Source organism: Isoptericola sp. NPDC056578 (genome assembly GCF_042793275.1).
Classification (GTDB): Bacteria; Actinomycetota; Actinomycetes; order Actinomycetales; family Cellulomonadaceae; genus Isoptericola.
The window spans coordinates 1-55,584 of the sequence record NZ_JBHTVC010000007.1; the positions used below are offsets into that span (position 1 = coordinate 1).

52 protein-coding genes (1 of these 52 only partly in view) are annotated in these 55,584 nt (G+C 73.4%); 24 read left to right on the top strand and 28 right to left on the bottom strand.

Annotated features, from left to right (window positions below):
• Positions 1–99: 99 nt before the first annotated feature.
• From ACFQ80_RS04535 to ACFQ80_RS04565, 7 genes are read right to left on the bottom strand one after another with little or no spacing between them, the layout of a single operon-like run.
• Positions 100–1,593 (bottom strand): NAD-dependent succinate-semialdehyde dehydrogenase, encoded by a 1,494-nt coding sequence (locus tag ACFQ80_RS04535; protein WP_430562719.1) that lies wholly within the window; start codon positions 1,591–1,593, stop codon positions 100–102.
• Entirely contained in the window at positions 1,590–2,429 is an 840-nt protein-coding gene (locus tag ACFQ80_RS04540) for an aldolase/citrate lyase family protein (protein WP_430551585.1), read from the bottom strand. Before ACFQ80_RS04540 ends, ACFQ80_RS04535 begins: the two co-directional genes overlap by 4 nt.
• On the bottom strand, positions 2,414–3,223 hold the full coding sequence (hpaH, locus tag ACFQ80_RS04545) for a 2-oxo-hept-4-ene-1,7-dioate hydratase (protein ID WP_430562720.1): 810 nt from the start codon (positions 3,221–3,223) through the stop codon (positions 2,414–2,416). The genes ACFQ80_RS04540 and hpaH overlap by 16 nt, the downstream gene beginning before the upstream one ends.
• Positions 3,220–4,374 (bottom strand): 3,4-dihydroxyphenylacetate 2,3-dioxygenase, encoded by a 1,155-nt coding sequence (hpaD, locus tag ACFQ80_RS04550; RefSeq protein WP_430562721.1) that lies wholly within the window; start codon positions 4,372–4,374, stop codon positions 3,220–3,222. The genes hpaH and hpaD overlap by 4 nt, the downstream gene beginning before the upstream one ends.
• A gap of 25 nt (positions 4,375–4,399) precedes the next feature.
• The gene (gene hpaE / locus ACFQ80_RS04555; protein WP_430562722.1) at positions 4,400–5,926 is read right to left on the bottom strand and encodes a 5-carboxymethyl-2-hydroxymuconate semialdehyde dehydrogenase; all 1,527 of its coding nucleotides are present in this window, start codon (positions 5,924–5,926) and stop codon (positions 4,400–4,402) included.
• A complete protein-coding gene (locus tag ACFQ80_RS04560) occupies positions 5,923–6,636 on the bottom strand; it encodes a GntR family transcriptional regulator (protein ID WP_430562723.1) in 714 nt (237 codons plus the stop codon). The genes hpaE and ACFQ80_RS04560 overlap by 4 nt, the downstream gene beginning before the upstream one ends.
• Positions 6,633–8,132 carry a fumarylacetoacetate hydrolase family protein gene (locus ACFQ80_RS04565; protein WP_430562724.1) on the bottom strand — a complete coding sequence of 500 codons (1,500 nt, stop codon included), beginning with the start codon at positions 8,130–8,132 and terminating at the stop codon, positions 6,633–6,635. Before ACFQ80_RS04565 ends, ACFQ80_RS04560 begins: the two co-directional genes overlap by 4 nt.
• A gap of 73 nt (positions 8,133–8,205) precedes the next feature.
• Here ACFQ80_RS04565 and ACFQ80_RS04570 point away from each other — a divergent pair, with 73 nt between their 5' ends.
• The gene (locus ACFQ80_RS04570; protein ID WP_430562725.1) at positions 8,206–9,588 is read left to right on the top strand and encodes an MFS transporter; all 1,383 of its coding nucleotides are present in this window, start codon (positions 8,206–8,208) and stop codon (positions 9,586–9,588) included.
• A gap of 19 nt (positions 9,589–9,607) precedes the next feature.
• Here the strand turns inward: ACFQ80_RS04570 and ACFQ80_RS04575 are convergent, their stop codons facing one another.
• Complete coding sequence (locus ACFQ80_RS04575) at positions 9,608–10,477, bottom strand: peptidoglycan-binding protein (RefSeq protein WP_430562726.1); 870 nt, start codon at positions 10,475–10,477, stop codon at positions 9,608–9,610.
• A gap of 103 nt (positions 10,478–10,580) precedes the next feature.
• Positions 10,581–11,285, bottom strand: a complete 705-nt coding sequence (locus ACFQ80_RS04580) for an IclR family transcriptional regulator (protein WP_430562727.1) — start codon at positions 11,283–11,285, stop codon at positions 10,581–10,583.
• Positions 11,286–11,415: 130 nt separating this feature from the next.
• Between ACFQ80_RS04580 and ACFQ80_RS04585 the strand changes: the two genes are divergently transcribed.
• From ACFQ80_RS04585 to ACFQ80_RS04595, 3 genes are all read left to right on the top strand, one after another.
• Positions 11,416–13,308: an FAD-dependent monooxygenase gene (locus tag ACFQ80_RS04585; RefSeq protein ID WP_430562728.1), complete on the top strand. Its 1,893-nt coding sequence runs from the start codon at positions 11,416–11,418 to the stop codon at positions 13,306–13,308.
• A 39-nt stretch (positions 13,309–13,347) separates the two neighbouring features.
• Positions 13,348–13,944, top strand: a complete 597-nt coding sequence (locus tag ACFQ80_RS04590) for a gamma carbonic anhydrase family protein (protein ID WP_430562729.1) — start codon at positions 13,348–13,350, stop codon at positions 13,942–13,944.
• Positions 13,945–14,107: 163 nt separating this feature from the next.
• Complete coding sequence (locus ACFQ80_RS04595; protein WP_430562730.1) at positions 14,108–14,674, top strand: dihydrofolate reductase family protein; 567 nt, start codon at positions 14,108–14,110, stop codon at positions 14,672–14,674.
• A 28-nt stretch (positions 14,675–14,702) separates the two neighbouring features.
• Here ACFQ80_RS04595 and ACFQ80_RS04600 read toward each other — a convergent pair whose 3' ends face one another.
• Positions 14,703–16,367 carry a thiamine pyrophosphate-binding protein gene (locus ACFQ80_RS04600; RefSeq protein ID WP_430562731.1) on the bottom strand — a complete coding sequence of 555 codons (1,665 nt, stop codon included), beginning with the start codon at positions 16,365–16,367 and terminating at the stop codon, positions 14,703–14,705.
• A 240-nt stretch (positions 16,368–16,607) separates the two neighbouring features.
• Between ACFQ80_RS04600 and ACFQ80_RS04605 the strand changes: the two genes are divergently transcribed.
• Together ACFQ80_RS04605 and ACFQ80_RS04610 are read left to right on the top strand one after the other, a co-directional pair.
• Positions 16,608–16,934 carry an ArsR/SmtB family transcription factor gene (locus tag ACFQ80_RS04605; RefSeq protein ID WP_430562732.1) on the top strand — a complete coding sequence of 109 codons (327 nt, stop codon included), beginning with the start codon at positions 16,608–16,610 and terminating at the stop codon, positions 16,932–16,934.
• Complete coding sequence (locus ACFQ80_RS04610; RefSeq protein WP_430562733.1) at positions 16,912–17,415, top strand: SRPBCC domain-containing protein; 504 nt, start codon at positions 16,912–16,914, stop codon at positions 17,413–17,415. The genes ACFQ80_RS04605 and ACFQ80_RS04610 overlap by 23 nt, the downstream gene beginning before the upstream one ends.
• A 3-nt stretch (positions 17,416–17,418) precedes the next feature.
• Here the strand turns inward: ACFQ80_RS04610 and ACFQ80_RS04615 are convergent, their stop codons facing one another.
• A complete protein-coding gene (locus tag ACFQ80_RS04615) occupies positions 17,419–18,735 on the bottom strand; it encodes an alpha-L-fucosidase (protein WP_430562734.1) in 1,317 nt (438 codons plus the stop codon).
• A gap of 175 nt (positions 18,736–18,910) precedes the next feature.
• Between ACFQ80_RS04615 and ACFQ80_RS04620 the strand changes: the two genes are divergently transcribed.
• The 5 genes from ACFQ80_RS04620 to ACFQ80_RS04640 all read left to right on the top strand — a co-directional run bounded on the left by ACFQ80_RS04620 (position 18,911) and on the right by ACFQ80_RS04640 (position 23,023).
• A complete protein-coding gene (locus tag ACFQ80_RS04620) occupies positions 18,911–19,822 on the top strand; it encodes an amidohydrolase family protein (protein ID WP_430562735.1) in 912 nt (303 codons plus the stop codon).
• Positions 19,819–20,601: an SDR family NAD(P)-dependent oxidoreductase gene (locus ACFQ80_RS04625; RefSeq protein WP_430562736.1), complete on the top strand. Its 783-nt coding sequence runs from the start codon at positions 19,819–19,821 to the stop codon at positions 20,599–20,601. Before ACFQ80_RS04620 ends, ACFQ80_RS04625 begins: the two co-directional genes overlap by 4 nt.
• On the top strand, positions 20,598–21,602 hold the full coding sequence (locus tag ACFQ80_RS04630) for an aldo/keto reductase (protein ID WP_430562737.1): 1,005 nt from the start codon (positions 20,598–20,600) through the stop codon (positions 21,600–21,602). The genes ACFQ80_RS04625 and ACFQ80_RS04630 overlap by 4 nt, the downstream gene beginning before the upstream one ends.
• 100 nt (positions 21,603–21,702) lie before the next feature.
• Positions 21,703–22,569, top strand: coding sequence for a fumarylacetoacetate hydrolase family protein (locus ACFQ80_RS04635; protein ID WP_430551604.1), 867 nt, complete (start codon positions 21,703–21,705; stop codon positions 22,567–22,569).
• 4 nt (positions 22,570–22,573) lie between these two features.
• Positions 22,574–23,023: an RbsD/FucU domain-containing protein gene (locus ACFQ80_RS04640; protein WP_430562738.1), complete on the top strand. Its 450-nt coding sequence runs from the start codon at positions 22,574–22,576 to the stop codon at positions 23,021–23,023.
• On the opposite strand, the gene ACFQ80_RS04645 is transcribed toward ACFQ80_RS04640, so the two are convergent.
• Entirely contained in the window at positions 22,992–23,339 is a 348-nt protein-coding gene (locus tag ACFQ80_RS04645; protein ID WP_430551606.1) for an STAS domain-containing protein, read from the bottom strand. The genes ACFQ80_RS04640 and ACFQ80_RS04645 overlap by 32 nt on opposite strands.
• A gap of 100 nt (positions 23,340–23,439) precedes the next feature.
• Positions 23,440–24,138, bottom strand: a complete 699-nt coding sequence (locus ACFQ80_RS04650) for a FadR/GntR family transcriptional regulator (RefSeq protein WP_430562739.1) — start codon at positions 24,136–24,138, stop codon at positions 23,440–23,442.
• A gap of 103 nt (positions 24,139–24,241) precedes the next feature.
• Here ACFQ80_RS04650 and ACFQ80_RS04655 point away from each other — a divergent pair, with 103 nt between their 5' ends.
• Positions 24,242–24,607 carry a DUF4440 domain-containing protein gene (locus ACFQ80_RS04655; protein WP_430551608.1) on the top strand — a complete coding sequence of 122 codons (366 nt, stop codon included), beginning with the start codon at positions 24,242–24,244 and terminating at the stop codon, positions 24,605–24,607.
• Positions 24,608–24,676: 69 nt separating this feature from the next.
• Here ACFQ80_RS04655 and ACFQ80_RS04660 read toward each other — a convergent pair whose 3' ends face one another.
• The 3 genes from ACFQ80_RS04660 to ACFQ80_RS04670 all read right to left on the bottom strand — a co-directional run bounded on the left by ACFQ80_RS04660 (position 24,677) and on the right by ACFQ80_RS04670 (position 27,849).
• Positions 24,677–25,303, bottom strand: a complete 627-nt coding sequence (locus ACFQ80_RS04660; protein WP_430562800.1) for a superoxide dismutase — start codon at positions 25,301–25,303, stop codon at positions 24,677–24,679.
• 102 nt (positions 25,304–25,405) lie between these two features.
• Positions 25,406–26,728: an enolase C-terminal domain-like protein gene (locus tag ACFQ80_RS04665; RefSeq protein ID WP_430562740.1), complete on the bottom strand. Its 1,323-nt coding sequence runs from the start codon at positions 26,726–26,728 to the stop codon at positions 25,406–25,408.
• A 122-nt stretch (positions 26,729–26,850) separates the two neighbouring features.
• A complete protein-coding gene (locus ACFQ80_RS04670; protein WP_430562741.1) occupies positions 26,851–27,849 on the bottom strand; it encodes a LacI family DNA-binding transcriptional regulator in 999 nt (332 codons plus the stop codon).
• 120 nt (positions 27,850–27,969) lie between these two features.
• Here ACFQ80_RS04670 and ACFQ80_RS04675 point away from each other — a divergent pair, with 120 nt between their 5' ends.
• The 7 genes from ACFQ80_RS04675 to ACFQ80_RS04705 all read left to right on the top strand — a co-directional run bounded on the left by ACFQ80_RS04675 (position 27,970) and on the right by ACFQ80_RS04705 (position 35,762).
• Positions 27,970–28,926, top strand: a complete 957-nt coding sequence (locus ACFQ80_RS04675; RefSeq protein WP_430562742.1) for a glycoside hydrolase family 43 protein — start codon at positions 27,970–27,972, stop codon at positions 28,924–28,926.
• Positions 28,927–28,958: 32 nt separating this feature from the next.
• Positions 28,959–29,651 (top strand): ThuA domain-containing protein, encoded by a 693-nt coding sequence (locus ACFQ80_RS04680; RefSeq protein WP_430562743.1) that lies wholly within the window; start codon positions 28,959–28,961, stop codon positions 29,649–29,651.
• A 35-nt stretch (positions 29,652–29,686) separates the two neighbouring features.
• Positions 29,687–30,817, top strand: a complete 1,131-nt coding sequence (locus ACFQ80_RS04685; RefSeq protein ID WP_430562801.1) for a Gfo/Idh/MocA family protein — start codon at positions 29,687–29,689, stop codon at positions 30,815–30,817.
• Positions 30,814–32,022 carry an endo-1,4-beta-xylanase gene (locus ACFQ80_RS04690; protein WP_430562744.1) on the top strand — a complete coding sequence of 403 codons (1,209 nt, stop codon included), beginning with the start codon at positions 30,814–30,816 and terminating at the stop codon, positions 32,020–32,022. Before ACFQ80_RS04685 ends, ACFQ80_RS04690 begins: the two co-directional genes overlap by 4 nt.
• Before the next feature lie 135 nt (positions 32,023–32,157).
• A complete protein-coding gene (locus tag ACFQ80_RS04695) occupies positions 32,158–33,822 on the top strand; it encodes an extracellular solute-binding protein (RefSeq protein WP_430562745.1) in 1,665 nt (554 codons plus the stop codon).
• Between the two features lie 3 nt (positions 33,823–33,825).
• Positions 33,826–34,830 (top strand): ABC transporter permease, encoded by a 1,005-nt coding sequence (locus ACFQ80_RS04700; protein WP_430562746.1) that lies wholly within the window; start codon positions 33,826–33,828, stop codon positions 34,828–34,830.
• Positions 34,830–35,762, top strand: a complete 933-nt coding sequence (locus ACFQ80_RS04705) for a carbohydrate ABC transporter permease (RefSeq protein WP_430551616.1) — start codon at positions 34,830–34,832, stop codon at positions 35,760–35,762. Before ACFQ80_RS04700 ends, ACFQ80_RS04705 begins: the two co-directional genes overlap by 1 nt.
• Positions 35,763–35,795: 33 nt before the next feature.
• Here ACFQ80_RS04705 and zapE read toward each other — a convergent pair whose 3' ends face one another.
• Entirely contained in the window at positions 35,796–36,851 is a 1,056-nt protein-coding gene (zapE, locus tag ACFQ80_RS04710; protein WP_430562747.1) for a cell division protein ZapE, read from the bottom strand.
• Positions 36,852–36,951: 100 nt separating this feature from the next.
• The gene (locus ACFQ80_RS04715) at positions 36,952–40,767 is read right to left on the bottom strand and encodes an Ig-like domain-containing protein (protein WP_430562748.1); all 3,816 of its coding nucleotides are present in this window, start codon (positions 40,765–40,767) and stop codon (positions 36,952–36,954) included.
• A gap of 172 nt (positions 40,768–40,939) precedes the next feature.
• Here ACFQ80_RS04715 and ACFQ80_RS04720 point away from each other — a divergent pair, with 172 nt between their 5' ends.
• Both ACFQ80_RS04720 and ACFQ80_RS04725 read left to right on the top strand, forming a co-directional pair.
• Positions 40,940–41,596, top strand: a complete 657-nt coding sequence (locus ACFQ80_RS04720; RefSeq protein WP_430562749.1) for an SGNH/GDSL hydrolase family protein — start codon at positions 40,940–40,942, stop codon at positions 41,594–41,596.
• Positions 41,593–42,297, top strand: coding sequence for a GntR family transcriptional regulator (locus tag ACFQ80_RS04725; protein ID WP_430562750.1), 705 nt, complete (start codon positions 41,593–41,595; stop codon positions 42,295–42,297). The genes ACFQ80_RS04720 and ACFQ80_RS04725 overlap by 4 nt, the downstream gene beginning before the upstream one ends.
• Here ACFQ80_RS04725 and ACFQ80_RS04730 read toward each other — a convergent pair.
• Positions 42,294–42,857 (bottom strand): GrpB family protein, encoded by a 564-nt coding sequence (locus ACFQ80_RS04730; RefSeq protein ID WP_430562751.1) that lies wholly within the window; start codon positions 42,855–42,857, stop codon positions 42,294–42,296. The two genes, ACFQ80_RS04725 and ACFQ80_RS04730, sit on opposite strands and share 4 nt — an antisense overlap.
• Positions 42,854–43,405 (bottom strand): GNAT family N-acetyltransferase, encoded by a 552-nt coding sequence (locus ACFQ80_RS04735; RefSeq protein WP_430562752.1) that lies wholly within the window; start codon positions 43,403–43,405, stop codon positions 42,854–42,856. Before ACFQ80_RS04735 ends, ACFQ80_RS04730 begins: the two co-directional genes overlap by 4 nt.
• A gap of 106 nt (positions 43,406–43,511) precedes the next feature.
• Here ACFQ80_RS04735 and ACFQ80_RS04740 point away from each other — a divergent pair, with 106 nt between their 5' ends.
• Together ACFQ80_RS04740 and ACFQ80_RS04745 are read left to right on the top strand one after the other, a co-directional pair.
• Positions 43,512–44,213 carry a helix-turn-helix transcriptional regulator gene (locus ACFQ80_RS04740; protein WP_430562753.1) on the top strand — a complete coding sequence of 234 codons (702 nt, stop codon included), beginning with the start codon at positions 43,512–43,514 and terminating at the stop codon, positions 44,211–44,213.
• 122 nt (positions 44,214–44,335) lie between these two features.
• A complete protein-coding gene (locus ACFQ80_RS04745; protein WP_430562754.1) occupies positions 44,336–44,752 on the top strand; it encodes a VOC family protein in 417 nt (138 codons plus the stop codon).
• Between the two features lie 7 nt (positions 44,753–44,759).
• Here the strand turns inward: ACFQ80_RS04745 and ACFQ80_RS04750 are convergent, their stop codons facing one another.
• The 7 genes from ACFQ80_RS04750 to ACFQ80_RS04780 all read right to left on the bottom strand — a co-directional run bounded on the left by ACFQ80_RS04750 (position 44,760) and on the right by ACFQ80_RS04780 (position 52,659).
• Positions 44,760–45,644: an amidohydrolase family protein gene (locus ACFQ80_RS04750; protein WP_430562755.1), complete on the bottom strand. Its 885-nt coding sequence runs from the start codon at positions 45,642–45,644 to the stop codon at positions 44,760–44,762.
• A complete protein-coding gene (locus ACFQ80_RS04755) occupies positions 45,631–46,674 on the bottom strand; it encodes an aldo/keto reductase (protein ID WP_430562756.1) in 1,044 nt (347 codons plus the stop codon). Before ACFQ80_RS04755 ends, ACFQ80_RS04750 begins: the two co-directional genes overlap by 14 nt.
• Positions 46,644–47,468: a ribonuclease activity regulator RraA gene (locus ACFQ80_RS04760; protein ID WP_430551632.1), complete on the bottom strand. Its 825-nt coding sequence runs from the start codon at positions 47,466–47,468 to the stop codon at positions 46,644–46,646. The genes ACFQ80_RS04755 and ACFQ80_RS04760 overlap by 31 nt, the downstream gene beginning before the upstream one ends.
• Positions 47,465–49,450, bottom strand: a complete 1,986-nt coding sequence (locus tag ACFQ80_RS04765; RefSeq protein ID WP_430562757.1) for a hypothetical protein — start codon at positions 49,448–49,450, stop codon at positions 47,465–47,467. The genes ACFQ80_RS04760 and ACFQ80_RS04765 overlap by 4 nt, the downstream gene beginning before the upstream one ends.
• 7 nt (positions 49,451–49,457) lie before the next feature.
• Positions 49,458–50,387 carry a carbohydrate ABC transporter permease gene (locus ACFQ80_RS04770; RefSeq protein WP_430551634.1) on the bottom strand — a complete coding sequence of 310 codons (930 nt, stop codon included), beginning with the start codon at positions 50,385–50,387 and terminating at the stop codon, positions 49,458–49,460.
• Positions 50,387–51,319, bottom strand: a complete 933-nt coding sequence (locus ACFQ80_RS04775; RefSeq protein ID WP_430562758.1) for a carbohydrate ABC transporter permease — start codon at positions 51,317–51,319, stop codon at positions 50,387–50,389. Before ACFQ80_RS04775 ends, ACFQ80_RS04770 begins: the two co-directional genes overlap by 1 nt.
• Positions 51,320–51,396: 77 nt before the next feature.
• Positions 51,397–52,659, bottom strand: a complete 1,263-nt coding sequence (locus ACFQ80_RS04780) for an ABC transporter substrate-binding protein (protein WP_430562759.1) — start codon at positions 52,657–52,659, stop codon at positions 51,397–51,399.
• Positions 52,660–52,864: 205 nt separating this feature from the next.
• Here ACFQ80_RS04780 and ACFQ80_RS04785 point away from each other — a divergent pair, with 205 nt between their 5' ends.
• The gene (locus tag ACFQ80_RS04785) at positions 52,865–54,919 is read left to right on the top strand and encodes a cytochrome c oxidase assembly protein (RefSeq protein ID WP_430562760.1); all 2,055 of its coding nucleotides are present in this window, start codon (positions 52,865–52,867) and stop codon (positions 54,917–54,919) included.
• Positions 54,920–54,966: 47 nt separating this feature from the next.
• Here ACFQ80_RS04785 and ACFQ80_RS04790 read toward each other — a convergent pair whose 3' ends face one another.
• Positions 54,967–55,584: the 3' portion of a pyridoxamine 5'-phosphate oxidase family protein gene (locus tag ACFQ80_RS04790; RefSeq protein ID WP_430562761.1), read on the bottom strand. It continues 84 nt past the right edge of the window; 618 of the gene's 702 nt are visible here — the last part of the coding sequence; the start codon falls outside the window, past its right edge — the gene reads right to left on this strand; its stop codon occupies positions 54,967–54,969.

Here is a 55,584-nt window from a genome sequence, read left to right on the forward strand (position 1 = left end):
GTAGTCGACTACCTCGCCGGGCCTCGAACTACCTCGGCATCTTCGGAACTACCTCGCGGGGATCCGGACTACCTCGCCGGAGCCCGTACTACCTCGCGGTCAGAGCGGCATGCCGACGTACTGCGTCTCCTGGTACTCGGCGATGCCCTCGAAGCCGCCCTCGCGGCCGGTGCCGGACTGCTTCATGCCGCCGAACGGTGCGGCCGCGTTGGAGATGACGCCGGCGTTGAGGCCCAGCAGGCCGAACTCGAGCCGCTCGGCGAACGCGAGCCCGCGGCGCACGTCCCCGGTGAACACGTACGACGCCAGCCCGTACTCGGTGGAGTTGGCGAGCTCCGCCGCCTCGTCCTCGGTGGCGAACGTCGCGACCGGGGCGACGGGGCCGAAGATCTCCTCCGTCATGCAGCGGGCGTCCGCGGGGACGTCGCGCAGCAGCGTCGCGGGGTAGAAGTGGCCCGGGCCGTCGGGGCGCTCTCCGCCGACGACGACCTGCGCGCCGCGCGCGACGGCGTCGTCCACCAGCGCCGCGACGGAGTCCACGGCCTTCGCCTCGACGAGCGGGCCCAGCGTGGTGCCGTCGTCCAGGCCGTTCCCGACGACGACGGCGCGGAAGCGCTCGGCGAGGCGGGAGACGAACTCGTCGGCCACGGACTCGTGCACGTAGAACCGGTTGGCGGCGGTGCAGGCCTCGCCGCCGTTGCGCAGCTTGGCGGCCATGGCGCCGTCGACCGCGGCGTCCAGGTCGGCGTCCTCGAAGACGACGAGCGGGGCGTTGCCGCCGAGCTCCATCGACGTGCGCAGCACGTTCTCGGTGGCGGAGCGCAGCAGCGCCTGCCCCACCGGCGTGGAGCCGGTGAACGACACCTTCCGCAGCCGCGGGTCGGCCATCACCGGCTCGCTCACGGCCGACGCGGAGGCCGACGGCACCACGTTGAGCACGCCGTCGGGCAGCCCGGCCTCGACCATGAGCTGCGCGAACAGGAGCGACGTCAGCGGGGTGAGGCGGGCCGGCTTGAGCACCATCGTGCAGCCGGCGGCGACGGCGGGCGCCACCTTCCGGGTGGCCATCGCGAGCGGGAAGTTCCACGGCGTGATGAGCAGGCACGGGCCCACGGGCCGGCGCTGCACGAGCATCCGCAGCGAGCCCTCGGGGGTGCGGGCGTAGCGGCTGTCGTCGTGGGTGGCCTGCTCGGCGAACCAGCGCAGGAACTCGCCGCCGTACGTGACCTCGCCGCGCGCCTCCGCGAGCGGCTTGCCCATCTCGAGCGTCATGAGCAGCGCGAGGTCCTCGCGCCGCTCCTGCACGAGGGCGAACCCGCGGCGCAGGATCTCGGCCCGCTCCCGCGCCGGGGTCGCGCCCCACGACGCCTGCGCCGCCGCGGCGGCGTCCATCGCGGCCCGGGCGTCGTCACCCGTCGCGGAGGCGACGTGGGTCAGGGTCTCCCCGGTGGCCGGGTTCTCGACGGCGAACGTGCCGCCGTCGGACGCGTCGCGCCACGTGCCGCCGACCAGCAGGCCCGTCGGGGTGCTGGTGAGGAGCTCGGCCGCGCGCTCGCGCGGGCTGGTCGGAGATGTCGGAGTGGTCGTCGTCATCGGGTTCCACCGTCCTTCGGCTGCGGGGTCGTGGTGCGGGAGGCGACGCGCGCGGCGAGCTGCTCGGACCCGCGCGCGATCAGGGTGACGTCAGCGCCGACGACGACGTAGGCCGCCCCGGCGTCGAGGTAGCGGTCGGCCATGGCCGGGTCGAAGGCGTTGACGCCCACGGGGGTGCCGGCGGCGCGGCAGGCGGCGATCGCGCCGAGCACCGCGTCCACGACCTCGGGGTGGTCCTGCCGGCCCAGGTGGCCGAGCGACGCGGCGAGGTCGGCGGGGCCGACGAGGACGGCGCCGACGCCGTCCGTGCCGGCGATGGCGGCGGCGTCGTCGATCGCGGCGCGCGTCTCGAGCTGGACGACGAGGGTGATGCCGTCGTCCGCCCCACCGAGGTAGCCGGGCACCCGGGCCCAGCGCGACGAGCGGGCGAGCGCGCTGCCGACGCCGCGCACGCCGGCCGGTGGGTACCGGACGGCGCGGACGGCGGCCTCGGCCTCGGCGGCGGAGTCGACCATGGGCACCAGGACGTTCGTGGCGCCGAGGTCGAGCACCCGCTTGAGGCCCACCGGGTCGCCGGACGGGACGCGCACCAGCGTCGCGACCGGGTACGCGGCGGTGGCCTGGAGCTGCGCGAGGACGTCTCTGAGGTCGTTGGGCCCGTGCTCGCCGTCGACGAGCACGACGTCCAGGCCGCTGCCGGCCAGGAGCTCCGCGGCGACGGGGCTGCCCATCGAGGACCAGGCACCGACGAGGGGGCGTCCCTCGTCCGCGGCCTCGGCGAGCATCGCGGCGAGCGAGCGGTCGGTGGTCGGTCCGTCGGTCAGACGAAGCGGCATGTCACGGCCCCCAGGGTCCCGTAGTCGGCGTGCACGGTGTCGCCGGGGTGCACCCACGTGGGGCGGGTGAACGACCCGGACAGGACGGTCTCGCCGGCGGCGAGCGAGTCGCCGTGCGCCGCCAGCTTGTTCGCGAGCCAGGCGACGCCGGCGGCGGGGTGCCCCAGCACGCCCGCGGCGACGCCCGTCTCCTCGATGGTCTCGTTGCGGTACAGCAGGGCGGACACCCAGCGCAGGTCGACGTCGTCGACCCGCACGGGCCGCCCGCCCACCACCATGGCACCCATGGCGGCGTTGTCGCTGATGGTGTCGACGATGGTGCGTCCCGGCATCTCGACGCGCGCGTCGAGGATCTCCAGGGCCGGCACGACGCGGTCGGTGGCGCGCAGCACGTCGGTGACGGTGGTCCCGGGGCCCTCGAGCGGCGACGCGAGCACGAACGCCAGCTCCACCTCGACCCGCACGTTCGAGTACCGGGCGTGCTCCACGACGCTGCCCGACTCCAGCACCATGTCGTCGAAGATCACGCCGTAGTCCGGCTCGGTGATGCCGGTCGCGGCCTGCATGGCCTTCGACGTCAGGCCGATCTTGTGCCCGACGACGCGGCGGCCGCGCGCCTCCCCGCGCTCGCGCCACGTGCGCTGCACGGCGTACGCGTCCGCGACCGTCATCCCCTCGTGCCGCGCGGTGAGCAGCGGCACGGGGGTGCGGGTGCGGTCGGCCTCGGCGAGCTCGTCGGCGACGGCGACGACCGCGTCGTCGTCGAGGGTGCGCTCGCCGTCGGCCCCCGTCACAGGGTGGCTCCCAGCTTGAACCCCTGCACGCCGCCGCCGTCGGCGTCGTCCCGGCGGGTGTAGGAGAACCCGTCGGCGCCGACGGTCACCTCCATCTCGGAGTCGTCGGTGCGGGCGACGACGGGCTGCGGGTTGCCGTCGAGGTCCAGCACGAGGGACGCCTCGGTGTACCAGCTCGGCACGACGGGGTTGCCCCACCAGTCGCGGCGCTGGTTGTCGTGCACGTCCCAGGTGACGACGGGGTTGTCCGGGTCGCCGGTGTAGTAGTCCTGCGTGTAGATCTCGACGCGGTGCCCGTCGGGGTCGCGCAGGTACAGGTAGAACGCGTTCGAGACGCCGTGCCGACCCGGACCGCGCTCGATGGCGTCGGAGCGCCGCAGCGCGCCGAGCTTGTCGCAGATGGCGAGGATGTTGTGCTTCTCGTGCGTCGCGAACGCCACGTGGTGCATGCGCGGGCCGTCGCCGCCGGTCATGGCGGTGTCGTGCACGGTGGGCTTGCGGCGCATCCACGCCGCGTAGACCGTCCCGGCGTCGTCCTGGATGTCCTCCGTGACGCGGAAGCCCAGGTCCTGCATGAACTTCACGGCCCGCGGCACGTCCGGGGTGACCTGGTTGAAGTGGTCCAGCCGCACCAGCTCGCCGGGGGTGTGCAGGTCGTAGCGCCACGACAGCCGCTCGACGTGCTCCGTGGCGTAGAAGAACTCGTACGGGAAGCCGAGCGGGTCGACGACGCGCACCGACTCGCCGATGCCCTTCGTGAAGCCGCCCGGCTCGCGCCGCACCTCGCAGCCGAGCTCGGTGTAGAAGGCGACGGCCTTGTCGAGGTCCTCCGGCGTGCGCACGCGGTAGGAGAAGGCGGCGACGGCGGCCACCTCGCCCTGGCGCAGCACCAGGTTGTGGTGGATGAACTCCTCGGTGGAGCGCAGGTAGATGCTCTGCTCGTCCTCCTCCGTGACGTACAGGCCCAGCACGTCGACGTAGAACGCGCGGGAGGCCGCGAGGTCCGTGACGACGAGCTCCATGTACGCGCAGCGCAGGATGTCGGGCGCGGGGCTGGACGGCGTGGCGATCGGGTGGTCCGAGTGGATCGGCGCCTCCTGGCTCACGTAGAAGCCGGAGGAGGTGAGGGTGCGGTCGTTGAGGTGCGTCATTGCAGCGTCCTAAGGGGAGGGCGGTTCACTTGCCGAACGTGGGGTTGTGGACCTTGCCGAGCGTGATGTGCACGGCCTGCTGGTCGGTGTAGAAGTCGATGGAGCGGTACCCGCCCTCGTGGCCGAGGCCGGACGCCTTGACGCCGCCGAACGGGGTGCGCAGGTCGCGCACGTTGTTCGAGTTCAGCCAGACCATCCCGGCCTCGACGGCCTGGGAGAAGTTGTGGGCCCGCTTGAGGTCGTTGGTCCAGATGTACGCCGCGAGCCCGTACTTCACACCGTTGGCGAGCTCGAGCGCCTCGGCCTCCGTGTCGAAGGGCGTGATCGCGACGACGGGCCCGAAGATCTCCTCCTGGAAGATCCGGGCGTCGGGCTTCACGTCCGCGAAGACCGTGGGGGCCACGAAGTTCCCCGTCTCGAAGCCCTCGGGGCGCCCGCCGCCGGCGACGAGCCGGCCCTCGGTCCTGCCCAGCTCGACGTAGCTCATGACCTTGTCGAAGTGCTCGGGGTGCACGAGCGCGCCCACCTCGGTGTCCTTCTCGTGCGGGTACCCGACGCGCACGCGCTTCGCCTGGGCGGCGTACCGCTCGACGAACTCGTCGTAGACGGCGCGCTCCACGAGGATGCGGGAGCCGGCCGTGCAGCGCTCGCCGTTGAGGGAGAAGACGCCGAAGATCGTCGCGTCGATCGCGGCGTCGAGGTCGGCGTCGGCGAAGACGACGGCGGGGGACTTGCCGCCGAGCTCCATCGACAGGCCCTTGAGGTACGGGGCGGCGTTGCCGAAGATCAGCTGGCCCGTGCTGCTCTCGCCGGTGAAGGAGATGAGCGGCACGTCGGGGTGCTTGACCAGCGCGTCGCCGGCCTCCTCGCCCAGGCCGTTGACCAGGTTGAACACGCCCTGGGGCAGCCCGGCCTCCTCGAAGATCCCGGCCCACAGCGACGCGGACAGCGGCGTGAACTCGGCCGGCTTGAGCACCACGGTGTTGCCGGTGGCGAGCGCGGGGGCGAGCTTCCACGACTCGAGCATGAACGGCGTGTTCCACGGGGTGATGAGCCCGGCGACGCCGATCGGCTTGCGGTTGACGTAGTTGATCTGGCGGCCGGGCACCTTGTAGGTGTCGTCGGCCTGCGCCACGACCAGGTCCGCGAAGAAGCGGAAGTTCTCGGCGGCGCGGCGCGCCTGGCCGAGGGCCTGCGTGATCGGCAGGCCGGAGTCGAAGGACTCCAGCTCCGCGAGGCGGGCGTCGCGCGACTCCACGAGGTCGGCGATCCGGTGCAGCACCCGCGAGCGCTCCCGGGGGAGCATCGTCGGCCACGGCCCCTCGGTGAACGCGCGGCGGGCGGCGGCGACGGCGGCGTCGACGTCGGCCCGCTTGCCCGCGGCGGCCCGGAGGTAGGTCTCGTTCGAGACCGGGTCCAGCACGTCGAAGGTGGCGCCGTCGACGGAGTCGACGAAGCGGCCGTCGATGTAGTGCCGGATCGCGGTGGGCAGGTCGGCGGGGCGGTGCCCGTTCCTGGCGGGGGTGTGGGCATCCGGTGCGTGGCTGGTCATCGCTGGACCTCCGTGGCCTTGTGGGACAGATGGTGGGACGCCTGGCGGGCGAGCACGGCGTCGAGGGTGGTGGTGCGGTGGCGGCGGGCGGCGAGCTCGACCTGTTCCGGGGTGGCGTCGCCGGCCTGGAGCCGCACGACGAGGTCGAGGATCCGGTCGTGCTCGGCGACGGACTCCCGGGCGCGGCCGGGGACGAACGAGAACGACGAGTCGCGCAGCACGGTCATGCGCCGCCAGCCGCGGTGCACGAGGTCGAGCACGTGCGGGTTGGGGCACGGCTCGAACAGGACGGCGTGGAACTCGAGGTTGAGCTCCGTGAACCGGTGCGGGTCGAAGTCGGCGAGGCACTCGCGCATCCGCTCGTTGACCGCGCGCGCGGCGTCGAGCTGCGCGGCGGACAGGTGCGGCGCCGACAGCGCGGTGGCGAAGCCCTCGACCAGCGCGAGCGTCTCCATCGTGTGCTGGTACTCGGTCTCCTTGATGAGGGCGACCTGGGCGCCGACGTTGCGCTCGAACGTCACGAGCCCCTCGGCCTCCAGGCGGCGGATCGCCTCGCGCACCGGCACCACGGACATGTCGAGCTCGCCCGCGAGCTGTGCCAGCACCAGCCGGTAGCCGGGCACGAAGCGCCCGTCCTCGATCCGCTCGCGCAGGTAGGCGTACGCGCGCTGGGACTTGCTCACGGCGGTCGACGTCGTCGGGACGGTCATCCGGCACTCCCGGCGGTCTCGCGCTCGTACCGTGCCCGCCACTCGGCGTTCATGGGGAACAGCCCGTCGACGGGGGCGCCGGCCGCGACCTGCCGCGCGACCCACGCGTCGGCGGCCTCCTGTGCCTCGGACTCGGCGAGCACCTCCTCGACGAGCGCGGGCGGGATGACGAGGACGCCGTCCCCGTCGCCCACGACGACGTCGCCCGGCTGCACCGAGGCGCCGCCGCAGGCGACGGTCACGTCGGTCTCCCACGGCACGTGCTTGCGGCCGAGGACGGACGGGTGCGGGCCCTGGGAGAAGACGGGGATGCCGATCTCGGCCACGGCGTCGGCGTCGCGCACCCCGCCGTCCGTGACGATCGCGGCCGCGCCGCGCACGTGGGCGCGCAGGGCGAGCACGTCGCCCACGGTGCCGGTGCCGCGCTCGCCACGCGCCTCGACGACGATCACCTCGCCCGGCCCGACGGCGTCGAACGCGCGCTTCTGCGCGTTGAAGCCTCCGCCGTGGGAGGCGAAGAGGTCGGGGCGGAACGGGATGAGCCGCAGCGTGCGGGCGGTGCCGACGAACCGGTCGCCCGGGTGGTTGCCGTGCACGCCCTCGACGAAGACGTCGGTGTAGCCGCGCTTGCGCAGCGCCGCCGACAGCGTCGCGACCGCGACGCCCGCGAACCGCTCGCGGTGGGCGTCCGTGAGGACGAAGGCGGGCTCGGGCTCCGGCGCGGGGGTGCCCCAGGCCTCGGCGCGCTGCGTCTCGTCCACGGCCGGCGTCGAGCCGAAGTCGCCGAACGCGTGCGTCCCGGCGGTGACGGTGGTGACGAGGCGGCCGCTGGACAGTGTCTCCGAGGCGCTGGCGCCGGGTGCCTCCGGGGCGTCCACCTCGACCTCGACGACCTGCCCGGGGCCGACGACGGACGAGCCCGCCGGGGTGCCGGTGAGGATCACGTCGCCGGGCTCGAGCGTGAGGTGCTGGGACAGGTCCGCGACGAGGCGGCCGAAGTCGAACAGGAGCGTGCCGGTGGAGTCGTCCTGGACGAGCTCGCCGTCCACCCAGGTGCGCACCCGCAGGCCCGCGGGGTCGACGGCCGACGCGGGGATCCAGCGGGGGCCGAGCGGCGTGTAGCCGTCGCCGCCCTTGTTGCGCAGGTTGGAGCCCTTGTCGGCGGCGCGGAGGTCGTAGAGGCCGAAGTCGTTCGCCGCGGTGACGGCGTCGACGTGCGACCAGCCGTCGGCGGGGGAGACCCAGCGCGCGGCGGTGCCGATGCGGATCGCGACCTCGCCCTCGAAGGCGAGGAGCTCGGTGCCCAGCGGGCGCTCGATCGTGCCGCCCGTCGCGGCGAGCGACGAGCCGGGCTTGAGGAAGTAGGACGGCTGGTGCGGCGTCCGGCCCCGCTGCGCTGCGCGGGACGGGTAGTTCAGGTGGACGGCGATGATCTTGCCGGGCTTGGGCTGGTCGTCGGTGACCACGGGCACCCCACTGTCGGTCGAGGCTGTCATGTCGTATCTCGGATGATATACGATCTCGCGAACTGCACCACCCCCCGCGGACTGACAGAGAGGTCTTCCGGACATGACCACCGGCATCGCAGCCACCCCCAGCGACACCGAACGTCGCGAGCTCCGACGGGTCGCCTTCGCGACCGTCATCGGCACCACCATCGAGTGGTACGACTTCTTCCTCTACGCCAGCGCGGCAGGCCTGGTGTTCGGCACGCTGTTCTTCGAGCCCGCCGGCCCGGGCGCGGCGACCCTGCTGTCGTTCGCGACGGTGGGGATCAGCTTCCTGTTCCGCCCGCTCGGCGCCTTCCTCGCCGGCCACTTCGGCGACCGGATCGGCCGCAAGGCGATGCTCGTCGTCACCCTCATCCTCATGGGCGGGGCCACGACGCTCATCGGCGTGCTGCCGACCTACGACACGATCGGGATCGCGGCCCCCGCGCTGCTCGTGCTGCTGCGCATCCTCCAGGGCCTGTCGACCGGCGGCGAGTGGGGCGGGGCCGTCCTCATGGCCGTCGAGCACGCCCCCGACGGCCGCCGCGGCCGCATGGGCGCGTTCCCGCAGATCGGCGTGCCCATCGGCCTGCTGCTGGCCTCCGGCGTGCTCGCCCTCATGACCGGCGTGATCTCGCCCGGCGACGCGTTCGTCCAGTGGGGGTGGCGCATCCCGTTCCTGCTGAGCGTGGTGCTCATCGTGGTGGGGATCGTCGTGCGGCGGTCGGTCGAGGAGAGCCCGGTCTTCCTCGAGATCGCCGAGAAGAAGGCGGCGGCGAAGACGCCGATCCTCACCCTGTTCCGCAAGCACTGGCTGCTGGTGCTGCTCGCCGCCCTCACGTTCGCGGGCAACAACGCCGCGGGCTACATGACCACCGGCGGCTACCTGCAGAACTACGCGACGACGCCGATCGCCGACGGCGGGCTGGTCGGCATGGACCGCACGCCGGTGCTGCTCGCCGTGGCCGGAGCGTCCGTCGTCTGGCTCGTGTGCACCTTCGCCGCCGGCGCGGTCTCCGACCGGATCGGGCGCCGGAACACCTACATCATCGGGTGGGTGGCGTTCCTCGCCACCGTGTTCCTGCTCTTCCCGCTGGTGAACACCGGCAACCCGTGGCTGCTGTTCCTCGGCGTGTCGCTCTTCGCGATCGGCAACGGGTTCACGTACGGCCAGCAGGCGGCCTACTTCGCGGAGCTGTTCCCGGCGTCGATCCGGTACTCCGGCGTGTCCATCACCTACGCGATCGGTGCGATCCTGGGCGGCGCGTTCGCCCCGACCATCGCGGCCTGGCTCGTGCAGACCACCGGGACGGCGACGTCCGTCGCGTTCTACATCGCGGGCGTCATGGTGGTGGCGTTCGCCGCCACGCTGCTGCTGCGCGACCGCACCGGCATCCCGCTCGGCCCCGAGCACGAGGACGAGCAGGCGGCCAGCCCGATCTACGGGGTCTCGCGGGCCTGACGGCGGCGGAGGGGCCCGGTCACCGCAGCTTCTTGCGCACGCTGAGGTACTTGCTCTCGGTGGCCGGGCCCCAGGTGCCGGTGGCGGACACTCCCACCACCCGCTGCAGGGCGGCGACCGCCTTGTCGTGCGCGGCGCGGGACTTCGGGCCCCACTTGCCGTCCGCGGTGACGCCCACCGCGCGCTGCGCCGTCTTCACGCCGTAGGGGAACTTCGTCCCGTGCATGCGGGAGGCGGCGCGGATCGCCTGCAGGCGCTGGTCGGTGCTCGGGCCCCACAGGTTGTCGCGCTGGGCCAGGGGGAAGTGGGCCACCTGCTGCAGCCGCTGCGTCGTGCGTGAGCCCGCCGGCGCGAGCACGGTGCCCCGGCCGTAGTTCGACGTCGTGCCGACGTCGACGTGCACGTGGTTGCGGTGGCTGGCGGCCGACCCGACCGTCCCGTCCCGCGCGTAGATCACGCCGAGGCCCATCGAGTCCGCCACCTTGATCGCGGTCCGCGCCCGGGTGCGCTCCGAGGAGGGCGCCCCGGCGGGGCCGTAGTTGAGGTCCGCCGCCAGGCCGTCGTAGTGCCAGGAGTTCTTGGAGTGCGCCCCGCGGGTCACGCCGCCGTACGACGGGTGCTCGGAGACCCGGAACCCGTAGGCCCGAGCCCAGCTCAGGTAGTGCCGGAGCATCGTGGACGAGCTCTTCTGGCGCCCGATCCCCAGGGCCAGAGGGCTCTCGGCGGGGCGCGCGGCCGCGCCCGAGCGCTCGGGCGCCTGGGGTGTGGCGACCACGGGCGTCGCGCCGAGCGGGGCGAGCAGGACGGCGCAGACGCCGGCGGCCGCGAGGCGTCTGTGCGGCCCGGCGGCGCGGTGGGCGCGGGCGGGGACGGTCGGTCGTGAGCTCATGGCACCTCGCTCCTCGGCGTGACGACGAAGGGCTCCGATGCACCTGGTCGCCCTGGGCCACCATGCATGCGCATCGACGGTTCTGCCAGGCGACCGTGTCCCCTCAGCCGCCGAGGGCCTCCCGCACGGCGCTCGCCGAGGCGGTGAGGCGGGCGGCGATCTGCGCGTGGTCGAGCGGGCTGGCGACGTGCACGACGGCGACGGCGGCGGGCCCGCGACCGCGCAGCGCCAGCGGCACCGCGACCGACTCCAGGCTGGGGATCACCTCGTCGTGGCTGGTGGCGAAGCCGCGCTCCGCGGCCTGCGCGACCGTGGCGTGCAGCGCCTCGGGGGCACCCGCGGGCCACTGCGCGGGCGGGAGCAGCGTGAGGATCGCCTTGCCGGGCGCGCCCACCGTGACCGGGTGCCGGGTGCCCGGGCGCTGCGCCACCGGGGCGACGGCGTGCCGCGGCTCGACGCTGACGAGCGTCACGCACTCGTCGTGGTCGAGGACGGCGAGGAAGCACGTCATCCCCAGCTCGTTCGCGACGGCGGTGAGCTCGGGCAGCGCCTCGGCCTGCAGGTCGTGGGCGACGCCCGCGGCCAGGGCGGCCATCCGCGCGCCGAGCACGACGCCCCCGTTCGCGTCGCGGACCACGAGCCCGTGGTGCTCCAGGGTGCGCAGCAGCCGGTACGCGATCGAGCGGTGGACGCCGAGCGTCGCGGCGACGTCGTCGATGGTCAGGGGCGCGCGGGCGTCGGCGAGGACCTCCAGGATGCGGATGCCGCGGCTGAGGGTCTGCGACGGCGGGGAGCCTGCGTCGGGCATCGTCGTCCTTCCGGTGGGCTACGCTGCATTCAATAGTAGAACGTCGTGTTCGAATATAGAACACGAACGCAGCGAACGCCACGCCCGACACGGAGGTCGAGCGGCGCATCGACGACGATGAGGAGAGCTCGTGCAGTTCCACCACCACGGTTACGTCTCCGGCGACCCGCGGGTGCTGCCGCCCGCCGGCACGGGCGTGGACCGGCCCGACGAGCTGCCCGACGAGGTCGACGTCCTCGTCGTCGGGTCGGGGCCGGCGGGCATGCTGCTCGCCGCGCAGATGTCGCGGTACCCCGGCGTCACGACCCGCCTCATCGAGAAGCGCGAGGGGCGGCTGGTGCTCGGTCAGGCCGACGGCATCCAGCCGCGCAGCGTCGAGACGTTCGACGCGTTCGGCTTCGCGGAGCGGATCGTCGCCGAGGCCTACAACATCGGCTGGATGAACTTCTGGGGCCCGGACCCGGAGAACCCCCGGAACATCGTGCGCACCTCGCGCACCGAGGACTACGGCCTCAAGATCAGCGAGTACCCGCACCTCATCGTCAACCAGGCGCGCGTGCTCGACTACTTCGCCGAGGCCGCCGCGCTGGGCCCCGCCCGCATCGTGCCCGACTACGGCGTCGAGTTCGTCGGCCTCACCGTGCACGACGGCGACGAGCACCCCGTCGAGGTGCGCGTCCGGCACGTGGGCGGCGAGCGCGCGGGGGAGGAGCGGACCGTCCGCGCCAAGTACGTCGCCGGCTGCGACGGCGCCCGCAGCGCGGTGCGCGAGGCGATCGGCCGCAAGCACGTCGGCGAGTTCGCGGCGCACGCCTGGGGCGTGATGGACGTGCTCGTCAACACGGACTTCCCCGACTGGCGCACCAAGTGCGCGATCAACTCGGAGGCCGGGAACATCCTGCTCATCCCGCGCGAGGGCGGATACCTCTGCCGCGTGTACGTGGACCTCGGCGAGGTCGCCGCGGACGACCACCACCGGGTGCGCAGCACGCCGGTCGAGGAGATCGTCCGTCGCGCCAACGAGATCCTCACGCCCTACGCCCTCGATGTGAAGGAGGTGGCCTGGCACAGCGTGTACGAGGTCGGCCACCGTGTCACGGACAAGTTCGACGACGTGCCCGACGGCGAGGAGCACCGCATCCCGCGCGTCTTCCTCACCGGCGACGCCTGCCACACCCACAGCGCCAAGGCCGGGCAGGGGATGAACGTGTCGATGCAGGACGGGTTCAACCTGGGCTGGAAGCTCGGGTCCGTGCTCACCGGCCTCAGCCCCGAGTCGCTCCTCGCCACCTACTCGGCCGAGCGGCAGCCCGTCGCGCAGCAGCTCATCGACTTCGACCGGGAGTGGTCGAGCCTCATGGCCCGCAAGCCCGAGGAGATCTCCGACCCGCAGGAGCTGGCCCACCACTACCTCGCGACGTCGGAGTTCCCCTCCGGGTTCATGACGCAGTACGGGCCGTCGGCGATCGTGGCGGGCGGCGCCCGGCAGGAGCTGGCCACCGGGTTCCCGCTCGGCAAGCGGTTCAAGTCCGCCGAGGTGACGCGCGTGTGCGACGGCAACGCCGTGCACCTCGGCCACCACGCCAAGGCCGACGGCCGGTGGCGGGTCTACGCGTTCGCCGACGCGGCCGCGCCGGGCGAGGGCTCCGCGCTGGCCGCGTGGGCGGCCTGGATGGCGTCCTCCGAGTCACCCGTCTCCCGGTTCACGCCCGAGGGGGCCGACGTCGACGCCGTCCTCGACGTGAAGGTCGTCTACCAGCAGGGCTTCCAGGACGTCGACCTCGCCGCCGTGCCCGGCGTGTTCCTCCCGCGGACCGGCCCGCTGGGCCTCACGGACTGGGAGAAGGTGTACGCCGCCGGGCCCACCGTGTGGACCGCGGACGACATCTTCGCGGAGCGCGGGCTGTCCCGCGACGGCGTGGTCGTCGTCGTGCGCCCCGACCAGTACGTGGCGCACGTGCTGCCCCTCGACGCCACCGACGAGCTGGCCGAGTTCTTCGCCGGGGTGTTCGTGGGCCGTTGACGACCAGCCGGCCTTGCGCCGGTTGGTACCGTCCGAGCCATGCTCGTCCGCCATCGTGGTGCCACGCCCACCGTCGACCCGTCCGCGTACGTCGCGCCGACGGCGGTGCTGATCGGCGACGTGCACGTCGCCGCCGGCGCGCGGGTGCTGCACGGCGCCGTCCTGACCGCGGAGGACGGCGCCGTCGTCGTCGGCCGCGACACCGTGGTGATGGAGCAGGCGCTCGTGCGCGGCCGCCGCGGCCACGACGCGCGGCTGGGGGACGCCGTGCTGGTGGGTCCGCACGCCCACGTGAACGGCAGCACGGTCGAGGACGAGGCGTTCGTCGCGACCGGGGCGGCGCTGTTCCCCGGCAGCCGGATCGGGGCCGGCGCCGAGGTGCGCATCCACGGGGTGGTGCAGGTCAACACCGTGCTCCCGCCCGGTGCGCTCGTCCCGATCGGCTGGGTCGCCGTGGGCGACCCGGCCCGGATCCTGCCGCCCGGGAGCCACGACGAGATCTGGGCCGTGCAGCGCGAGCTCGACTTCCCGGGGACGGTCTACGGGACGGCGCGGGACACGCCGATGCGCGAGACGATGCGGCGCCAGTCCGAGTTCTACGGCGCGCACCGCGACGACGAGGTGCTGCCGGAGTGACGCACCGGAACCACCCCGCGACCGCCTGATCCCGGGCCGCCGTCACGGCAGGACGACAGGGTCGTGCCGGCGGGCGAGACACGTCCGCACGCGCGACGACGCGGCGTCGTGCCGATACTGGTGGGCGACCCAGGAAGCGCCCAGCGGCCGAGGAGGCCCCGCGATGGCAGACCTGATGATCGACTACATCACCTCCCTCGACGGATTCGGGTCCGCCGACGGGTGGCCCGGCCTGTGGGGGATGGGCGGTCCGGACTACTTCGCGTTCCTCGAGGAGGACGGCCGGCAGGAGTACACGACGCTGCTGGGCGCCACGACCTACCGGCTGTTCGCGAGCTTCGCCGAGACCGGCGAGGAGGAGCTGGCCGAGGTCACCGCGCGCCCGAAGGTCGTGTTCTCCGGCACCCTCACCGAGCCGCTGGGGTGGGCGAACACGGCGCTGGTCGCCGGCGACGCCGTCGAGGCGGTGCGCGCCATGAAGCAGGACGACGTCCCCCTGCGGACGATCGGCAGCCCCGGCCTCGCCCGCTCGCTGCTCGTCGCGGGACTCGTCGACCGCGTCCGCGTCGTGGTGTTCCCCGTCGTCAACGGCACCACCGGCCACGACCGCCTGTACGACGGCTGGCCCGACGTCCGGCTGGAGCTGCTCGACAGCCGCACCCTCGACGGTCGGCTGCAGCTCCTCGAGTACGCGCCGACCGTGCTGGACGGGCCGCCCGGCGTGGGCTGAGGCGCTCGCCGGCGGTGCCGGTGCCCTCTCAGCGGGTGCGGTTCACCCGCAGGATCTCCTCCTGGTACGGCGCGACGACGGTGGGCGACACGCGGCAGTCGAGCATGAGGAACCGGCGCTGGTCGACGGGCTCGAGCGCCCAGGTGCCGAGGCGGTCGAGGTCGGCGAGCCGGCGCACGACGACGCCCTCCGCGCCGACGGCGGCGGCCAGCGCGGCGAAGTCGGTCTCGGGGATGCGCATGGGCTCCTCGGCGAGGCCCTGGCGGCCGTAGACGTGCACCTCGGCGCCGTAGACGGCGTCGTTCCACACGACGGCGACGCCGCGGCCGCCGGCGGTGCGCACCGCGGTCTCGAGGTCGGCCAGGGCCATGAGCCCGCCGCCGTCGCCGGTGGTGAGCACGACGGTGGCGTCGGGCTGGGCGGCGGCGGCGCCCGCGACGCTGGGGAAGCCGAGCCCGATGGACTGGAAGGCGGTGCCGACCATCATCATCCGGTCGGGCGACGCCACGGGCCAGTACATGTTGGCCCAGCCGATGAAGTGGCCGCCGTCGGAGACGACCACCCGGTCGGCGGGGAGCAGCGCGCCGACGCGGCTCGCGACGCCGCGAGGGTCGAGCCGCCCGTCGGCGGCGAGGCCGTCCGCGGGCCCGGTGTCGTAGGTGCGGGCGGCGGCGACGCCCACGGAGTCGCGCCAGCCCGACGGGGCGGCGTCGAGGGCGCGCAGCTCGTCGAGCAGCGCGCGGGTCACGAGCGCGGCGTCCCCGCGGACGAACGAGCCCACGTGGCGGTGCGTGGCGGCCTGCGCCGTGTCGACCTGGACCACGCGGGTGCCGGGGGAGAAGAGCTCGCCGAACCGCATCGTGAACTGGTTGAGCGACGCGCCCACGACGACGGCGACGTCCGCCTCGCGGACCAGGGCCATCGCGCCGTCGGCGCCGAACCCGCCGGCGACGCCGAGGTCGTACCGCGCGTCGGGGAAGACGCCGCGGCCCAGCGCCGTCGTGGCGGTCAGGGCCCCGGTCGCGGCGGCGAGCTCGCCCAGGGCCTCGCCCGCGCCGGCGAGCCAGGCGCCGCGGCCCGCGAGGAGCAGCGGGCGCTCGGCCTCGGCGAGGGCGTGCGCGAGGTCGGTGATCGCAGCGGCGTCGAACGGGCCGGCGGGTGCGAGCGGGCCGGGGAGGGCTGGCTCGGGCGCGTCGGGGACCGGGCCCGCCTCGAGCGCGGCGACGTCGTAGGGGATGGCCAGCACGACGGGCACCCGGTAGGTGAGCGAGTGCTCGACCGCGATGACGGTGGTCGCGGCGGCGTCCGCGCGCCCGACGGTGTAGGTGCGCGCGCCGACGGCGGCGGCCAGCGCGATCTGGTCCACGTCCCACGGGCGCGGTCCCGACGTCGGCTCGTCGCCCGCGAGCAGGACGAGCGGCACGCGGGCCTGCGCCGCCTCGGCCAGCGCGGTGAGGGTGTTGGTGAAGCCCGCGCCGTACGTGACGGTCGCGGCGGCGATGCGGCCGGACGCGCGGAAGTAGGCGTCGGCGGCGACGACGCCGCCGGCCTCGTGGCGGACGGCGGTGAACCGGGCGGGGGTGGTGCGCTCGACGTCGTCGAGGAACCAGGCGTTGCCGTTGCCCATCACGCCGAAGACGTGGTCGACGTGCTGGGCGAGGGTGCGGGCGACGTGGGCGGACACGGTGGGCACGGGGGCCTCCAGGGAACAGTGACGGATGTGGCGTGCGTCCGTATGTGTCCCGTGCGGTCCCGACGCCGGGTCCGACGTGCTGGCCGTGCAGCGGTGACTGCCGGTGACCGGGCTGCCGTGCGCCCCTTTTTCGAGCGCAAGGCGGCGCAGGTCCGCCTCGACGCCGCGAGTATATCCACGGTCGGCGCGATCTCTGCCGGGGTCTTGTGGGCGCCCACCGTCAGGCGTAACTTACCGTAAGTGGCTACTGACGTATCCGGGTTCGCCGCGCTGGCGGACCCCACGCGGCGCGAGATCTTCGAGCGCGTCGCGGCGCGGCCGTCGTCGGTCGGGGAGCTGGCCGCCGGGCTGCCTGTGAGCCGCCCGGCCGTCTCGCAGCACCTCCGCGTGCTCAAGGACGCCCGGCTGGTCGCGGACGAGGCAGTCGGCACCCGCCGCGTCTACCGCGCCGACCCCGCGGGGCTCGCGATGCTCCGCGAGTACCTGGAGCTGTTCTGGCGGCGCTCGCTCGCCACGCTCGCCTCCGTCGCAGAGGAGACCTCCCATGACCACCCCGACCCGACCTGACCCGAGCCGAGCCGGCACGGACGCCGCCCCGGTCTCCGTCGCCGTGGACGTCGCGGCGCCGGTCGAGCACGTCTTCGACGTGTTCACGCGTCGGACGTCGACGTGGTGGGACGCCGCCCACCACCTGCTCGACGGCACCGTCGACATGGACGTCGAGCTCCGGCCCGGCGGCTCGATCACCGAGGTCGACGCCGCGGGGAACCGCTGCACGATCGGGCGCGTGCTCGTCGTCGAGCGGCCCGCGCGGTTCGCCTTCACGTGGGACGTGTCCCCGCGCTGGGAGGTCGAGACCGACCCCGCACGGTGCAGCGAGGTGCACGTCGCGTTCACGGCGCTCGACGACGGACGCACCCGCGTCGTCCTCGAGCACCGCCACCTCGAACGCCACGGCGGCGGCTGGGAGGGGATGCGGGACGCCGTCGGCGGCGCCGACGGCTGGGCCGTCGACGTGCGACGCCTGGCGGAGGCCGCGGGCGCCTGACGGCTACCGGTCGAGGAACAGCTCGACCACCGGCACGGCGACGTCCGGCCGCGCGGTGGGCAGGTGCAGCGTCAGGGTGCCGGGCGGCTGCCCGCCGGGGATCGTGTTGAACGCCTTCTGGTCCGGGTCGGTGCGGCTGGTGCGCAGCTCGGAGCCGTCGTGCAGCAGCTGGGCGTAGCCCACCCGGTCGGCGAGGTCGCGCAGGTGGACGTGACCGAAGGGCCACGCGAACAGGTGCAGGTACAGGCGGTCGTCGCGCTGTGTGAGCACGACGCCGGGCGGCAGCCCCGGCGCGACGGCGGCGGCCAGCTCGGGGTCGGCGGGGCCGGCACCCGTGATCGACCGGCCGTGCAGCCGCGTCCACGCACCGAGCGCGGCGAGGGTGGCGGCGTCGCGCGGGGGGATCGCGCCGCGCCCGTCCGGGCCGACGTTCAGCAGCAGGTTGCCGCCCTTGGACACGGTGTCCACGAGCATGCGCACCAGCAGGTCCGGGTCCTTGAACTTCGTGTTGTCGCGGTCGTAGCCCCAGCTGCCGTTGAGGGTCTGGCACGCCTCCCAGACGACGAGCTCGCCGGCGTCGTCGCGCATCGGCTCGGCGGGCTGGTACTGCTCGGGCGTGACGAGGTCGCCGGGGATGCCGAGGCGGTCGTTCACCACCGCCTGCGGCTGGAGCTCGCGGACCATGGCGAGCAGGCCCTCGGCGTCCCAGTCCTCGGGGCGCTTGCCCGGCCAGCCGCGCCGGTCCCGGGAATCGGTGAAGTCGAAGAAGACGTAGTCCACCGGGCCGTAGCCGGTGAGCAGCTCGCGCACCTGGGCGTGCAGGTACTCGCGGTAGCGGGCCATGTCGCGGCCCTCGTTGAGCACGTGGGCGTCGGGGTCGTCGCGGCGCGGGTGGTCGGCGTCGACGGTGTAGTCGGGGTGGTGCCAGTCGAGGAGCGAGTGGTACAGCCCGAGCCGCAGCCCCTCGGCGCGCACGGCCTCGGCCAGCTCCGCCACGAGGTCGCGCCCGCGGGTGCGGGCGATGCTGTAGTCGCTGACCGCGGAGTCCCACAGGGCGAAGCCGTCGTGGTGCTTGGTGGTCAGCACCACGTACTTCATGCCGGCGTCCTTGGCGGCGCGGACGAGGGCGCGCGCGTCGAACAGGTCCGGGTCGAACACCTCGGCGTAGCGTGCGTACTGCTCGACGGTCATGCGCTCGAAGCTCATCACCCACTCGTGTCGGGCGGCCGCGGAGTAGAGGCCGAAGTGCACGAAGAGGCCGAAGCGGGCCTCGGTGAACCACGCCTGCTCGGGGCGCAGGGGCGGGGCGGCCGTGGTCATGCGGATCACTCCTCGTCGAGCGGGCGGGTCCGGCTCGGAGCCGGTCGAACAGCGCGCGCAGAGATATGACGTCTGTGCGGTGCGATCCGAGGATACTCGCCGATGCCGGGGCTGGCGCAAGCGGTCTGGACGCCTATACATTGGATGAATCAGTCTGCAGGCCGAGGGAGTCCGGATGTCCGACGTCGTCGTCGACGCGCACCACCACCTGTGGGTCCGCGCGCGGCACCCGCAGGACTGGATCGACCCCGCGACCATGGCCGCCATCGACGCCGACTTCACCCCGGCCGACCTGCCCGCCGCCGCCCACGGCGTCGACGCCACCGTCGTCGTGCAGAGCGTGAGCACCTGGGCCGAGACCGAGGACCTGCTCGACGTCGCCGCCTCGCCCGAGGGGCGCGCGGCACGCATCGCGGGGGTCGTCGGCTGGGCCGACCTGTTCGACCCGGCGCTCGAGGACCGCCTCGCCGCGCTGCGCGACGGGCCGGGCGGCGACCGGCTCGTGGGGATCCGCACGATGGTGCAGGCCGAGGCAGACTCCGACTACCTGGACCGCCCCGACGTGCACGCCGGCATCGCCGCCGTCGGCGCCGCGGGCCTGCCGTTCGACCTCGTGGTCCGCGCGGACCAGCTCGCGTCGTGCGCCCGCCTCGCCGCGGCGCTCCCTGACACCCGGTTCGTGCTCGACCACCTGGCCAAGCCGCCCCTCGGTGCCGGCAACCCCGGCGCGGGCGACCTGAGCGCCTGGCGCCGCGACCTGGCGGCGCTCGCGGCCCGCCCGAACGTCGTCGCGAAGCTGTCCGGGCTGGTCACCGAGGCGCGCTGGGACTCGTGGACCACCGCGGACCTGCGCCCCGCCGCCGACCACGCGCTCGACGTCTTCAGCCCCGACCGCCTCCTGCTCGGCAGCGACTGGCCGGTCTGCCTGCTCGCGTCGGGCTACGGGCGCTGGCTCTCCACCGCCGACGAGCTGCTGTCCGGCCTCGCCCCCGACGAGCGCGCTGCCGTGCGCGGCCGCACCGCCGTCGCCACCTACGGCCTCGCGGTCGAGCACGTCACCACCACCCGCACGAAGGAGCACCCGTGAGCACCGCCCCCCTCGAGAACCCGCCGGAGTTCGCCGGCATCCGCGCGATCGTGACCGGCGGCGCGTCGGGCATCGGCGCGTCCGTCGTGCGCGCGCTGCTCGCGCGCGGTGCGCAGGTCGTCGCGATCGACCGCACGCGCGACGGCGTGCCCGACGGCGCGGGCTCCCAGGTCGCCGACGTCACCGACGACCCGGCCGTGCGCGCGGCCGTGGAGGGCGCGGCGGCGGAGATGGGCGGCATCGACGTCGTCGTGAACAACGCGGGCATCGGCGCGCAGGGCACGGTCGCGGACAACGACGACGCCGAGTGGCTGCGGGTGCTCGACGTCAACGTGCTCGGGATCGTGCGCGTCACCCGGGCGGCGCTGCCGCACCTGCGGGCGTCGGAGCACGCGGCCGTCGTGAACACCGCGTCGATCGCGTCGTGGTCGGGGCTGCCGCAGCGCGCCCTGTACTCCGCGAGCAAGGGCGCCGTGCAGGCGCTGACCCTCGCCATGGCGGCCGACCACGTGCGCGAGGGCATCCGCGTCACCTGCGTGAACCCCGGCACCGTGGACACCCCGTGGGTGGGCCGCCTGCTCGACTCCGCCCCCGACCCCGCCGCCGAGCGCGCCGCGCTCGCGGCGCGCCAGCCCACCGGGAAGCTGGTGAGCCCGGAGGCCGTGGCGCACGCCGTCTGCTACCTCGCGAGCCCGCTCGCGACCGCCACCACCGGCACCGCGCTCGCCGTCGACGGCGGCATGCACGAGCTGCGGGTGCGCCCGCCGGAGCAGGCATGACCGCGATGCCCTCCCGGGAGGTCCGGGAGACGGGGGTCCGGCTGACCGGCCTCGGCTACGGCGCGGCACAGGCCGGCAACCTCTACCGGCAGACGACGGACGAGGAGACCCGGGCGGCGTTCGACGTCGCGTGGGAGGCCGGCGTGCGGTACTTCGACACGGCGCCGCACTACGGGCTCGGACTGTCGGAGCGGCGCCTCGGGGCGAGCCTGGCCGGCCGCCCGCGGGACGAGTACGTCGTGTCGACGAAGGCGGGGCGCCTGCTGGTGCCCTCCCCGGAGACGGCGCACCAGAAGGACCCGGACATGTTCGACGTGCCCGCCGCGACGCGGCGGGTCTGGGACTTCTCCCGCGACGGGATCCTGCGGTCGCTCGAGGCCAGCCTGGAGCGCACCGGGCTCGACCGGGTCGACGTCGTGTACCTGCACGACCCGGACGACCACGAGGAGCAGGCGTTCGCCGAGGCGGTCCCCGCGCTGGTGGAGCTGCGCGAGCAGGGCGTCGTCCGCGCGATCGGGGCGGGGATGAACCAGTCGGCGATGCTCGCGCGGTTCGTCGCCGAGGCCGACGTGGACGTCGTGATGTGCGCCGGCCGGTTCACGCTGCTGGAGCAGCCCGCCCTGGCGGACCTGCTGCCGGCGGCCGTCGAGCGCGGCGCGGCCGTCGTCGTCGCCGGCGTCTACAACTCCGGGCTGCTGGCCCGCGACGTCGTGCCCGACGACGCGACCTACGACTACGCGCCCGCCCCCGCCGCGCTGCTCGACCGCACCCGTCGCATCGCGCAGGTGTGTGCCGACCACGGAGCGACGCTGCCGGAGGCCGCGCTCGCCTACGTGCGCACGCACCCGGCCGTGGCGAGCACCGTCGTCGGGCTGCGCACCGCCGACCAGGTGCGGCAGGCCGTGGACCGGCACGCCGCCGTCGTCCCCACCGACCTGTGGACCGACCTGGTGGGCCAGGGGCTGCTCGCCCCCGAGGCCCACCCCGACGCCTTCGCGTGACGCTCCGTCCGCACCGCCGCCCGCATGGCGGGACGGATGTGACCGGGACGCGACACGGGCGCATGATCGAGGCGCCCCCCAGAGAGAACAGAGGACATCGATGCAGCTGCTCCGCCTGGGCCCGGTGGGCCAGGAGATCCCCGCCGTCAGCAACGACGGCGCCACCTACGACCTGCGGCCGCTGACCGCCGACGTCGACGGCGGCTTCCTCGCCGCCGACGGCATCGCGCGCACGCGCGCCGCCCTCGCCGCCGGCGAGCTGCCCGTGCTCGACGGCGCGGACGCCCTGCGCGTCGGGGCGCCGATCGCGCGACCCACCGCCGTCGTCTGCGTGGGCCAGAACTACGCCGCCCACGCGCGGGAGTCCGGCGCCGAGCCGCCGCGCCTGCCGATCATCTTCTTCAAGCACCCCAACACGGTGGTCGGCCCCGACGACACGGTGCCGATCCCGCCCGGCTCGGACAAGGTCGACTGGGAGGTCGAGCTCGCGATCGTCGTCGGGAAGCAGGCGAGCTACCTGCCGTCGGCCGACGCGGCGCTCGAGCACGTCGCCGGGTACACCGTGGTGGACGACGTGAGCGAGCGGGCCTGGCAGCTCGACGACTCGCTCGGCCAGTGGTCGAAGGGCAAGTGCGGCCCGGCGTTCCTGCCGACCGGCCCGGCGCTGGTGCCCGCCGACGAGGTGGACACCGCCGACCTGCGGCTGCGGTCGTTCGTCAACGGCGAGCCCCGGCAGGACTCGTCGACGACGGACATGATCTTCGGCGTCGCCGAGATCGTGCACCACCTGTCGCAGTACATGACCCTCGAGCCGGGCGACCTGATCTGCACCGGCACCCCCGAGGGCGTCGCGCTGTCCGGCCGGTTCCCGTACCTGGCCGACGGCGACGTCGTCGAGGTCGAGATCGACGGCGTCGGCCGGCAGCGGCACGCCTTCGCCGACGCCCAGGTCCCGGCGCGGGTCTGACGTCGTGCTGCGCTACGAGCTGTTGCACCCGGGCCTCGTCGCGGCGCTCGCCGCGGCGGGGCACGGGTCGCGGGTGCTGCTCGCCGACGCGAACTACCCGCACTCCACGGGCGCCCGCCCCGGCGCGGCGCGCGTCCACCTCAACCTGCGGCCGGGCCTGCTGACCGTGGACCAGGTGCTCGAGGTGCTGCTCGACGCCGTGCCCGTCGAGTCCGCCGCCGTCATGGTGCCCGGCGGCGTGGCGGGCGACGTCGTCGCCGCGGGGGAGGAGATCCCCGCGCACACCGGCTACCGGGCGATGCTCGGGCCCGACGTCGGCTGGGACGAGCTGGACCGCTTCGCGTTCTACGACGCCGCGCGGTCCGACGACGTCGCCCTGCTGGTCGCCACCGGCGACCAGCGCGTCTACGCCAACCTGCTGCTCACGATCGGGGTCCGGTCCCCGTCCGCGTAGCGTCGTCGAGGGGCTCCGCCGGGTCGGCGTCGACGAAGTCGACCAGCATGTCGAAGCTCATCATCTCGAAGATGTCGCGGACCAGCTGCGGAGCACCGACCACCCGCGGGTGCGGACCGTTCTCGCACGCGAGGACCACGAGGCGCACGCCGGACGAGTCGATGAACGTCACCCTGCGCATGTCGAGGGTCTTGCGACCCTCGCCCGCAGCCTCCAGCGTGGCGTAGACCTCGTGGGCGACGGCGACGTCGATCTCGCCCCACATCTCCCACCGGAGTCCGTCGTCGCTCAGATTGATGCCACCGTGGGCGGCCATGTTCCGTTCCTCTCACGCGCGTCGCCTGCTGGTGACCGGTGGCTTGATCGCAGGCGACGTCCAGTCTAGGTGCGGCCGCCGGGGCCCCTGTCCCGCGGGGTCAGTCCTCGGTGGCCTCCGGGCCGGGCAGGGTCTCCTCGACGTCGAGGAGGTGCGCGGCCATGCGCACGCGCGCGGCCTCGGCGTCGCCGGCGGCCAGGGCGCGCCAGACGGCCTCGTGGTCGCGCTGGGTGCGGGCCTCGGCGCCCTCCTCGTGCAGGCCTCGCCAGAGTCGTTCGCGCGCGGTGCGGCCGGCGATCGCCTCGACGAGGGCGGTGATCACGGGGTTGCCGCCCTGGTCGGCGACGATCCGGTGGAACGCGGTGTCGGCCTCGATGAAGGCGGGGTGGTCGACGTCGTCCTGAGCAAGGGTGCGCGCCGCCCGGTCGAGGACGGCGCGGGCCTCCTCCAGCGCCTCGGGCGTGATGCGGTGCGCGGCCAGGCCGGCGGCCTCCGTCTCGAGCACGCGGCGGACGGCGTGGAACGGGCGGGCGCTGGTGTCGCCGTGCAGGTCCACGACGAACTGCAGCGACGACATGAGCCGGGCGGGGTCGAGGCTGGTGACGTACGTGCCGTCACCCTGGCGGGTGTCGAGGACGCCGAGCACGGTGAGGGCGCGCACCCCCTCGCGCAGGGAGCCGCGGGAGACGCCCAGCCGATCGGCGAGGTCCTTCTCCACGGGGAGCCGGTCGCCGGGGCCGAGCTCCCCGCCGGTGATCATGCGGCGGACGCCGTCGACGACCTCATCGGTGCGGGACATGTCGTGGATTATGGCCCAGTTCGCGCCCGGCTGCACCGATTCCTCCGATGAATCCGGGGGTGTGCCTCCTGCGTGGCCCCGCCGTGGTCCGTAGCCTGGCGCGATGGTGGACCTCACGCTCGACCGGCTGCTCGACCTGGAGCGACAGGGGTGGGACGCGCTGTGCCGGAGCGCCGGGGGCGCGTTCTACGGCGACCTCATGACGCCCGCGGCGCTCATGGTGCTCGTGGACGGCTCGGTGCTCGACCGCGACGCCGTCGTCGCGTCGCTCGACGGCGCGCCGCCGTGGGACTCCTACGACCTGCGCGACGTCCGCCGCGTCGGCCTCGACGGCGGCGCCGCCGCGCTCGTCTACCGCGCGCGGGCCGTGCGCGGCGACGACCCGCCGTTCGTCGCGCTCATGGCCAGCACGTACGTCGTCGTCGACGGCGAGCCGCGCCTGGCCCTCTACCAGCAGACAGCGCTGTGAGCGGGCGTGCGGCCCTGCCTCCGCCGGGAGACAGGGCCGCACGCCCGCTCACACGCTCGGGTGCAGCCGTCAGGCGGGGACGATGAGCCCGGCGGTCTGGGTGCGGGCGCGCTGCAGGCGCGCGGCGACGTCCTGCCAGTTCGCGATGTTCCACACGGCCTTGACGTAGTCGGCCTTGACGTTGAGGTAGTCCAGGTAGAAGGCGTGCTCCCACATGTCCAGCATGAACAGCGGGGTGATGCCGACGGGGACGTTGGCCTGCTGGTCGAAGAGCTGGAAGATCGCGAGGCGCTGGCCGATGGAGTCCCAGCCGAGCACGGCCCAGCCGGAGCCCTGGATGCCGGTGGCGACGGCGGCGAACTGGGCCTGGAACGTCGAGAACGAGCCGAAGGCGTCCTTGACGGCCTCGGCGAGCTCGCCCTCGGGCTGGCCGCCGCCCTCGGGGGAGAGGTTGTTCCAGAAGACGGTGTGGTTGGTGTGGCCGCCGAGGTTGAACGCGAGGTTCTTCTCGTGCAGGTTCACCGCGGCGTTGTCGCCGGACTCGCGGGCCTCGGCGAGCTTGTCCAGGGCGGTGTTGGCGCCGGTGACGTAGGCGGCGTGGTGCTTGTCGTGGTGCAGCTCCATGATCTTGCCGCTGATGTGCGGCTCGAGGGCGCTGTAGTCGTAGGGCAGGTCGGGCAGGGTGTAGACGGGCATCTCGTCCCCTTCGTCGTCGCGGATGTCGTTGCTGGTCACGCTACGACCTGAACCCTTGTTGAGGTCAACGTGTTCCGGGCAACGTGTCCCAGGTCACCACGGTCACGACGTCCACGCAGCGCCGCCGGGGAAGCGGAACTCCGCCACGGACTCCGGGCGCATCTGCGTGGAGTAGCCGGGGGCGGTCGGCACGACGTACGACACGCCCTCGCCGAAGTCCCGCACCAGGCACGGGTCGGTGAAGTGCTCGTGCAGGTGGTCGACGAACTCGGTGATCCGCCCGTCGAGCGACCCGGAGACGGCGACGTAGTCGAGCACCGACACGTGCTGGACCATCTCGCACAGGCCGACGCCGCCGGCGTGGGGGCAGACGGGGACGCCGAACTTCGCGGCGAGCAGCAGCACGGCGACGATCTCGTTGATGCTGGCGAGGCGCCCGGTGTCGAGCTGGCAGTAGTCGGTCGCGCCGGCCTGGAAGAGCTGCTTGAACATCACGCGGTTGTGGCAGTGCTCGCCCGTCGCGACGCGCACGGGGGCGACGCCCTCGCGCACGGCGGCGTGGCCGAGGACGTCGTCGGGCGACGTGGGCTCCTCGATCCACAGCGGGTCGAACCGCTGGAGCGCGCGGACCCACTCGATGGCCTCGGGCACGTCCCACACCTGGTTCGCGTCGATCATCAGCGTGAGGTCCGGCCCGAGCTCCTCGCGCGCGATGCCGAGGCGGCGCACGTCGTCCTCGAGGCGCGCGCCGACCTTGAGCTTCACGTGCCGGTAGCCGGCGTCCACGGCCTCCCGGGTGAGGCGGCGCAGCTTCGCGTCGTCGTAGCCGAGCCAGCCGGCGGACGTCGTGTACGCGGGGTAGCCGCGGCGCTCCAGGTGCGCGATGCGCTCGGCCTTGCCGGGCTCGGCGGCCCGCAGGATCTCCAGGGCCTCGTCGCGGGTAAGCGCGTCGGAGAGGTAGCGCAGGTCGGCGACGTCGACGAGCTGCTCGGGCGTCATGTCCGCGAGCAGCCGCCACACGGGCTTGCCGGCGCGGCGCCCGGCGAGGTCCCAGGCCGCGTTGAGCACGGCGGCCAGCGACAGGTGCACCACGCCCTTCTCCGGCCCGAGCCAGCGCAGCTGGCTGTCGCCGGTGAGGTCGCGGTACGTGGCGCCCAGGTCGCCGGCGACGTCGTCCACGTCGCGCCCGACGAGCTGGTCGGCCTGGTGCCGGGCCGCCAGGGCGACGACGTCCGTGCCGCGCCCGATGGTGAAGGTCAGGCCGTGACCCGCCAGCGGCTCGCCCGCGGCGTCGGTGCCGTCGGTGCGCAGGACGACGTACACGGCTGAGTAGTCGGCGTCCGCGTTCATCGCGTCCGAGCCGTCGGCCGTGCGGGAGGTGGGGAAACGGACGTCGGTGATCTCGACGTCGGTGATGGTGGGCATGCGCACCTCTTCGTGGCGACGGGCAGAAAGATCGGATGACTGAGGCCAACCTAGCCGGAACCCGCCGGGCACGGCAACGAACGGACGGTCGTCCGTGGGCAAGAGATCCGAGGACTGGGGCCTCAGGAGCGCGTCGAGCCTCGCTCGACCAGGCGGACGGGGACGGTCACGTGCTCGTGCGGTCCGTCCCCGCCCGCCATCCGCTGCTCGAGGAGCCGGACGGCGGTGGCCGCCACGACGTCGTAGCCCGGGTCGACCGACGTGATCCCCGGCGGGACGAAGCGCGAGACCCCGAGGTTGTCGAAGCCCACCAGCTGGACCTCGTCGGGTACGCGGACGCCCCGCTCCGCGAGCGCGGCCACGGCGCCGAACGCCACGGTGTCGTTGACGGCGAAGACGGCGTCGAACGGCATGTCGTCGTCGAGCAGCCGGGCGACGGCGTCGTACGCGGCCTCGGAGGTGAAGTCCGGCACGGGCGTGACGAGGCGCTCGTCCGCGACGAGCCCTGCCGCACGGTGCGCCTCGGCCCACCCCGCACGACGGTCCGACTCCATGCCGACCGACGCCTCGACGGAGGCGCCGAGGGCGAGCACCCGCCGCGCCCCGCGCTCGAGCAGGTGCGCCGTCGCCAGCCGGGCGCCCTCGACGTTGGCGAGGCGGACGTGGTCGAACTGCTGGGGCACCTCCCGCTCGCCCAGGAGCACGATCGGGGTGGACGTCGGGACCCGGTCGAGCTCGTCGCTGTGCAGGCCGGCCACCGAGAGGAGGACGCCGTCGTACATCCGCAGCCTCGGCATGCTCAGCGACTCCATCTCGCTGCGGGCGTCCGCGCTGGTGCGCTCGACGACGAGGTGACGGCCGCCGGCCTCGACCAGCGGGGCGATCCGGTCCGCGACCTCGCCGAAGTAGTCGTGGAAGCTGGGCACGATGAGGGCGACCGTGTCCGTGCGGCCGGCGCGCAGGTGCCGGGCGGTGAGGTTCACCTCGTACCCGAGCGACTCGACCGCCGCGAGCACCCGGTCGCGGGTGGGCTCGCCCACGCGCTTGTTGCCCGTGAGCACGTTGGAGACGGTCATCATCGACACCCCCGCCTCCCGCGCGACGTCGCTCATCGTGACCATGCGCCACCTCCCGGGGTGATCCTGCCAGGCCGTGCGCGGCGCCGTCCTGCGGGCCTTGACGACGTGGTCCCGCCGTGCGAGGGTCGGCCCGGATTAACGATAAACCGGGAAGGCCCGACGATGTGCTCCGACGATCCGTACGGCTATCTCCTCGTGCACTTCGTGGAGGACCGGGCGGGCCACGGGGAGCGGATCCACCTCAGCCTCAGCGAGGGCGACGACCCGCTGCGATGGCGTCCGCTCCGTGGCGGCGAGCCGGTCCTCGAGACCGGCGCCGGCACCACCGGCGTCCGCGACCCGCACGTCGTGCGCCGGCCCGACGGCCAGGGCTTCCACCTCGTCGCCACGGACCTGCGGGTGTGGCGTCCCTCCGGCCCGGACTGGGAGGAGTTCGCCCGGCACGGCAGCCGGGACGTCGTCGTCTGGGACTCGCCGGACCTCCTGACGTGGTCGGAGCCGCGCCATGTGACCGTCGCGCCGCCGCACGCGGGCATGGCCTGGGCGCCGGAGGTGTTCCACGACGTGGACACCGGCGTGCTCGTGCTGCACTTCGCGGCGGCGCTCTACGCCCCGGACGACCCGCGGCACGAGGGCCCCTGCGTGCCGCGGATCCTGACCACCACGACCCGTGACCTGCGCACGTTCACCCCCGCCGAGACGTACCTCGAGCTGCCCGGCGGGGTGATCGACATGACGGCGGTGACCGTCGGCGACGAGGTACACCGGTTCGCGAAGCAGGACGACGCGGCGCCCGGGTCGTGGCAGGTGTTCCACCAGGTGGGGTCGTCGTTCTTCAACCCGGCCTTCAGGACGCTCGCGACAGGGCTGGGCCAGGGCTTCGGTCCGGCGGTCGAGGGGCCGCTCGTCTTCCCGACGCACGACGGGAGCCGGTGGTACCTGTGGGTGGACCAGTACGGCCGTCCGCCGCAGGGGTACCGGGCGCTGACCACGACCGACATCTCGTCCGCACGGTGGGAGCCGGTGCCGGACGACGAGCTGCACCTGCCCCCGCACACCAAGCACGGCGCGGTGCTCCCCCTCCAGCGCGGCGAGTGGAAAGGGCTTGCTCGGCTCTGAAAAGGTCTGACGACACACGACGAAGGAGACGTATGACGCGACGAGCGCTCGTGGTGCGCGGCGGATGGGACGGCCATCAGCCCGAGGCGGCCACGGACCTGTTCCTGCCCTTCCTGCGCGAGCAAGGGTTCGAGGTGCGGGTCGAGACGGACAACGAGGTGTACGCCGACGCCGACGCGATGGCGGCGACCGACCTGGTGCTGCAGTGCGTGACGATGTCGCAGATCAGCGGCCCCGCGCTGCAGGGTCTGCGCGCGGCCGTCGAGGCGGGCACCGGCCTGGCGGGGTGGCACGGCGGCATCGCCGACTCCTACCGGAACAGCTCGGACTACCTCCAGCTGGTGGGCGGGCAGTTCGCCACCCACCCGGGCAAGGAGCCGCACCTGCGGCACGGCGACCAGACCGACAACTACCTGCGGCACACGATCGAGCTCACGGACCTGGGCCGGGAGCACGCGATCACCGCGGGCCTGGACGACGTCGAGCTGGAGACCGAGCAGTACTGGGTGCTGCACGACAACCTCATCGACGTCCTCGCCACCACCACGCACCCGGCGCCCGACTGGCACCCGTGGCACCGCCCGGTGACCTCGCCGGCGGTCTGGACGCGGCAGTGGGGCGCGGGGCGCGTGTTCGTCGCGACGCCGGGCCATTCCGTGGACGTGCTCGAGAACCCGACCGTCCGCACCATCGTCGAGAGGGGGCTGCTGTGGGCGAGCAGGTAGGCGTGGGGGCGACGAACGCGCCGCGAGGCGACGACATGGTCGGGATCGGCATCGTCGGGCTGGGCGTCATCTCGCGCCAGTACCTGGACACGCTGGCCGGGCACCCGCGGGCGCGGGTCGTCGCGGTGACGGACCTGGACCGGTCGCGGGCGGAGGCCGTCGCGGCGGAGCTGCCCGGGGCGCGGGTGGCCGCGGACCTGGACGCGCTGGTCGCGGACCCCGACGTGTCGGTCGTCCTGGACCTCACGACGCCCGGCGTGCACGCGCACGTCGCGAAGGCGTGCGCGGCGGCCGGCGTCGACCGCTACGGCGAGAAGCCGCTCGCGGTGGACCTGGCGGCGTCGCGCGAGGTGATGGCCGCGGCGTCGGCCGCGGGCACCCGCGTGGGCTGCGCCCCGGACACCGTGCTCGGCACCGGCGTGCAGACCGCACGTGCCGCCGTCGCGGACGGCCGGATCGGCACGCCGACGGCCGCCGTCGCCACGTGGGTCTCCCCGGGCCACGAGCTCTGGCACCCGAACCCGGACTTCTACTACGCGCCGGGCGGCGGGCCGCTGCTCGACATGGGCCCGTACTACCTCACGAGCCTGGTGCAGATCCTGGGACCGGTCGCGTGGGTGCAGGGCGCGGCCTCGCGGTCGCGGGACGAGCGCACCATCGGCTCCGGCCCGCGGGCGGGGGAGCGCGTGCCGGTCGAGGTGGCGACGCACGTCACCGGCGTGCTCGGCCACGCGAGCGGCGCGCTGTCCACCGTGACGGTGAGCTTCGACGCCGTCGGCTCGCACGCGCGGCCGATCGAGGTGCACGGCACCGCCGGCTCGCTCGTGGTGCCCGACCCCAACCGGTTCGACGGCGACGTCGAGCTGCGGTCGCTCGGCGGCACGGAGTGGGAGGTGCTGCCCCCGAGCGCCGGTTTCCTGGGGGCCGGCCGCGGGATCGGCCTGCTGGAGATGGTCGGGGCGGCCGGGCTGGACGGCGACGCGTCGGCGTCCCCGCGCGCCGGTGGCGACGTCGGTCTGCACGTCATGGAGGTCATGACGGGACTGCTCGACTCCGCGGACTCGGGCCGTCGGGTCGAGCTGACGACCGCGCCCGCCGTGCCGCCGCTCGTGCCGCTCACGGAGCAGGCCGTCTGGCACGGCGGACGGGCCGAGGGCGCGGCGTGACCGGTCTCGAGCACCGGCGCACCCGGAGCGCCGTCACGCTGACGGACGGCGACGGTCGGCCCCTGGCCCATGAGGACGTCACGGTGCGCCAGGTGCGCCACGCGTTCGAGTTCGGCTGCGCGGCCTTCGAGGTGGCGGACGCGGGCGCCGGCTACCAGGACCTCTGGCTGGGGCTGTTCGACACGGCGACCCTGCCCGTGTACTGGGGGCGCTACGAGCCGCGGCGCGGTGAGACCGCCCTCGCGGACCTCACGGCGGCGGCGCGGTGGTTCGCCGACCAGGGGGTGCGCCTCAAGGGGCACCCCCTGGTGTGGCACACGGTCAAGGCCCCGTGGGTCGACCGCCTGCCGCTGGACGACGCCGAGCGGCTGCTCCGCGAGCGCGTGCGCCGGGAGGTGCGCGACCTCGCCGGCCTGATCGACACGTGGGACGCCATCAACGAGGTGGTGATCATGCCCCGGTTCACGAACGAGCCCGACGGCGTCCCCAACGCGATCAGCAGGCTGTGCGCACGTCTCGGCCGGGTCGAGATGGTGCGGCTGGCGGTCGACGAGGCGCGCAGCCAGGGCACCTCGCCGCGCCTGCTGATCAACGACTTCGACCTGGGGCCGGAGTACGAGCGGCTGATCGAGGAGCTGCTCGGGGCGGGGGTGCGGATCGACGCGATCGGGCTGCAGTCGCACATGCACCAGGGCTTCCGCGGTGCCGACCGGCTCCTGGAGGTGTGCGACCGGTTCGCGCGCTTCGGGCTGCCGCTCCACTGGACCGAGACGACGCTCGTCTCGGGCGACCTCATGCCGGCCGACGTCGAGGACCTCAACGACCACCAGGTCGCCCGGTGGCCGTCGACGCCCGAGGGCGAGGCGCGCCAGGCGGACGACGTGGTGTCGCACTACACGGCGCTCGTGGCCCACCCGGCGGTCGAGTCGATCACGTACTGGGGCCTCGGCGACGCCGGGGCGTGGCTGGGCGCCCCGGCGGGGCTCGTGCGGGCGGACGGCACGCCCAAGCCGGCGTACGACGCGCTGCGGTCCCTGGTGCGCGACGAGTGGTGGACGGGTCCGACGCCGGGTCGCACGGACGCGGACGGGCGGATCGAGGTCGGGGGCTTCGCCGGCAGGTACGAGGCGCGCTGCGGTGCGGCGTCGGCGACGGTCGACCTGGCGGCGGGCGAGCAGGCCGTCGAGCTGCGCCTCCGGCGCTGAACCTCCCGTGAGACGGGGGTTGACGGGCCCGGAGGCGGGCTCTAGTTTAACGCTAAAATCCAGGGCGGACCGGGCAGTCGGACGGTACGTCGGCTCGGGCGACGTGGCCCGGGGATCTCGAAGGGGAGACACATCATGGGTGATCTGACACCGCGGACGCGCCGCCCGTGGCGGGCCGTCCCGGCGGCCGTCGCGGCGTCGTCGCTGCTGCTCCTCGCCGCGTGCAGCGGCGAGGCGGAGGAGGACGGCGCCGGGCTGGACAACACCGAGGGGTCGATGACCGATCTCGCCGCCGACCAGCAGTTCAAGGCGACGGAGCCCCTCGACTTCTCGATCCTGTGGACCGACTGGCCGGAGCTCCCGATCAAGGACTCGTGGCAGCTCTTCGACGAGATCGAGAAGCGGACCAACGTCACGCTCCAGCCGACCAACATCCCGTTCAGCGACGCCACGGAGAAGCGCAGCCTGCTCATCAGCGCCGGCGACGCCCCCCAGATCATCCCGCTCGTCTACACGGGCGAGGACGCCCCCTTCGTCTCGTCGGGCGCGGTGCTCCCGATGAGCGACTACGTCGACCTCATGCCGAACTTCCAGAAGTACGTCGAGGAGTGGGACCTCGGCGACATGATCGACAACCTCCGGCAGGACGACGGGAAGTACTACATGGTCCCGGGGTTGCAGGAGGTGTCCGTCCCGGTGTTCTCGATGATCATCCGCAAGGACGTCTTCGACGAGGTCGGTGCCGAGGTGCCGGAGACCTGGGACGAGCTGCGCGTCGCCCTCGAGAAGATCAAGGCGAAGCACCCCGACTCCAAGCCGCTCGCCGACGGGTTCGAGGGGCAGTCGATGCTCAACTACGCGGCGCACGCCTTCGGCACCGTCGCCGGCTGGGGCTTCGGCAACGGCACGTTCTGGGACGAGGGGGCCGGCGAGTTCACCTACGCCGCCACCTCCGACGGGTACAAGGAGATGGTCGAGTACTTCCACGGGCTCGTCGAGGACGGGCTGCTCGACCCGGAGACCCTGACCACGACCAGCGACGGCAGCGTGAACGAGCTGTCCGAGAAGGTGGCGAGCAGCGCGGTGTTCGCGGCGTCCGGTGCCTCCGGCACGGTGGCGGAGTTCCAGCTCGCCCTCCAGGAGGCCGACCCGGACGCCGAGTTCGAGCTCGTGCAGATCGCCCCGCCCGGCGGGCCTGCGGGCCAGGTCGTGGAGCCCCGCAACTTCTGGCACGGGTTCATGATCAGCGCGGAGGCCAAGGACGACCCGCACTTCGTGGCCCTGGTCCAGTTCCTCGACTGGCTGTACTACAGCCCCGACGCGCGCGAGATGCTGCGCTGGGGCGTCGAGGGCGAGACGTACACGAAGGACGCCGACGGCACGATCACGATCGACCCGGACTACTCACTCGACGCGTACAACATCAACCCGGACGCCAAGACCGACCTCGCGAAGGACCTCGGCTTCTCCACGTTCCTCGCGGAGTCCACCGAGTCGCGCGCCCTGAAGGAGTCCTACAACTCCGACCAGTTCGTCGAGTACATGGACCGGGTCCTGGAGTCGCGGACCCCGCGGGACCCGTTCCCGCCGGCGCCGCTCGACGACGCCGAGCTGGAGCAGGCGTCCCTGCTCGCCACCCCGCTCAAGGACACCGTGGACACGAACACGCTGAAGTTCATCCTCGGCGACCGTCCGCTGGCGGAGTGGGACGACTACGTCACCGAGCTCGAGGGGCAGAACCTCCAGGGCTACCTGGACCTGATCAACGGCGCGCAGCAGCGCTTCGCCGAGAAGAACTGACCCGTGAGCACGACCTCGGACCGGCAGGCGTCCGCTTCGGCGGCGGTCCTCGACAGACCCTCGGAACGACCTCCGAGGGCGGACGCCGGCCGGTCGAGACCCGCACGTCGGTCGTGGCGGCTGAGCCTGCGCCGCGACTGGCAGCTGTACGCCCTCGCCGTCCTGCCCGTCCTGTTCCTGGTCGTCTTCCGCTACGTGCCGATGCTGGGGAACGTCATCGCCTTCCGGCAGTTCCGGCCGGGCGGCAGCATCTTCGGCGAGCAGTGGGTGGGCCTGCGGTACGTGGAGATGTTCATCCACGACCCCACCTTCTGGAAGGTCTTCTCGAACACGGTGGTCCTCGGAGGGCTGACGCTCGTCGTCTGCTTCCCGCTGCCGATCGTGCTCGCGCTCCTGCTCAACGAGGTGCGCAAGAAGGCCTTCAAGCGCACCATCCAGTCGATCTCCTACCTGCCGCACTTCCTGTCGCTGGTGATCGTGGCGGGCATGGTCATGCAGCTGCTGTCGCTGCAGGGCACGGTCAACCAGGTCATCGAGGGCCTCGGCGGCGAAGGCATCCCGTTCCTGCAACGGGCGGAGTGGTTCCGCACGATCTACGTGGGGTCGGAGGTCTGGCAGACCGTCGGCTGGGGCACGATCCTCTACCTCGCGGCCCTCACCACCGTGGACGCGTCGCTCTACGAGGCGGCGCGCATCGACGGCGCCGACCGGTGGCAGCAGACCTGGCACGTGACGATCCCCGGGATCCGGCCCACGATGATCACGCTGGTGATCCTCAACATCGGCACGTTCCTCAACGTCGGGTTCGAGAAGGTCCTGCTGCTCTACAACCCGCTCACGTACTCCACGGCGGACGTCATCTCGACGTACCTCTACCGGGTCGGGCTCGTGTCCAACAACCTCAGCTACGCGGCCGCCATCGGCCTCTTCCAGGCGTGCATCGGGCTCGTGATGGTGCTGAGCGCCAACTTCATCTCGCGACGAGTGGTGGGAGCAAGCCTGTGGTGATGCAGCGCGCGACGTCGTCCACGAGCGACGTGCGGTCGGCCGGCACGCCGGTCGGGGCGCGGGACACCCGGGGGTACCGGGCGTTCACGGTGTTCAACACGGTGGCGCTGGTGGTCGTGTCCCTGTTCATGCTCTACCCGTTCGTCACCGTGCTCGCGCAGTCGTTCAGCAGCCCCGGAGCGATCAAGGCCGGCATGGTGAGCTTCTGGCCGGTCGGGTTCAACCTCGACACCTACCGGGCCGTGTCCCAGGACGGGTTGTTCTGGAGCAGCTACCGCAACACCCTCGTCTACACGTTCGTCGGCACCACCATCGCGATGGTCCTGACCACGACGTTCGCGTTCGTGATCTCCAAGCGGCACCTGCGCGGTCGCGGGGTGCTCATCGGCATCGCGGTCTTCACGATGTTCTTCAACGGCGGGCTGGTGCCCAACTACGTGCTCATCTCGTCGCTCGGGCTGAAGAACACCATGTGGGCGGTGGTGCTCCCGGGCGCCGTCTCCGTCTTCAACCTGCTGGTCATGAAGTCGTTCTTCGAGAACCTGCCGCAAGAGCTCGAGGAGGCGGCGCAGATCGACGGGCTGGGGTGGTTCGGGATCTTCGGCCGCATCGTGCTGCCGCTGTCGAAGGCCGTGCTCGCCACGATGGTGCTGTTCTACTCGGTCGCCTACTGGAACGACTGGTTCTCGGCGTTCCTGTACCTCGACAAGAACGAGCTCTTCCCCGTCACGCTCTTCATGCGCAACCTCATCGCCGGGGCGTCGTCGTCGGCCTCCGAGGGTGCTGCCGCCGTCGGTGCCACCACCCAGGCCGTCTCGGCCAACATCCAGGCGGTCACGATGATCCTCACGATCGTGCCGATCCTGTGCGTCTACCCGTTCGTGCAGCGGTTCTTCGTGTCGGGCGTGATGCTGGGCTCGGTCAAGGGCTGAGGAAAGGCGGGCGCGTCCGCGGCCGGTCCGGCCTCAGACCCTGGGAAGGGCGGCGAGGCGGCTGGCGATCCGGTCGCGGTCGCGCACGTCGGCGTCCAGGACGTCGTCGGGCGGGCTCGTGGCGAGGACGACGAGCCGCACGTCCCGGTCCCATGCGACGTCGACGAGGTTCGCGAACCGTTGCGCCCCGTCCGCCGTCGTCGCCGAGAGCCGCGGCACCCGCCACACGACGAGCGTGCCGTACCGGTCGACGAGGTCCATGACGTCGCCCACCGAGGTGGGTGCCTCGCACAGCTCGCGGAAGTCGAGGTGCACCACGCCCTCCGGGGTGCCGGGGCCGGTCGCGGCGAGGGTGCGCAGCGCTGTCGCCGGGAGCCGCACCGGGAAGCGGTCGCCCGGGTCCGGGGTGCCGAGCCCGAGTGCCGTGACCTGGGCGGCGCTGCCTGGCACGACCCACGCCCCCGCACGCCAGCCCGACCGGTCCGCGAGGTGCCCGCGGCGGCGGTAGTCCTCGCCGGGCGCGACCTCCACCACGTCGCAGCACTCCGCGATCGACCGCACGAGCGGGAGCACCAGGTGATGGTGCAGCGGGCTGGGCAGCAGGCCGTCGGGCGGGTAGTTCGACGTCGCGAGCAGCGGGATGCCGCGACCGACGGCCTCGCGCACCAGGCGGGAGAGGATCATCGCGTCCCCGGGGTCGTGGGCGTGCAGCTCGTCGAGGAACAGGACGCGAGTGCCGTCGAGCAGGCTCGCGAGGGCGCGCGGGAGGGCCCCGGCGTTCCCTGACTCGCGGGCGACGGCCGCGTGCAGCCGCCGGGCTGCCTCGAAGGCGTGCACCCGGAGCACGCCGTCAGGCGGCAGGGCACTCAGGAGGGCGTCGACGAGGAACGTCTTCCCTCGGCCCACGGGCCCGTGCAGGTAGACGCCCCGCCGTCCTCGACGGCCGAGCGCGACGCGCGCGCCGGCCGCGGCGAGCACGTCCGCGGCGGCGCGCTGTCCTGCGTCGAGCGTCGATCCGAGCGCGTGCGCGGCGTCGTCGAGCGCCGCCCGCACCCGCAGCGTCTCCCGGGACGTCGCTCTCGACCACACGGTCAGGACCCTAGGGGACGGGAGGTGAAACTCCCTTCGAGCACGGGATCCGTACCGCCATCCACGGGCGGTACGGATCCCGTGCTCGGAGGGAACTCGGTCAGCTCGCGGGGGAGATGCTCATCTCGCCCGCCGGGCCCTGCCGGTAGACGGTGAAGTACCCGTCGGTGGCGAGCGGGTTGTCGGCCGCGTCGTCGAGGTAGCTCCACACGGGCTCGCCGTCCACGCGCAGCACCACGCGGGTGCCGCCCTCCACGTCGACGGCGCCGAACGTCACCTCGTGGGTGGAGCCCGGCTCGATCACCGTGTTGGGGAACGTGTCGACCATGAAGACGGCGGGGCTCCACTTCTGCATCTCGATGACGTCCTCCTTGATGACCACGAGGTAGCCCGAGCTGCTGTTGGTCCACACGGGGTCGCCGGCGGTCTTGGACCGCACGGAGAACCCGAACCAGCCGCCGTTGAAGGCGCCGACGGACGTGTCGAACCGGAGCAGCTCGTCGCCGAACTGCTTCGGCTTGAAGCTCCACGCGCCGCGCGGCGCCAGGTGGGCCGCGCCGTCGGCCACCGTGACCCCCTCGCCCGGCGCCCAGGCGGCGGGGTCGAGGATCTCGGCGCCGAGCGACGTCACGGGGTGCTCCGCCGCCCGCACCGTCACGGTGGACGACGCCGCGAGGCCGGGCACCACGGTGGACGTCGCCGTGATCGTGGCCGTGCCGGCGGCGACGCCGCGGACCACGCCCTTCGCGTCGACGGTCGCGACGGACTCGTCGCTCGACGTCCACCCCAGGCCGGTGCGCGTGGCGTCCGCGGGGGTGAACGACGGCGCGAGCGGGTGGGTCTCGCCCGGCTCGATCGTCGCCTCGGACGGCGCCAGGGTCAGGCCGTCCGGGTCGACGCCCACGAGCGAGAACCGCACGTCGTCGAAGTCGAGCGACGTGAAGCCCTGCACGTAGAAGCCGACCTTGCCGGCGCCGGCGGGCGCCGGGTTGGCCCCCGCGACGACCTCGTCGCCGTCGAGCAGCACGCGCACGCCGCCCGCCGTCACCACGACGCGCACGTCGTACTGCGTGGACGCCTTCAGCCCCTCGCCCGCGGGGAGCGTCACCTCCTTCACGGTGCCCCACGCGGAGTCGAAGATCGTCCACGTCGAGCCGGCCGCCGCGTGGCGGTAGCGGACGTACCCGCCCGGCGTGCTGCCGGTGCGGTCGTAGACGAGCATCTGCCCGCCCTCGGGCACCTCGGCGGGCGTCGTCACGGTGAAGTCGAGCGCGTACTCCGAGAAGGAGCGGTCGAGCTGGGAGTTGGCGCCGTTCTTGATCCGGTAGACGTGGTCGCCCGTGCCGTCGTCGACGATCGCGCGGTTCGGGTCGGTGGCCCAGCCGTTGCCGCCCGTCTCGAAGTCCGTCGAGTGGAGCACGCCGTCGCCGGCCGCCACGGTCACGGTCATCTCGTCGCGGACGCCCGCGTCGGCCTTCGCCTCCGCGGTCACGGTCACCTCGCCGGGCGCGACGGCGGTGAGGATCCCCGCGGCGCTGACGGTCGCGACCTCGGGGTCGCTCGAGGTGTACGTGACGGCCTGCCGGGTGGCGTTCCACGGCACCGCCTGGGCGGCCACCGACAACTCGTCGCCGAGCGTCACCGCCAGCTGGTCCGCCGGCAGCACCAGCGACTCCAGGGCCACGCTGTCCGGCGTCTGCGACTGGCCGACGTGACCGTCCGTGCCGATCTCGCCGAACGGGATCGCCTCGAACCCGGGGATCTGGTCGAAGACGGCGGCGTCCTCGCGCAGCGTGTAGTCGCCGTTCGCCGCGTCGACGAACCCCGGGTCGGCGTCCGTCACCCAGTTGGCGTCGTCGCCGGTCCCGTAGTTGAGGAGGTTCTTCGTGTCGAGCGCGCCCTCGGCGTTGACGTCGGGGTTGCGCGCGCGGTCCGGGTTCCACACGACGTTCTTCGCGAACGTGGAGTTGTTCGGGAAGTAGTGGTTGTCCTCGAAGAAGTGGCCCAGCTCGGGGTACTTCTCCAGGTACGGCGTGCCGACGAAGTCCTTGTTGTCGGCGAACACCTTCTCCCACTTCGGCATGTAGACGCGGTCGACGGTGTTGCCCTCGCCGTCGCCCATCCACTGCGTGTAGTTGTCGTACGGCACGGTGGTGTCGACGAACACGTTGTTCGTGGCGTCGATGTGGTCGGCAGAGCCGGACTTGATCGCGTCGTTGCCCATGTCCACGAAGACGTTCTGGCTGATCTCCAGGTCCCACGTGAAGTTGTCGGCGTAGATGCCCTCGACGCCGTGCTTGGTGAGGCCGACGTCGTGGAAGTAGTTCTGCCGGAACACGTGCCCGCGCTGCTGCGGCGTCTCGCCCGAGTTCATGTAGATCGCGCCGAGGTCCTGGAACGTCTTGCAGACGTCGTACACCTCGTTCTGCTCGAACAGGTGGTCGTTGCCGTGCACGATGACGCCCGGGTGCGGCGCGTCGTTGATCTCGTTGCCGCGTGCGACGTTCCCGACGCCGTCGAACATGACGCCCGGGTTGTACGCCTTGTGGTAGTAGGCGAAGTCGTGGATGTGCGAGTCCTCGACGCGGTTGCGCCCGGGCTCCAGGGTCGTCTTGTCCCCGCCGGTCAGCACGACGCCGACCCCGCCCACGTGGCGGATGTCGCTGGAGACGACGGCGTGGTCGCGACCGCCCCGGTTCACCGGGATGCCGTCGTACGTGTACCGCCCCGGCGAGTTGATGGAGACGCCGCCGTCGGCGAAGTTCTGCACGTCGCTGTTCGAGACCGTCACGTGGCTGCCGCCGAGGACGACGACGCCCAGCGCCCGCCCGTACTCGAGCACCAGGTCGTCGAACGTCACGTACGACGCCCCGTCGGTCCGGATCATCGGCTCGTCCAGCGTCGTGACGACGGGCGCCCCGCGCTCGGCCAGGAACGACGCGTTCGGCACCAGGTAGAGCATCCCGGTCTCGCGGTCGATGTAGTACTCGCCCGGCGCGTCGAGCTCCTCGAGCAGGTTCTGCGCGAAGTGGAAGTCCGGGTACCAGGTCTTCATGAGCCCCGACATCTCGCCGTACCGCAGCGTGATGGTCCGGGCGTCCGTGTCGATCGACTCGACCTTGTTGTACGACCACTCCCAGCTCTGGCCGAAGATGCCGTCCATCCAGACGTCCTCCGCCTCGCCCCAGTACTGCGGGCGGTCGTAGGAGTAGCTGAACGTGCCGCCGCGCTCCTGCAGGTCGGCGTCGTCCTTGGTGGGGCCGGGGTCGACGATCTTGTTCATCTGGACGGTGTCCTTCGCCGCGCCGGCGTTGGGCCAGCGGGCGAGGGTCATGTCCTCGCCGTCCACGTACAGCTCCATGGGCGGCGTCGTCGAGACGTCGTTGGCCTTCCAGTAGCCGTGCCGGCTGAGCTGGCCGTAGTCGTCGATGCCGAGGTCGCGCAGGTCGATCTGCAGGACGTCGTCGTGCGCGGACGTCTCGATGATCCGGTCGAGCACGGCCTCGTCGGTCACGGGGGAGAAGCCGTCGTAGGGCAGCTCCTTGCCGCCCGAGATCGTGGCGCGCTCGCCGGGGTAGGAGCGGTAGGTGATGGGGGCGTCCGCGGTCCCGGAATCCTCCTCACCGAGGAGGAAGGACTCCGAGCGCTCGTACGTGCCCTCGCGGAGGTACACGGTGACGCCCTTCTTGCGCTGTCCCTTCGGCAGCTCGCGGATCGCGTCACGGGCACCCTCGAGCGTGGCGAGGGGGCGCTTCTGCGTGCCCTTCGCGCCGTCCCGGCCGTCGGGGGAGACGTAGAGGACGGTGCCGGCCTTGGCCTGCGGGGCGGACTGCGGGGGCGGTTCGGCATGTGCTGCCGTCTGCGTCCCTGCGACGAGCAGGGACGTCAGCAGCAGAGCTGACAGTGGTCGCTTCATTGCGAGTGCTCCGACCTCTCGTGTGGTCACGGGGTTCTCGGGGCGACGCGGGTGCGGCGCGCCCGGATCGTCAAGCACCGGCAGGTTACATTAATCGATAATCGCTGACAATGCGGCGACGGTGGCCCCGACCCGCTACGGTCGGACCCGTCCGCCACTCGAAGGAGAGCTCATGACCAGCAGTGCAGCCCCCGGACGCCTCGTGTTCGTCGGGGACTCCATCACCGACGCGGGCCGCGACCGCGCGGACGAGGCGTCGCTCGGCGACGGCTACGTCTCCCTCGTCGCGGCGGACCTGCCCGACGCCGTCGTGCTCAACCTCGGCATCGGCGGCAACCGCGCCGTCGACCTCGAGGAGCGGTGGGAGCGCGACGTCGCGCCGACGGCGCCCGACGTCCTCACCGTGTACGTGGGGGTCAACGACACCTGGCGCCGCTTCGACTCCGACGACCCGACGAGCGCCGCGGCGTTCGAGGCCACCTACCGGCGGCTGCTCGCGCGCGTGCCGGGCAGCCCGCGGCTCGTGCTGGTCGAGCCGTTCCTGCTCCCGGTGCGCGACGAGCAGGAGGGCTGGTTCGAGGACCTCGACGGCAAGCGGGACGTCGTCGCGCGCCTGGCCGCCGAGACCGGGGCCGCGCTGGTGCCGCTGCACTCCCTGCTGACCCGCGCCGCCCGGGACGCCGGTGCCGCGGCCCTCGCCCCGGACGGCGTGCACCCGACGCCCCCGGCGTCCCGGATGATCGCGGACGCGTGGCTGGCGGCGTACGCTGACGACGCACAAACGATTGTCGATAACGACCCGAGGAACGACGTGAGGCTGCAGGGATGACGGACGCGCTCAGCTCGATCAGCGGCCTGGAGCGCGGGCTGCTGTCGGACCAGATCTACGACCTCGTGAAGTCGATGATCAAGACGTCCCAGCTCGAACCGGGGGAGCAGCTCGTCGAGTCGCAGCTCGCCCGCCGCCTCCAGGTCAGCCAGGCGCCCGTGCGCGACGCGCTCAAGCGCCTCGCCCACGAGGGCCTGGTGACGCACGTGCGCCACCAGGGCAACTTCGTGGCGCAGTACTCCGACGAGGAGGCGCAGCAGGCCAAGCAGGCGCGCGTCGCCCTCGAGGCGCTCGCCGGCCGGCTCGCGTGCGGGCAGCTCGCGCCCGAGACCCGCTCCAGCCTGGAGAAGGTCATCGACGAGATGCACGGCGCCGTCGACGCCGCCGACCTGCCCGCGTTCCGCGAGCTCGACTTCGGCTTCCACCGCGCCGTCATCGAGGCCAGCGGCAACACCTACCTGCCGCGCATGTGGGACATCATCGAGCCCAGCCTGCGGTCGATGCACCTGCTCGGCGACCCCGAGTTCACGGGCGACTGGCACCAGGTGGCCGACTGGCACCGCAGCCTGCTCGACGTCCTCGACGACGGCGACGCCGAGGCCGCGTCCACGCTCTTCGAGGCGCACGCGGCGGGCACGCTGCTGGACCAGGAGACCGGCGCGGGCGACGACGGCGCGACGGCGCCGACGGCTGAGGGCTAGGTCGTCCAGCCCGTGGCGGCGGCCCATGCCTCCGCCCGGGCGGTGATCTCGGCGATCAGGCCCCCCTTGGCGTCGGCGTAGTCGTTCATGCTCGGCCAGTCGCGGGCCGCGAGCTCGTGCTTGAGCGCGGCGTAGGCGGCGCGGTCGTCGGCGTCGTGCCGGAGCCGGTCGCGGAACAGCAGGTGGTTCCGCTCCCAGTCGCTGCCGGCGGCGCACACGTGGACGTGCACGTCGCGCTCGGGCGTGCGGACCAGGCGGTGGCCGGGCTCCCGCACGCGCAGCTCGTAGCCGGCCGCGAGCAGCGCGGGCAGGTAGGCGCTCTCGTCCTCGACGTCGGGCACGCTGACGTCGATGTCGACGATCGGCTTGGCAGCGAGCCCGGGCACCGACGTCGACCCCACGTGGTCCACCCGCACCGCGACCGGGCCCAGGGCGCCGAGGATGCGGGCGCGCTCCCGCTCGAACCGCGCCGGCCAGGCCGGGTCCGGCTCCACGAGCACGATCTCGCGCTTCTCGACCCCGCCGATCAGCTCGACGTCGTCGTGCGGGCCGCCGCTCATGCCTGTGCCTCCCACTCCGGCGCGAGCACCGACCAGACCTCGATGTCCTGCCGCACGCCCCGGTGCTCGTGGTGCTCGCGCAGCACGCCGTCGCGCCGCATCCCCAGCCGGCGGGCGACGGCGATGCTCGGCGCGTTGCCCGACGCCGCCCACCACTCCACCCGGTGGATGCCGCGCTCGCGGACCGCCCAGTCGATGATGACGCGCGACGCCCGCGTCACGAGGCCCCGGCCCGCGGCCGCCGGCTCCAGCCAGCACCCGGCCTCGGCCGTGCCCTGCGCCACGTCCATCGTGCGGAACAGGACGCCGCCCACCAGGGTGCCGTCCAGCCAGATGCCGTAGAGGCGCCCGGTGTCGGTGGCCGCCTTCTGCGCGTACGACTCGAGGAACGACCGGCTCGACGCGAGGTCCGTGATGCGGTCCGCCAGGCCGACGAACCGACCGACGAACTCGCGGCCGCGGTCGATCGTCGCCAGCAGCTCCTCCGCGTGCCACGGCTCCAGCGGACGCAGCTCCGCGCCGTCGTCGCCCAGCGACCTCGCGAACATCGTTCCTCCCGTGCGTCACGGCCGGCGCGGCGCCGGCACCGTCGCGATCCTCCCACGGCGTCGACGGCGGGCGAGGCGGCGGGCGGCGCGCGCGTAGGGTCGTCGCGTGAACCGGACCGACCGGCTGTACGCGATCGTCGAGGAGCTGCGGGCGGTCGCTCCCCGCCCGCGGAGCGCGTCGTGGTTGGCGGCCCGGTTCGAGGTGAGCCGGCGCACCGTGGAGCGGGACATCACCGCGCTGCAGCAGGCCGGGGTGCCCGTCTGGGCCGAGCCGGGGAGGACCGGCGGCTACTGCCTCGACCGCTCCCGGACGCTACCGCCGGTGAACTTCAGCCCCGACGAGGCGGTGGCCGTCGCGGTCGCCCTCGGTGGCCTGGCCGGGACGCCGTTCGCCGCCGGCGGGTCGACCGCGCTGCGCAAGATCCTCGCGGCCATGCGCGACGACGACGCGGCCGCCGCGCACGACCTCGCATCCCGCGTGCACCTGCTGGGCACGCCGGCCGACGGACCCGCGATCCCCGCCGTCCTCGCGGACGCGACCTCCGCGCGTCGGGTCCTGCGGTTGCGGTACACGGACCGCGAGGGCGCCGCGACCGTGCGCGACGTCGAGCCGCTCGGGTTCGTCGGCTCGTCCACCGGGTGGTACCTGCTGGCGTGGTGCCGGCTGCGCGACGGGATCCGGGCCTTCCGCCTCGACCGCGTCGACCGCGTCACGGCCACCGCCGAGCGCGCGCCCCGGCGCGTCGTCCGGCCCGAGGACATCCAGGTGCCGGACGGGGACCTGCGGACGCTCACGCTCCTGGGCTGACGGTGGCGAGGGGAGGCGCCCCGAAAACACCGACGTCGGGGTGTCGCGGAGCCGGCGCAGGCTGGTCGGAGCCGCGGGGAGCCTGCGGCGCTGACCGCACCCCGACCGGGAGGACCACCACCATGACCCACGCCAGCAGCCTCGCCACCAGCCTCGTCTCCGTCCGCCTCATCACCGACGACGTCGAGCGGCTGACCGCCTTCTACGAGCGGCTCACCGGCGTCGTCGCGGACCGCCCGTCGCCGGAGTTCGCCGAGCTGCGCACCCCGCACGGCACCCTCGCCATCGGCAGCACCGCCACCGTTCGCCTGTTCGGGCCGGGCTCGGCGGCACCCGCCAGCAACCGCACCGCCATCGTGGAGTTCCGCGTCGAGGACGTGGACGCGGTGCACGCCGGGCTCGACGACACGGTCGAGGTCGTCACCCCGCCGACCACCATGCCGTGGGGCAACCGGTCGCTGCTGGTGCGGGACCCGGACGGGACGCTGGTGAACTGCTTCGCCCCGGTGACGGCCGAGGCGCTGGCGCGGTTCGCGTAGGCGTCGCTCACCCCGCGGCGACGCCGTAGAGGCGCGCCGCCGTCCCGGACCAGACCGCCGTCGCCGCGGCGTCGTCGAGCGGGGGGAGGGCGGCGGCGGTGCGCTCGACGATCTGCGCGTACGGGGCGACCCGCGCGGACATCGGCCAGTCGCTGCCGAACAGCAGCCGCCCGGTGCCGAGCAGGTCGACGGCGACCCGGGCGGCGGCGGCCGTGCGCCCGGCGTCGTCGGGAGCCGTGGTGTGGACGCCCGACAGCTTGGCGTGCGCGCGGGGGCGGGCGGCGACGGCGGCGAGGGCGTCGCGCCACGACGCGTCGGGGTCGCCCGTGCCGAGGCCGAGGTGGCAGACGACGAGGTCGAGGTGCGGGTGCCGCCCGGCCAGCGCGGCGACGGCCGGGAGCTGGTCCGGGCGCACCAGCGTCTCGAGCACGCGGCCCGACGCCGCGAGGCCCTCGCACAGCGCGTCCAGCCCGGCGACGTCGGACAGGTCCGCCGCGCCGCCCGGGACGGCGAGCCGGATCCCTGCGACGGTGACGCCGTCGTCGACCAGCGGCTGCGCCATGCCGGCCCAAGCGCCGGGGTCGTCGGGGCGGGCGTCGTACTGCAGCACGACCGGGCCGGGCAGCGGCCCGTGCCCCGCCGACTGCCGCGCGAGCCAACGTGCCTCGCCCTCGGTGTCCGCGGCCTGCACGGCGACGGCGGCCCGGACGGGCACCGGCGACGTCGCGACGGCGCGGGCCAGGTCCTCCGGGCCGACGCGGGCGGGCAGATCCAGGTCGTCCCGGAACCACGAGATCCGCGACGCGGCCGTGTCCCACAGGTGCACGTGCGCGTCCACGACCCCGTTCACGCTCTCGCCGAACAGGCGGTTGACACCGTTATGCGGTGCCATGCGACCCGATAACGGTGTCAACCGCCTGTTCGGCAGAGCTCGCGATCGCGTCGAGCTCCGTCCACAGGCGGTCGGGGACGACGGCGTCGGCGGCGTCGGCGAAGACGTCCACCTCCGCGGGGGTGCGCGCGCCCACGACGACGGCCTCGACGCCGGGGACGAGCAGCGGCCAGCGGACGGCGGCGGTGGGCAGGTCGACCCCCTCGCGGTGGCACGCGGCGGCCATCCGCAGCGCCTGGTCCACCTGCTCCGGCGACGCCGGGTGGTAGTCGAAGAACGGCGCCGCCACCGGGTCGGCGAGCACCCCGGAGTTGTAGACCCCCGCCGCGACGACGCCGACCCCGCGCTCGCGGGCGGCCGGGAGCAGGTCGTCCAGGGCGGTGCGGTCGAGCAGGGTCACCCGCCCGGCGGGCATGACGACGTCCAGCGCGCCGGCGGCCTCGCGGACCAGCCGCGCCACGGGCGCGTTCCGCCCCATCCCGACCCCCACGGCCCGCACGACGCCCTGGTCGCGCAGGTCGAGCATCGCGGGCAGGGCGCCACGCAGCGCCTCGTCCACGTCGGCCGGGTCGTGCAGGTACAGCAGGTCGACGCGGTCGGTGCCGAGCCGCGCGAGGCTGCCCTCCAGCGACCGCAGCACGCCGTCGCGGCCGAGGTCGCCGACCGTCGTGCCGCCCGGGCCGCCGGTGCCGCCCGACGGGACGGGCGCGCCGTCGGCGTCGACGATCACGCGACCCACCTTGGTGGCGATGACGACGGAGTCCCGGTCGACGCCGGCCAGGGCGTGCCCGAGCCGCAGCTCGCTGACGCCCTCGCCGTAGTGCGGCGCCGTGTCGAAGAAACGGAGGCCGCGCTCGAGCGCGCGGCCGACGGTCGCCTCGGCGTCGGCCTCCGCCACCGGCGTGAAGAGGTTGCCGATCGGCGCGCAGCCGAGGCCGAACGACGACGCGGCGAGCGTCGCCGCGACGTCCCCGGCGGCGTCGGCCGCACCCGTCGAGGTCAGCGGGCGGAGCCCTGCGCGGAACGCCATGCCTCGAACTCCCCTCGGGTGTCGGGGGTCAGGGGGTAGTAGTCGCTCAGGCGGGCGCCCTCGTCGAGGCGACGCCGGCTGAAGACCTCCCACTCCTCGTGGTCCTGCGCGGACTCGACCACCTGGTCCGCCATCGCGCGCGGGACGATGACGGGGCCGTCGTCGTCCGCGACGACGAGGTCGCCCGGCATGCACAGCACGCCGCCGACGGCGACGGGCACGTCGTAGGCCCAGGGGAACAGCTCCGACTGCGAGGCGTAGTGCGGCGTGACGCCGGTCGACCACACGGGCAGGCCGAGGTCGGCGATCTTGCCCGAGTCGCGGATGCGGCCGTCGACGACCATGCCGGCGCCGCCCTTGCGCTGGAAGTAGCGCGCGAGGATGTCGCCCACGCAGCCCGAGAACCGGCTGCCGTACGCCTGGATCACGAGCACGTCGCCGGGCTGCACGGCCTCGAGCACGTGCCACAGGGCCGTGTGCCGCTCCACGTACTCCTGCTCGTCGCCGGCGGCCAGGTCCTCGCGCTGCGGCATGAACTGCAGCGTGAGCGCGGAGCCCACGACGCGGTACCCGGGCCTGAGCGGGCGCGGGCCCTCGACGAACGAGTGCCGGATGCCGAGTCCGTGCAGCTTCGCGCAGGCCGTCGCGGACGAGACCTGGCCGAGCCGCTCCAGCGTCTCGACGTCCGCGCGCTCGTAGGACCCGCCGCGCACGGGCAGCGTGATCTCGGGCCGCACGAGGCCGGCGCCGGGGTCGGTGGGCACGGTGTCGACGGGCGCGAGGGCTTCGGTCATGGTCGGGCTCCTTCGTGGTGCAGGTGGTGCTGGTGGCGCGGCTGCTGGTGACGCGGCGCGCTGCCGGCGGGTGCGGTGAGCAGCACGACGTCGGCGCGGTGCGACGGCGGCAGCTCGACGAGCAGGTCGGGCGCGTCCAGCGGGAGGGTCGCGGCGGTCCGCATGCCGGCGCGGCCGGCCGACGCCGTGGACGGGCCGGGCCAGACGCCGCCGTCCTCACCGCGCGTGACGACGCCCGTCAGGCGCTCCTCGCCGAACCGCGACGGCCGCACGCGCACGCGCCGGGCGTGCGTGGGGGACAGGTTGACGAGGCCGAGCTCGACACGGCCCGTGCCGTCCGCGTCGCGGTCGAGGCCGGAGACGAGCGCCGCGACGTCCGGCGGCAGGCCGGGGCGGCCGCGGTCGGCGTCGGTGTAGGCCACGGCGGCGAACGGCAGCCCGCCGTTGTACAGCGTCTGCGGGGTGCCGGTGATCAGCTGCCCGAGCACCTCCGTGACGACCGGGTTGGCGCGCTGCCAGAAGTGCAGGTGCACGGTCTCGGGGTCCACGGGCTCGGCGTCCATCACGGCGACGCGGCGGGCGAGCTGGCCCAGCGCCATCGACAGCGCGCGCTCCGGATAGTCCGGCAGCGAACCGTCGAGGAACGCGAGCCACGGCCCCTCGTGCCCGGCCTCCACCTTGTCGCGGAACGGTCGGACCTCGTCGGAGCCGGGGATGCCGTCGAGCACCCGGTCCAGGCGCTTGCGATCGGCGTCGTCGCGCGTCCACCACCACAGCCAGGTGGGCAGGTCGAGCTGGAGCGGGCCGAAGTCGAACCAGCCGTCGGCGCCGAACCGGTACGGCACGAGCGTGGCCGGCTCGGCGGCGTGCGGGCCCAGCCGCTCCAGCCAGCTGCCGCGCAGGCTGAACGGGGTCTCGGTGACGGGCGCGGTGATCGCGTGGTCCAGCGCCGTGTCGAGCATGGTGCGCACGAGGTCGAGCGGCCCGTCGTCGCGTGCCCCGGAGGCCCCCGAGACGAACGACGCGTTGATCGCGCCGATCAGCGTGCTCATGCCGACCGAGTGCAGGCCGTGCGGCCAGGTCCAGCCGTAGTGGCCGCCGTACCAGGCGCCGTCGTGCAGGCCGCCGACGACGCCGTCGGGCGCGACGTTGTCCGGCATGAGGCCGCCCGCCGCGGCGGCGCGCTCGCGCCAGCCGTCGACGTACCGCGCCACCCACGCGGCGGACGCGGCGTCGCCGTCGTACAGCCAGCGGTTGACCACGAGGGACGTCGCGGCGAGGTTGACCGCGGTGTCCCCCGCCGCCCGGCGCTGGAGCTCGTCGCCCATGAGCCGGGCGTGCGCCGGGTCCTCCAGGTCGGACCACCGCGTGATCCCCGGCAGCCCGTGCAGCGGCAGGCCGTACGCCTCCATGTAGTCGAGCGACGCCGGGTACGTGAGCCACTCGGTGCCCAGCCCGGGCAGCGGGCCCCGCGCACCGTTGTGCGGCGCGGTGACGATGTTGCGGGCCGGGTCGTAGTTGCCGTGCGCCGGGTCCGTGTACAGGGCGGCGAACCGGCGGGCGCGCTCGGCGAAGCGGTCGTCGCCCGGGTCGGCGGCGCACAGGCCGTAGAAGAACAGCAGCGACTCGCCCTGGTGGAACCAGTCGTACCCGTTCTCGTACTCGCCGGTGAGCATGCCGCCCTCGGTGAGCTGCGCCGTCACGCCCTCGAAGTGGTGCTTCGCGGCGGCGAGCACCTCGTCGCTGCCGCCCAGGGCGTAGAACGCGGGCCAGTTGAAGAACGGCTCGTACAGGTCGTCCACGCCGTCGCGGTGCTCGAAGCCGCCCGCGTGCAGGATGCGGCCGTCGGGCCCGGTGTACCGCGCGGAGAACAGGCGCCAGGCCTCCTCCGTCGCGTCGAACAGGCGGCGCTCGAGCACGGCCCAGGCGGGGACCTCGTGCAGCGGCGTCGTGGGGACGCGGGGGTCGGTCGTCTCACTCATGTCGGCCTCAGCCCTTCGTCGCGCCGGCGACCAGGCCGCCGATGATGTGCCGCTGCATGAGGACGAAGAACAGGATCGCCGGGCTCACCGCCAGCAGCAGGGTCGGGAAGACGGTCGTGTAGTCGGTGGAGAACTCGCCCACCGCCGCGTACACGCCCGTCGTCACGGTGTAGATGCCGGAGCTCGGGCCCAGGATGATCTGCGGGCTGACGAAGTCGTTCCAGACGCTGATGGAGTTCAGCACGACGATCGTCGCGACGACCGGCTTCATGATCGGGAAGATGCACGACCAGAACGCCCGGATCTTGCCGGCCCCGTCCAGCGCGGCCGCCTCGTCGATGTCGCGCGGCACGGTGCGCAGGTAGGCGGCGAACAGGAAGATCGTCACGGGCAGCGTCGCCGCCGTCTCGAACAGGATGAAGCCCGGGATCGTGTTGATGAGCCCGAGCACCCGCAGCACGAAGACGACGGGGATCAGCGTCACCTGGCCCGGGATGAACAGGCCGGACACGAAGAGCAGCAGCAGGCCCAGGTGCCACTTCGACCGGCCGCGCGCGATGACGTACGCGACGGGCGCGGCGAGCGCGATGCCGCACAGGTTCACCAGCGCCACGAACAGCAGCGTGATGCCGTAGGCCTTCACCACGTTGAACTTCTCGCTGGTGAGCGCGGCCTGCAGGTACTCCAGGCTGAACGTGTCCGGGGTGATCGCCAGCGGCGAGGAGATGATCGCGTCCTGCGGCTTGAAGGCGTTGATCACCATGATGTACAGCGGCACGAGCATCACCAGCGCGCCGAGGCCCAGCACCACCCACTTGAGGATCGTGCCCGCGCCCGGGGCGGGCCGGCGTCGGGACCGCGACGTCGGGCGCGGCGCGCTCGGCGCCGGGGCCGACGGCGGGCTCACGGGGGTCGTCGGGTGCGTCGTCGTCGCCATCAGTCGGCCACCTTCTTCTCCGCGCCGCGCCGGGCGAACGTGACCGCGAGGCCCAGCACGGCGGTGACGAGCAGCAGGACCACGGACTGCGCCGCGCCGAAGCCGAGCTCCGAGTTCGCGAACGAGTCCCGCAGGATCTGGTACACGATCGTCTGGGTGGACCCGGCGGGGCCGCCGTCGGTCAGTGCCAGCACGATGTCGTAGACCTTGAGCAGCCCCACCAGCGTGAGCACGAGGTTCACGGTGAACACGGGGGCGATGAGCGGCAGCGTCACGTTGCGGAACTGCTGCCACTTGGAGGCGCCGTCCACGGTGGCGGCCTCGTAGTACTCGGTGGGCACGGACTTGATGCCCGCGAGGAACAGGATCATGTTGAAGCCGAAGTGCGACCACACGATCGTGAGGATCACGCTCGCCTTCGCGAACGCGACCTCGGTGAGGAACGGCACCGGCCCGACGCCGAGGTGCCCCAGCAGGCCGTTCACCGCGCCCTCGGGGGAGAGCATCGCCGACCACAGGAACCCGATGATCAGCGCGCTGATGATGTACGGGTAGAAGAAGATCGTGCGCAGCAGCGTGTTCGCGCGGCCGTTGCCGGCGATCAGCGCGGCGATGAACAGCCCGACGCCGTTGCACAGGACCGTGCCGCAGAACGCGACGACCCCGGTGAAGACCGCCGCGTCCACGGTGCGGGGGTTGCGGAAGGCCTCCGCGTAGTTCTCGAAGCCGATGAACGTGAAGTTCAGGCTGTAGCCGTTCCAGTCGGTCAGGCTCAGCACGAACGCCAGGACCATCGGCACGATGAACATCGCCAGGAAGACGAGGACGGCGGGGCCGCCCATGACGATGCCGGGCAGGCGGTCGCGCCACACGCGCGCCGCGGGGCGTCGGCGCACGGGCGGGACCGTGCGCGTCGCGGTGAGGGTTGCCATCGCAGGGCCTTCCATGGGTGGTGCGGGCCCGGGCGCGGCGGCGTCGCCGCGCCCGGGCGGGTGGGGTGCGGTCGGCGTCAGCCGATCGTCGAGGCGAACCAGCCGTCCATCGCGGTGTCGACCTTGTCGGGGGCGGTGCCGCCGATCAGGGCCTGCGTCTGCGCGTTGATCTCGTCCGAGTAGCCGGTGGGCAGCGTGCGCTCGCCGTAGCCCTGGCCGGTCGGCGTGTACGCCTCGGCGGGCGTGTCCGCCACGATCTGCAGCAGCTCCTTGCCCAGCTCGTCCATCTCGTACTCGTAGCCGTCGCGGAAGTTGCCGTCGACCTCGAGCTGGCTGGCGACGGCGTCCTGGTCGGTGACGAGGAACTCGACGAGCTTCGCCGCCGCGTCCTGGCTCTCGCTCGCCTTGAGGATCGAGTACGGGCTGGCGATGTTCGCGCCCATGGCCGGGCTGGCGACGCCGTCGACGGCGGGGGCGCGGAAGACGCCGATCTCGGCCTTCTCCTCCGCCTTCGCCTCGGTGCCGGCGAACCAGCTGCCCATCGGGTAGATCGCGCTCTTGCCGGAGAGGAAGGCCTGCTCGGCGTCGGGGTACTTGATGCCCAGCGCGTCCTTGGGGACGTAGCCCTTCGCCACCCAGTCGGCGTAGGTGGCGACGGCGTCGCCGTACGTGTCGGAGAAGGTGGCCTCGCCCGCGCTCATCCGGGCGAACCACTCCGGGTCCTGGCCGATGACGGACGGGAGGCCGAGCGTCTGCAGCGAGTGGCTGGTCGCCCAGTCGCCGCTGGTCTGGATCGGGGTCCAGCCCGCGTCCTTGAGCTTGCCGAGCGCGGCGGTGAGCTCGTCGACGGTGGTCGGGACCTCGGCGATCCCGGCCTCCTCGAACGCGGTCTTGTTGTAGAACCACAGGCTCTGCAGCTGGAAGCCGATGCCGGCCATGTAGTACTTGCCGTCGATCGAGTACTGGTCCGCGAGCGGGCCGGACGTCGCCCAGTCGTACTGGGACAGGTCCACCAGCTCGGGGGCGAGGTCGGTGGTCGGGGGCAGCGACTGCACGACGTCGGGTGCGTCGCCCGCGGTGAGGAGGCGGGGGAGCGCGGCGGTCACGCCCTCGGCGCCCGGGTTCTGGATGACGACGTCGACGTCGGGGTTCGCGTCCTCGAACGGCTTGACCAGCTCGTTCCAGTACTCCTCGGTGAGGTTCGGCGTGACGTTGACGAGCATGCTCACCTCGGTGGTGCCGCCGGAGCCGCCGTCGTCGTCGGAGCCGGCGCAGCCGGTGAGCGCGAGGGCGGCGACCGTGAGCGTGCCCACGCTCGCCAGGGTGCGGTGCTTGATCATCGTTGATCCTCTCGGGTTGCCGCCCGCCGGGGACGCTGCTTCGCGTCTCCGGGCGCTCGGGCTGACGACTGTGGATGACGTCCGGTGTGGAGGGACGTCTGGGACACTAATCGATAATCGTTGGATTGGGAAGAAGGTGCCCGGGACAGGTGATCTCACACCGGGGGCGTCCCGGGGCGCGGCCCGCCGCCCATAGGCTGGACGGGTGACCTCCGCAGCCCCCGCCGTGCAGCGGCCGGGCGGTACCCCGAGCGTGCCGCCGCGGCCCTGGTGGCTCGTCGCCGCCGGGCCCGCCGCCGTCCTCGCCGCCGTCCTCGCCGTGCTGTGCGGCGGAGCCTACTCGGGCGCGTTCCAGGCCCTCAGCGGCTTCACCGACCCGGGCGCGATCGTGCGCTACGGCCTGCCCGTGACGACCGTGCTCACGGAGCTGGGCGTCTCCGTGACGGTCGGCTCGCTCCTCGTCGCGGCGTGCCTGGTGCCACCCGGCCGCACCCAGACGCGGGTGCTCACGACGGCCGGCGCCGCCAGCGCCGTGTGGGCCGTGGCCGCCGTCCTCCAGCTCGTGCTGCGGTACGCGAACATCTCCGGGACCTCGCCGGCCTCGCCGGCGTTCGGGCAGGGGCTCGCGCAGTTCGTCACCGACCTCGACCTCGGCCGGCTCTACCTCGCGATCATCGTGGTCGCCGCGCTCACGTCCGCGCTCGCGATGGCGGTCCGCGGGCCCGTCGGCGCGCTGTGGACGACGGTCCTGCCGCTCGCGGCCCTCGCCATGCAGTCCACGACCGGCCACGCGTCCGGCGCCGCGAACCACGAGCTCGCCGTCGGCGCGATGCTGCTGCACCTGGTCGGCGCCGCCGTGTGGGTGGGCGGCCTGGGCGCGCTGCTCGTGGCCGTGCTCACGCGGGAGGAGGGGCGCGACGAGGGTCGCACCGCCGCGGCCGCCGTCGCGCGCTTCTCCCCGGTCGCGGGGTGGTGCTTCGCCGCGGTGGGCCTCTCCGGCATCCTCAACGCGTGGCTCCGCATGGAGTCCTGGGGCGACCTGCTGACCCCGTACGGCGTGCTGCTGCTCGTCAAGGCGCTGCTCATGGTGGCGCTGGGCGGGTTCGGGTTCGCGCACCGGATGTGGGTCGTGGACCGGCTCGGCCGGGCCGGGTCCGCCGGCGCCGTCCGCCGTCTCTTCTGGCGGCTGCTCGCCGTCGAGCTGCTCGTCATCGGTGCCGTCTCCGGCGTCGCCGTGGCGCTCGGGTCCACCGCCCCGCCCGTCCCGGACGAGGTGCCGGTCGACGTCACCCCCGCCTTCCAGCTCACCGGCCAGGCGCTGCCGCCCGAGCCGACCATGGCCCGCTGGTTCACCGAGTGGAGCCTCGACCCGCTGCTGGCGTTCGCGTGCGTGGCGGGCCTGGTCGTCTACCTGCGCTGGGTGCTGCGGCTCGCGCGCCGGGGGGACAAGTGGCCCGTGGGGCGCACCGTGTCGTGGTGCCTGGGCATGGTCGTGATGTTCTGGGTGACCAGCGGCGGCCCTGCCGTGTACGGGCACGTGATCTTCAGCGGCCACATGGTGCAGCACATGATCCTCGCGATGCTGGTGCCGCTGTTCCTCGTGCTGGCCGCCCCGGTCACGCTGTTGCTGCGCGCCATCCCGGCCCGCAAGGACGGCAGCCGCGGGCCGCGCGAGTGGGTGCTCGGCCTGGTGCACTCCCGGTTCGGCCAGTTCATCGCCCGGCCCGTGGTGGCCGCGGTGCTCTTCGCCGGCGGCATGATCGCGTTCTACTACACGCCCGCGTTCGAGTTCGCGCTGCGCAACCACGCCGGGCACGTGTGGATGATCGTGCACTTCACGCTCGTCGGCTACCTGTTCGCCAACGCGCTGGTGGGCGTCGACCCGGGCCCGAAGCGCCCGCCCTACCCGCAGCGGCTGCTGCTGCTCTTCGCGACGATGGCGTTCCACGCCTTCTTCGGCGTCGTGCTCACCTCCGGCACCTCGCTGCTCGTCGCCGACTGGTTCGGCAACATGGGCCGGCCGTGGGGCCTGCCCGCCATCGAGGACCAGCAGCGCGGCGGCGGCGTCGCGTGGGGCATCGGCGAGCTGCCGACGCTCGCGCTCGCCATCGCCGTCGCCGTGCAGTGGACGACGTCCGACGAGCGCGAGGCGCGCCGCCGCGACCGCAAGGCCGACCGCGACGGCGACGCCGAGCTCACCGCGTACAACGAGATGCTCGCCAAGATGGCGGACCGCGACGACACGACCCCGCCGAGGTAGTCCACGACCCCGCGAGGTAGCGCGGAGCTACCTCGCGGGATTGCGAACTACCTCGCGGAGGACTGCACCACCTCGCGCGAGTCCGTCAAGAGCTCCACGTGCGCCGGGACCGGCTCGCGGGTGTCGGCGTCGGGGACGGCGGCGCCCACGACGCGCCGCACCGGCACGTGCCCGCCCCACCCCCCGGCGGCGACGTCGGCCGGGTCGTCGACGGGCGCGCCGGCACGGGCCTTCATCGACGCCTCGCGCAGGGGCACGGCCAGCACCGCCGTCGCGGCGAGCTCCTTGCGGGTGGCGGGGCGCAGCGTCGCGGAGCGGCCCGGCGCCATGTGGTCGACGATCGCGTCCAGGGCGCGGGCGCGCTCGGCGTCGTCCGTGACGAGGCGGGCGGTGCCGATCACCACCGCCGACCGGTAGTTCATCGAGTGGTGGAAGCCCGACCGCGCCAGCACGAGGCCGTCGAGCTCGGTGACCGTGACGCAGACGGTCGCGTCGGTCGCCCCGGCCAGCCAGCGCGCCGCCACCGACCCGTGCACGTACAGGGTGCCGTCGTCGTCGGGGCCGTCGAGGTCGACGGCGTAGGCGCAGGGCAGCACCACCGGGTGCCGGTCCGGGCCCTCGCCGACGTCGACGCCGAGGTGGGCGACGAGCCCGTCGGCGAGCAG

Coding starts and splice junctions, on each gene's coding strand:
- ACFQ80_RS04535 (WP_430562719.1), bottom strand. CDS start 1,593: ATGACGACGACCACTCCGACATCTCCGACCAGCCCGCGCGAGCGCGCG.
- ACFQ80_RS04540 (WP_430551585.1), bottom strand. CDS start 2,429: ATGCCGCTTCGTCTGACCGACGGACCGACCACCGACCGCTCGCTCGCC.
- hpaD (WP_430562721.1), bottom strand. CDS start 4,374: ATGACGCACCTCAACGACCGCACCCTCACCTCCTCCGGCTTCTACGTG.
- hpaE (WP_430562722.1), bottom strand. CDS start 5,926: ATGACCAGCCACGCACCGGATGCCCACACCCCCGCCAGGAACGGGCAC.
- ACFQ80_RS04560 (WP_430562723.1), bottom strand. CDS start 6,636: ATGACCGTCCCGACGACGTCGACCGCCGTGAGCAAGTCCCAGCGCGCG.
- ACFQ80_RS04565 (WP_430562724.1), bottom strand. CDS start 8,132: ATGACAGCCTCGACCGACAGTGGGGTGCCCGTGGTCACCGACGACCAG.
- ACFQ80_RS04570 (WP_430562725.1), top strand. CDS start 8,206: ATGACCACCGGCATCGCAGCCACCCCCAGCGACACCGAACGTCGCGAG.
- ACFQ80_RS04575 (WP_430562726.1), bottom strand. CDS start 10,477: ATGAGCTCACGACCGACCGTCCCCGCCCGCGCCCACCGCGCCGCCGGG.
- ACFQ80_RS04580 (WP_430562727.1), bottom strand. CDS start 11,285: ATGCCCGACGCAGGCTCCCCGCCGTCGCAGACCCTCAGCCGCGGCATC.
- ACFQ80_RS04590 (WP_430562729.1), top strand. CDS start 13,348: ATGCTCGTCCGCCATCGTGGTGCCACGCCCACCGTCGACCCGTCCGCG.
- ACFQ80_RS04595 (WP_430562730.1), top strand. CDS start 14,108: ATGGCAGACCTGATGATCGACTACATCACCTCCCTCGACGGATTCGGG.
- ACFQ80_RS04610 (WP_430562733.1), top strand. CDS start 16,912: ATGACCACCCCGACCCGACCTGACCCGAGCCGAGCCGGCACGGACGCC.
- ACFQ80_RS04615 (WP_430562734.1), bottom strand. CDS start 18,735: ATGACCACGGCCGCCCCGCCCCTGCGCCCCGAGCAGGCGTGGTTCACC.
- ACFQ80_RS04620 (WP_430562735.1), top strand. CDS start 18,911: ATGTCCGACGTCGTCGTCGACGCGCACCACCACCTGTGGGTCCGCGCG.
- ACFQ80_RS04630 (WP_430562737.1), top strand. CDS start 20,598: ATGACCGCGATGCCCTCCCGGGAGGTCCGGGAGACGGGGGTCCGGCTG.
- ACFQ80_RS04635 (WP_430551604.1), top strand. CDS start 21,703: ATGCAGCTGCTCCGCCTGGGCCCGGTGGGCCAGGAGATCCCCGCCGTC.
- ACFQ80_RS04645 (WP_430551606.1), bottom strand. CDS start 23,339: ATGGCCGCCCACGGTGGCATCAATCTGAGCGACGACGGACTCCGGTGG.
- ACFQ80_RS04650 (WP_430562739.1), bottom strand. CDS start 24,138: ATGTCCCGCACCGATGAGGTCGTCGACGGCGTCCGCCGCATGATCACC.
- ACFQ80_RS04655 (WP_430551608.1), top strand. CDS start 24,242: ATGGTGGACCTCACGCTCGACCGGCTGCTCGACCTGGAGCGACAGGGG.
- ACFQ80_RS04660 (WP_430562800.1), bottom strand. CDS start 25,303: ATGCCCGTCTACACCCTGCCCGACCTGCCCTACGACTACAGCGCCCTC.
- ACFQ80_RS04665 (WP_430562740.1), bottom strand. CDS start 26,728: ATGCCCACCATCACCGACGTCGAGATCACCGACGTCCGTTTCCCCACC.
- ACFQ80_RS04670 (WP_430562741.1), bottom strand. CDS start 27,849: ATGGTCACGATGAGCGACGTCGCGCGGGAGGCGGGGGTGTCGATGATG.
- ACFQ80_RS04675 (WP_430562742.1), top strand. CDS start 27,970: ATGTGCTCCGACGATCCGTACGGCTATCTCCTCGTGCACTTCGTGGAG.
- ACFQ80_RS04680 (WP_430562743.1), top strand. CDS start 28,959: ATGACGCGACGAGCGCTCGTGGTGCGCGGCGGATGGGACGGCCATCAG.
- ACFQ80_RS04685 (WP_430562801.1), top strand. CDS start 29,687: ATGGTCGGGATCGGCATCGTCGGGCTGGGCGTCATCTCGCGCCAGTAC.
- ACFQ80_RS04695 (WP_430562745.1), top strand. CDS start 32,158: ATGGGTGATCTGACACCGCGGACGCGCCGCCCGTGGCGGGCCGTCCCG.
- ACFQ80_RS04705 (WP_430551616.1), top strand. CDS start 34,830: ATGCAGCGCGCGACGTCGTCCACGAGCGACGTGCGGTCGGCCGGCACG.
- ACFQ80_RS04715 (WP_430562748.1), bottom strand. CDS start 40,767: ATGAAGCGACCACTGTCAGCTCTGCTGCTGACGTCCCTGCTCGTCGCA.
- ACFQ80_RS04720 (WP_430562749.1), top strand. CDS start 40,940: ATGACCAGCAGTGCAGCCCCCGGACGCCTCGTGTTCGTCGGGGACTCC.
- ACFQ80_RS04725 (WP_430562750.1), top strand. CDS start 41,593: ATGACGGACGCGCTCAGCTCGATCAGCGGCCTGGAGCGCGGGCTGCTG.
- ACFQ80_RS04730 (WP_430562751.1), bottom strand. CDS start 42,857: ATGAGCGGCGGCCCGCACGACGACGTCGAGCTGATCGGCGGGGTCGAG.
- ACFQ80_RS04735 (WP_430562752.1), bottom strand. CDS start 43,405: ATGTTCGCGAGGTCGCTGGGCGACGACGGCGCGGAGCTGCGTCCGCTG.
- ACFQ80_RS04745 (WP_430562754.1), top strand. CDS start 44,336: ATGACCCACGCCAGCAGCCTCGCCACCAGCCTCGTCTCCGTCCGCCTC.
- ACFQ80_RS04750 (WP_430562755.1), bottom strand. CDS start 45,644: ATGGCACCGCATAACGGTGTCAACCGCCTGTTCGGCGAGAGCGTGAAC.
- ACFQ80_RS04755 (WP_430562756.1), bottom strand. CDS start 46,674: ATGGCGTTCCGCGCAGGGCTCCGCCCGCTGACCTCGACGGGTGCGGCC.
- ACFQ80_RS04760 (WP_430551632.1), bottom strand. CDS start 47,468: ATGACCGAAGCCCTCGCGCCCGTCGACACCGTGCCCACCGACCCCGGC.
- ACFQ80_RS04765 (WP_430562757.1), bottom strand. CDS start 49,450: ATGAGTGAGACGACCGACCCCCGCGTCCCCACGACGCCGCTGCACGAG.
- ACFQ80_RS04770 (WP_430551634.1), bottom strand. CDS start 50,387: ATGGCGACGACGACGCACCCGACGACCCCCGTGAGCCCGCCGTCGGCC.
- ACFQ80_RS04775 (WP_430562758.1), bottom strand. CDS start 51,319: ATGGCAACCCTCACCGCGACGCGCACGGTCCCGCCCGTGCGCCGACGC.
- ACFQ80_RS04780 (WP_430562759.1), bottom strand. CDS start 52,659: ATGATCAAGCACCGCACCCTGGCGAGCGTGGGCACGCTCACGGTCGCC.